Source organism: Streptomyces sp. ISL-43, assembly GCF_018614195.1.
Taxonomy (GTDB): Bacteria; Actinomycetota; Actinomycetes; order Streptomycetales; family Streptomycetaceae; genus Streptomyces.
In genome coordinates this window covers 115,107-159,060 of sequence record NZ_JAGGOT010000062.1, presented here as the reverse complement: position 1 = coordinate 159,060, position 43,954 = coordinate 115,107, and the positions used below count along the sequence as shown (strand labels likewise).

The window sequence follows — 43,954 nt, the reverse complement described above, 5'->3', positions numbered from 1 at the left end:
CATCGCCCTCAACGGCTTCGACGGCCACCAGCCGTACACCCCGGAGGAAGTCCGCGAGGCCCTGCAGATCGGCCCGGACGCCCCCATCATCACCACCGACGCCCGCCACCGCGGCGACGCCAAGAGCGCGCTCATCACCCTGGTCGAGCACGCCCTCATGGCCCGCCTGCGGTAGTCGCGTCCCGCTCCACGCGAAAGCCCCCCGCACTCGAAGGAGTGCGAGGGGCTTTTTCGCTCGGTGCCCACGGGGCCGTGAGCTCGCGAGCTTCTGGTACTAGCCCTGCCAGCTGTGCGGCGCGCGGAAGCCGGGGGTGCGCTCGAGGCGGCGCCAGCCGGCCTGGGAGCGGGCGGCGGCCGTGGTGTCGTCCTCGGGGGCGGAGGCGGCGCGGGCGAGCAGGATCGCGGTGATCGCGGCCAGCTCCTCCGGCTCGGCGTTGCCCTTTTCGACACGCAGCAGGGTGTTGGTGTGACTCATCGGTGGCAGGTCTCCTTCGCGATTACTGCGGCGGGTTGCCGTGCTTGCGGGACGGCAGATCGGCGTGCTTGTTGCGGAGCATCGAGAGGGCGCTGACCAGCACCTCGCGGGTCTCCGCGGGGTCGATGACGTCGTCGACGAGGCCGCGCTCGGCCGCGTAGTACGGGTGCATCAGCTCGGCCTTGTACTCCTTGACCATGCGCGCGCGCATGGCCTCGGGGTCCTCGGCATCCGCGATCTGCTTGCGGAAGATGACGTTGGCGGCGCCTTCGGCGCCCATCACGGCGATCTCGTTGGTCGGCCAGGCGTAGGTGAGGTCGGCGCCGATGGACTGGGAGTCCATGACGATGTAGGCGCCGCCGTAGGCCTTGCGCAGGATCAGCGAGATCCGGGGCACCGTCGCGTTGCAGTACGCGTACAGCAGCTTGGCGCCGTGGCGGATGATGCCGCCGTGCTCCTGGTCGACGCCCGGCAGGAAGCCGGGGACGTCCAGGAGGGTGATGATCGGGATGTTGAAGGCGTCGCAGAGCTGGACGAAGCGCGCCGCCTTCTCGGAGGCGTGGATGTCCAGAACGCCGGCGAGGTGGCCGGGCTGGTTGGCGACGATGCCGACGACCTGGCCGTCCATCCGCGCGAGGGCGCAGATGATGTTGCGGGCCCAGCGCTCGTGGATCTCCAGGACGTCGCCTTCGTCGACGAGCTCCTCGATGACCTTGAGCATGTCGTACGGGCGGTTGCCGTCGGCGGGCACCAGGTCCAGCAGGACGTCCGAGCGCCGGTCGGCGGGGTCGTCGGTCGGGTGGACCGGGGGGTTCTCGCGGTTGTTGGAGGGGAGCATCGTGATGAGGTAGCGGACCTCGGAGATGCAGGTCTCCTCGTCGTCGTACGCGAAGTGCGCGACGCCGGAGGTCTCGGCGTGCACGTCCGCGCCGCCGAGGCCGTTCTGGGTGATCTCCTCGCCGGTCACCGCGCGGACCACGTCCGGGCCGGTGATGAACATCTGCGAGGTCTCGCGGACCATGAAGACGAAGTCCGTGAGCGCCGGGGAGTACGCGGCGCCGCCGGCGCAGGGGCCCAGCATGACCGAGATCTGCGGGATGACGCCCGAGGCCTTGGTGTTGCGCTGGAAGATGCCGCCGTAGCCGGCGAGGGCGGAGACGCCCTCCTGGATACGGGCACCGGCGCCGTCGTTGAGCGAGACCAGCGGGGCACCGGCCGCGATGGCCATGTCCATGATCTTGTGGATCTTCGTGGCGTGGGCCTCGCCCAGGGCGCCGCCGAAGATGCGGAAGTCGTGCGCGTAGACGAAGACCGTGCGGCCCTCGACCGTGCCCCAGCCGGTGATGACACCGTCGGTGTACGGCTTCTTGGCCTCCAGGCCGAACCCGGTCGCGCGGTGGCGGCGGAGCTGCTCGACCTCCTTGAAGGAACCTTCGTCGAGCAGCAGCGCGATGCGCTCACGCGCGGTGAGCTTGCCCTTGGCGTGCTGGGCTTCGGTCGCCCGGTCGCTCGGTCCGCGCTTCGCCTGCTCGCGCAGGTCGTGCAGCTCGGCCACGCGCCCGCGGGCGTCCGTCGGCTCGCTCGGAATCTGGTCCACAACGGTCATGTACCGACCTTACGAAGTGGGACCGGCAAAACCCTCCGTCGAATCCACACAGTGTCGGGTGTCTTCCGCTGTCCGGCCCGGACAGAACCACGGAGGGACGAGTGGACACTGCCAGAGGGGACCTTCTTCCTTTGTCGGTATCCCACAAACATCGCGAGAAACCGCCGACACGAACCCTAGAAGTTGAAATTTGAACGAAATGGGTCTAGCGTCATTCTTGTTGAAAGTTAAACGAACATAAGGCCGGGTGGACACCCGGGTACCGAACCGAGCAGCACGCTACCGAGGAGCAAGTCATGGGTCTCTTCACCCGCCGCAACCAGACCGCCCAGGCCCAGGAAGGCGGCCTCGGCGCCGTCGCCACGCTCGACGTGGACCCGGCCCTCGCCGCCCTCACCGGCGACTACACCATCGACGCCGCCCACAGCAGCATCGGCTTCACGGTCCGCCACGCGATGGTCACCAACGTCCGCGGCGCCTTCGCCGACCACGAGGGCGTCCTGCGCCTCGACGGCGCCGACCCGTCCCGCTCCACCGCCTCCATCGACGTGAAGATCGCCTCCGTCGACACCGGCATCGGCGACCGCGACGGCCACCTGCGCTCCGGCGACTTCTTCGACGCCGAGACGTTCCCGCTGATGACCTTCCGCTCCACGCGGGCGGCACAGCTCGGCGGCGACAAGTACCGCGTCACCGGCGAGCTGACCATCAAGGACGTCACGCGCCCGCTCTCCATCGACCTGGAGTTCAACGGCTCGGCCACCGACGTCTACGGCAACGAGCGCGTCGGCTTCGAGGGCTCCGCCGAGATCCTGCGCTCCGACTGGGGCCTGACCTGGAACGCGGCCCTGGAGACGGGCGGCGTGATGGTCAGCGACAAGGTGAAGCTGACCTTCGACATCTCGGCGATCAAGCAGGCCTGACCCCGGCCGCTTCAGGACCTGGTCCACGACCTCGTCCAGGACCGGGGGCGGCTCAGAAGTCGCCCCCGCCGAAGCCGCCTCCGCCGTCGAACCCGCCCCCGCCGCCGAAGTCCCCGCCGCCGAAGTCGGACGGGTTGAAATCGGCGCCGGAGACGTCACCGCCGTCGAAGCCGTTGCCCCCGCCGAAGTCGGAGGCGTAGGCCGGACTGGACATCATCGAACCGAGCATCGTGCCCATGAGCAGGCCGGGCAGCATGCCGCCGCCGAAGTAGCCGCCGGCCCAGGGACCGTACGCCGGGCCGGCGTCGTAGTAGGGGCGCGGCCCGTGCTCGGTGTCGACGGTGCGGACCGCCGGGTCCTGGCCGTCGCGCAGCCGTACCGCGTCGGCCGCGCAGACGGGCACGGTACGGGCGGCCCCGCCCGCCGGGGCCCAGTCCGCGTCCTCGGTGCTCGGCCCGTGGCGCGGGTCGAAGAAGCAGGGCGCACGGCGCTCGGGCAGCGGCCGGCCCTGCCGGCGCGCGTCGAGGCGGGCCAGGGCGTACCGGCCGTCCTCCAGCGCCTGGGTGACCCCCTTGACCTCCTCGGGGTGCTGCACGGAGGCCATGATCTGCTTGGCCTTCTCGTACGAGTCGAGGCCCTGCTCGTAGTCCGCCCGCATGGCGTCGTCCGCGCCGGGTTCGCCGGGGTGGAAGTCGAGGCGGTCGAGCTCCTCGCCGAAGGCCGTGATGTCCTCGTCGACGACCACGCCCAGCCGGGCGACGGCCTCGCGGCGGATCTCTTCCTTCTTCTTGCGGTTGCGCTTGACCAGCGCGTACGCACCGCCGCCGCCGACCACGGCCACGGCTCCGAGGCCGATCAGGGCGCCGACCGGGGCGCCTTCGCCTTCCGTGCTCGCACCGCTCCAGGAGGCCGGGGCCTTGCCCTTGGCCTGGGCGAGGGCCTGATCCACGAAGTTGTTGAGCTCGGTGCTCGCGTCGACCGGGCCGCCGGCCTTGACGGCGTCGACCAGGTTGCGGACCGCGTTGGTCGGCATGACCGCCTTGTCGGCGCCGGCGTTGAAGCCGTCGCCGAGCCGGATCGCGTAGAGGCCGGTGATGCCGGTCTCGGTACGGACCGTCTTGAGCACGGTGGCCGCGGGGAACTCGGCGGTGGCCGGCAGCACGGCCACGAACACCGGCTTCCCGGCATCCTTGATCTTCTTCGCGAGTGCCTCCGCCTGCGCGGGCGGCAGCTGCGCCTCGGCGCGGGGGTCGACGTAGACCGGGCCCTTCTTGAGGGCCTCCGCCACGGTGCTGGTTCCGGTGGCCGCCGAAGCCTGTGGGGCGACCACCAGGGCGGTCGCGGACAGGGCCAGCAGCAGACCGGTCAGAAGCCGGCCGGAGAGTACGGATATATGCCTGGTCCTCATGGTCACGACGCTACCCGAACAGGTGCAATCTTGTGTGAGATGGACATAAGGACCATCGCCCACCGATTTCACGGCGGCAGACCTCGCCGGGCCGAAGCCGGGCGAGGTCTGGGCCGACGCGCGGGCCATGACCCGCGAGGATTTCCGCAAGGAGCAGGCCGACGCCCGCCGACCGCCGCCGGGACTACTCCGCCGGTTCCACGCCCGCGTGCAGGAGGCCGAAGGTGAAGGCGTCCTCCAAGGCCTGCCAGGACGCCGCGATCACGTTCTCGGCGACGCCCACCGTGTTCCACTCGCGGGTGCCGTCCGTCGTGGTGACCAGCACGCGCGTCGTGGACTCCGTGCCGTGCTTGCCCTCCAGGATGCGGACCTTGTAGTCGATCAGCTCGAACTTCGCCAGCTGCGGGTAGAACCGCTCCAGCGCCACCCGCAGCGCGCGGTCCAGCGCGTTGACCGGGCCGTTGCCCTCCGCCGTCGCGACGATCCGCTCGCCCTTGGCCCACAGCTTCACCGTGGCCTCGTTGGCGTGCGTGCCGTCGGGGCGGTCCTCGACGATCGCCCGCCAGGACTCGATGCGGAAGTACTTGCGCGCACGCCCCTCGGCCTCGGCGCGCAGCAGCAGCTCGAAGGAGGCGTCGGCGGCCTCGTACGTGTAGCCCTGGAGCTCCCGCTCCTTGACCCGCTCCACGACCCGGGAGATCAGCGCGCGGTCCCCGCCCAGCTCGACGCCGAGCTCCTTGCCCTTGAGCTCGATGGAGGCGCGGCCGGCCATGTCGGAGACCAGCATCCGCATGGTGTTGCCGACCCGCTCGGGGTCGATGTGCTGGTACAGGTCCGGGTCGACCTTGATGGCCGAGGCGTGCAGGCCCGCCTTGTGCGCGAAGGCGGAGACGCCGACGTAGGGCTGGTGGGTGGAGGGGGTGAGGTTGACGACCTCGGCGATGGCGTGCGAGATCCGGGTCATCTCGGCGAGTGCGCCCTCGGGGAGGACCTTGCGGCCGTACTTGATCTCCAGCGCGGCGACGACCGGGAAGAGGTTGGCGTTGCCGACCCGCTCGCCGTAGCCGTTCGCGGTGCACTGGACGTGGGTGGCGCCCGCGTCGACGGCGGCCAGTGTGTTGGCCACGGCGCAACCGGTGTCGTCCTGGGCGTGGATGCCCAGGCGGGCTCCGGTGTCGGCGAGGACGGTGGCGACGGTCGCGGTCACCTGTGCGGGCAGCATGCCGCCGTTGGTGTCGCACAGGATGACGACGTCGGCGCCGGCCTCGTGCGCGACGCGGACGACGGACTTGGCGTACTCGGCGTTGGCGCGGTAGCCGTCGAAGAAGTGCTCGCAGTCGACGAAGACCCGGCGGCCCTGGGCGACCAGGTGGGAGACGGTGTCGCGGACCATCTCCAGGTTCTCGTCGAGGGTGGTGCGCAGGGCCAGCTCGACGTGCCGGTCGTGGGACTTGGCGACCAGAGTGATCACCGGGGCGCCGGATTCCAGCAGGGCGCGCACCTGCGGGTCGGTGGCGGCGGAGCCGCCCGCCCGGCGGGTCGCGCCGAAGGCGACGAGCTGGGCGTGCTTGAAGTCGATCTCCACGCGGGCGCGGGAGAAGAACTCCGTGTCACGGGGGTTGGCGCCGGGCCAGCCGCCCTCGATGAACCCCACCCCGAAGTCGTCCAGGTGCCGGGCGATCGTCAGCTTGTCAGCGACCGTGAGGTTGATGCCCTCACGCTGGGCGCCGTCGCGCAGGGTCGTGTCGAAGACGTGGAAGCCGTCGTCGGGGCCCGTAGCCGGCGCAGTCGGCTCAGTCGCCTCTGTCGTCGTCATGCTGATCTGACTCCTGTCGGATGAGTGGTTCCGGATGCCCGGGATCCACTGCCCCCATCATCGCGCGCTGCCCGCTCCCGGCATGTTTGGAGCCGGAAAACGAAAAAACCTCTCGCGGGTGCGAGAGGTCTGCGCGCGGGTCTGGGGCACGATGGCCGCCTCCGCGAAGTTCTTTCACGGTTCAGCGGTCACTGCGGACCGGCGCGCTGCTGTCCATAATCATGAGCTGAGCAGGCACGTCGGCAGTCTGCCACAGGCGTCCGCATGTGTGGACGCGCGTCTCACGATACGAGCGCCTCATCGAGGAATTCCGAGACGTGGGCCAGGATGTCGCCCCGCCCTATCCCGGGCAGGCCGACGGCGACCTGGATGCTGAACCCGTCGAGCAGGGCCCGCAGCCGGGCCGCGAAGCGGTCCGGGTCGACCGGGCGGAACTCCCCGCGCGAGATGCCCTCGGCGAGCAGGGCCACCAGGTCGCGATGCCAGGCGCCCTCGATGGCAGCCTGCCGCTCCCGCTCCCCGTGTCCGGCGTTCTGCGAGCGGTTCCAGACCTCCAGCCACAGTGTCCAGTGCGGGTCCCGGGCGGCCTGGGGCACGTACAGGTCGACGTACGCCTGCAGCCGCTCGCGCGCGGGGCCGCGGCGGGACAGCAGGGCCCGCCGCTCGGTGCCCAGCGCCGCCTCGCTCCACTCCAGCGTCTGCAGCAGGAGCTCGTCCTTGGTGCGGAAGTAGTAGAGGAGGTGGCCGCTGCTCATGCCCACCTGGCGGCCCAGGCCGGCCATGGTCAGCCCTTCGAGGCCTCGTTCGGCGATGGTGGCCATGGCGGCGACCAGTACGTCCTCGCGCGGCGGCGCGTTCTTGCGCGCGGCACGTACCTCACCCGCCACCATGGCCCACTCCTCGTTCTGGTCGGCCCGTCCCGTCCTGCGGACGGGGTCAGACCTTCGGCTGCTGCTGGGTGATGCAGTGGATTCCGCCACCCCCGGCGAAAATCGTACGTGCGTCGACGAGCGTCACGGTCCGCTCGGGGAACAGAGAGCGGAAGATCTCCGCCGCCTCCTCGTCGCGCGGGTCGTCGAAGGCGCACAGGACCACGCCGCCGTTGCACAGGTAGTGGTTGATGTAGGAGTAGTCGACCCACTCGCCGTCCTCTTCCAGCACGGTCGGCGCCGGGACCTCCACGACCTCCAGCCGGCGGCCCCGCGCGTCGGTGGACGCGCGCAGGATGGCGGCGATGGTCTTGCCGCGCTCGTGGTCCGGGTGGGCCGGGTCGGGCTGGGTGTGGACCATGACCACGCCGGGGCGGGCGAAGGCGGCGACGATGTCGACGTGGCCCTGGGTGCCGTAGGTGCCGTAGTCGCCGGCCAGGCCGTACGGGAGCCAGATCGCCTTGGTGGTGCCCAGGTGGGCGTGGATCTCGGCCTCGACCTCCTCGCGGCTCCAGTCGGGGTTGCGGCCCTTGCCCAGCTGCACGGTGTCGGTGAGGAGCACGGTGCCCTCGCCGTCGACGTGGATGGCGCCGCCCTCGTTGACGAGCGGGGTGCTGTACGTACGGGTCCCGGCGAGGTCCGAGACGGCCTGGGCGATCTTCGAGTCGTGGTCCCAGCGGGCCCACTCCTGGGCGCCCCAGCCGTTGAAGGTCCAGTCGACGGCGGCCAGCTCGCCGGCGTCGTTGGTGACGAAGGTCGGGCCGATGTCGCGCATCCAGGCGTCGTCGAGCTCCCGCTCCACCAGCTCGACGTCGTCGCCGACGATGGCTCGGGCGCTCTCGGCGTCACCGGGCGAGACCACCAGGGTCACGGGCTCGTACGTACGCACCGCGCGGGCCACGGCGCCCCAGGCCTCGCGGGCCTCGGCGAGCTCCTGCGCGTTGGTGAAGGTGGGGTTGGGGCTGGGCCAGGCCATCCAGGTGCGCTCGTGGGGCATCCACTCGGCGGGCATCCGGAATCCGTGGTGGGCGGGCTTGTTCGTCATGGCAGGGGTCCTTACAGGAAGTACAGGCGGTTGAGGGACACCGATTCGGCGGCTTCGGAGCGCAGCGGTTCCCCGTCCAGGGAGACGAGCCCGCTGCGCGCGTCCACATCGACCGCGCCCACCCGGGAGTTGAGGAGGAGGTCCCCCGGGCCGATGCCGCGGGTGCCCCGGACGGCGACCCGGCGCCTGCGGGTCGGCATCTCGTCGCTTCCCAGGGCCGCCGCGGCGGCCGAGACGAAGGCGACGGAGATGTCGGCGGCCGTGGCCCCGTACGAGCCGAACTGCGGGCCGAGGACCAGCGGTTCGCAGGTGTCGGTGGCGGCGTTGGGGTCTCCGGTGACCCCGTAGGCCGGGAAGCCGGACTTGAGGACCAGCTGCGGCTTGGCGCCGAAGAACTGCGGGCGCCACAGCACGATGTCGGCGAGCTTGCCGACCTCGATGGAGCCGATCTCGTGGGCCAGTCCGTGGGCGATGGCCGGGTTGATGGTCAGCTTGGCCATGTAGCGCAGGACGCGGGCGTTGTCGTCGCCGTCGCCGTCGCCGGCCAGCGGGCCCAGCTCGCCCTTCATCTTGGCGGCCATGGCGAAGGTGCGGCGGATGGTCTCGCCGGCGCGGCCCATGCCCTGGGCGTCGGAGGAGGTGATGCCGATCGCGCCCAGGTCGTGCAGCACGTCCTCGGCGCCCATGGTGCCGGCGCGGATCCGGTCGCGGGCCATGGCGGCGTCGCCGGGGAGGTCGGGCTTGAGGTCGTGGACGGAGACGATCATGCCGTAGTGCTCGGCGACCGCGTCCCGGCCGAAGGGCAGGGTCGGGTTGGTGGAGGAGCCGATCACATTCGGCACGCCCGCCATCTTCAGGACGTTGGGGACGTGTCCGCCGCCGCAGCCCTCGATGTGGAAGGCGTGGATGGTGCGGCCGTCCAGGACCCGCAGGGTGTCCTCGACGGACAGGCACTCGTTGAGGCCGTCGCTGTGCAGGGCGACCTGTACGTCGTACTCCTCGGCCACGCGCAGGGCGGTGTCCAGGGCGCGGGTGTGGGCGCCCATGTCCTCGTGGACCTTGAAGCCGGACGCGCCGCCCTCGGCCAGGGCCTCGATCAGCGGGGCGGCGTCCGAGGAGGAGCCGCGGGCGAGGAAGCCGATGTTGACGGGCCAGGCGTCGAAGGCGTTGAAGGCGTGCTTCAGGGCCCACGGGGAGTTGACGCCGACGCCCCAGACCGGGCCGAACTCCTGGCCGATGATCGTGGTGACGCCCGCGGCGAGCGAGGCCTCCATGATGCGCGGGGAGAGCAGGTGCACGTGGGTGTCGACGGCTCCGGCGGTGGCGATCAGGCCCTCGCCGGAGACGATCGAGGTACCGGTGCCGACGACGACGTCGACGCCGTCGAGGGTGTCGGGGTTTCCGGCTCGGCCGATCGCGTGGATGCGGCCCTCGCGGATGCCGATGGAGACCTTGCGGATGCCGAGGACGGCGTCGATGACCAGCACGTTGCTGATCACCACGTCGCAGGTGTCGCGGACGGCGGCGGCCTTCAGGTGCAGTCCGTCGCGGGCGGTCTTGCCGAAGCCGGCCAGGAACTCGTCGCCGGGCTTCTGGGAGTCGGACTCCACGCGGACGGTCAGTCCGGAGTCCCCGAGCCGGACCCGGTCCCCGGCGCGGGGGCCGAAGACGGAGGCGTACTCGTGCGGGTCGATGTGCCGGCTGCCGGGGGCGCAGTGGTCGCTGTGCCGGGTCTGCTTGCTCACGCCTGGTCTCCGTCCGTCGCATCGGTTCCGAGGTAGCCGCAGGCGGCGGCGCGGCGCAGGGCCTCGGCCTTGGCGCCCGGGGCGTCGAGGGGTCCGTCGACCAGGCCGGCGAAGCCGATGGCGACGCGCTCGCCGCCGATCGGGACCAGGCCGACCTCGGCCTCGCCGCCAGGGTCGAAGCGGACCGAGGAGCCCGCCGGCACGCACAGGCGCATGCCGTAGGCCGCGGCGCGGTCGAAGTCCAGGCGCGGGTTCGCCTCGAAGAAGTGGAAGTGCGAGGTGACGCTGACCGGCACGGAGGCCGTGTTGCGCACGTGCAGGTGCAGGGCGGGCTCCGGCTGGGGGGCGCCGGGGCCGGGCACGACCGCGCCGGGGGCGTTCTCGCCCAGGCCGACGGCGTCCCGGATCGGGGACGAGACCACGGCGAGGCGGGATCCGTCGTCGAAGACGGCCTCCACGTGCACCTCGGTGACCACGTCGCTGACGCCGGGCAGGACGTCGCCCTGGCCCAGCACGGAGCGGGCCTCCTCGATGGCCTCGGCGAGTCGCTTGCCGTCGCGCGCGGCCTCGCAGACCGTGTCCGCGATGAGCGCGGTGGCCTCCGGGACGTTGAGCTTGAGTCCGCGGGCCCGCCGGGCCCTGGCCAGTTCCGCAGCGCTGCGGAGCAGCAGCCGGTCGCGCTCCGTTGGGGTCAGCCGCACGCCGATCCACCACCTTTTGAGTCGATGGGTTAGAGCATCACTCTAACTCTTCATTTCCCCGCGATGAAGCATTGACCTGAGACCAGGGCTTAGGTCACATTGAGTGTCGCTCAAACATTGAGCTGCCACCCCCCGCCCTTCCAAGGGAGTCCCCCCATGCCCATCGAACAGCGCGGAGTCGACACCATCCCGGAAGAGGAGCGGACGAGCGGTCCCCGTGACCTGATTTCGATCCTCCTCGGCTCCAATCTCTGCCTCGGTGTGATCATCTTCGGCTGGCTGCCCCCGTCCTTCGGGCTGGGTCTGTGGCCGTCGGTCACCGCCATCGTGATCGGCACCCTCGTCGGCATCGCCTTCACCGCGCCGCTGGCTCTGGTCTCCCTGCGCACGGGAACCAACCTCTCCACCTCCAGCGGCGCCCAGTTCGGCGTCCGCGGCCGGCTCGTCGGCTCGGTGGTCGGCCTGCTGCTCTCGCTCGGCTACACCGCGCTGACCCTGTGGATCGGCGGCGACGTGATGGTCGGCGCCCTGTCCCGGCTCACCGGACTCCCGGACACCGGCGTCTCGCGGGCCGTGATGTACGGCGTACTGGCCGCGTGCACGGTCGTCGCAGCCGTCTTCGGCTACCGGCTGCTGCTGCGCATGAGCAAGGTCCTCTCCATCGGCATGGTGGTCCTGCTGGCCGTCGGCGTCTTCGCCTACGCCCCGGACTTCACCACCGCCGCCCCGCCGGACACCGCGTACCTGCTCGGCTCCTTCTGGCCGACCTGGCTGCTCGCCGCCGTCGCCGCCGGGCTCAGCGGGCCCGTCGCCTTCATCACCCTGCTCGGCGACTACACCCGCTACATCTCCCCCCACAAGCACAGCTCCCGCAAGGTGCTCTGGTCCACCGGACTCGGCCTGCTCGTCGGCCTGCTGGTCCCGCAGCTCTTCGGCACCTACACGGCGCTGGCAGCCCGCGCCGCCACCGAGTACGCCGGGCCGCTGGTCGACGCCGCGCCGTTCTGGTACCTGGTCCCGCTGCTCGCCGCCGCGGCCGCCGGCTCGGTCGGCAACGCCGGGCTGATGCTCTACTCCATGGGCCTCGACCTCGACGCGATCGTGCCCAGGGCCACCCGCAGCACCGCCACCCTCGTCGCCGCCGCCGTGGCCACCGCCTTCGTCTTCGTCGGCTCCTTCTCGTGGGACGTGCAGTCCGCGATGACCTCCTTCGTGCTGCTGCTCACCGCGATCGGCACCCCGTGGGCCGTGATCACCCTGATCGGCTACGTCCGCTGCCGCGGCCGGTACGACGCCGACGCCCTCCAGGTCTTCAACCGCCGGTCGGTGGGCGGGATCTACTGGTTCCGCTCCGGCTGGAACGTCGCCGCCGCCGCCTCCTGGGTGATCGGCGCGGGGGTCGGCCTGCTCGCCGTGACCACCCCCTTCTACGAGGGCCCGCTGCTGGCCCTGACCGGTGGCGTGGACTGCTCCTTCGTCCTGTCCGGCCTGGCCGGCGGCCTGGTCTACACGGCCCTGACCGCCCGCACCTCCCCCGCCGCGGCCCCCGAGGCCGTCGAGGAGCCGGTGGCCGCCTGAGTCACCCCGTACGCATGAAGGCCCGTGCCCGGCTGCTCGTCGAATCGAGAGCAGCCGGGCGCGGGCCTTCGTGCGTACGGGCGCGGGATCTGCGGGATCACGCGATCCGCGGGATCTAGCCGAGCGGGTGCATCCAGCCGTGGGTGTCGGCGGTGTGGCCGGTCTGGAGGTCCAGCAGCGCCTTGCGGAGCTTCATGGTGACCTCGCCGGGCTCGCCGTCGCCCTGGGTCCAGTTGGCGCGCTCGGACTTGACCGAGCCGACCGGGGTGATCACGGCGGCGGTGCCGCAGGCGAAGACCTCGGTCAGGGTGCCGTTCTCGTTGTCGCGCTTCCAGTCCTCGGTGGTGATCCTGCCCTCCTCGGCGGTGTAGCCGAGGTCGCGGGCGATGGTGAGGAGGGAGTCGCGGGTGATGCCGGGAAGGAGCGAGCCGGTGAGCTCCGGGGTGACGATGCGGTCCTGGTACACGAAGTACAGGTTCATCCCGCCCATCTCCTCGATCCAGCGGTGCTCGACGGCGTCGAGCCAGACCACCTGGTCGCAGCCGTGCTCGGCGGCCTGGGCCTGCGCGACGAGCGAGGCCGCGTAGTTGCCGCCGGTCTTGGCCGCGCCGGTGCCGCCCTTGACGGCGCGGACGTACTCCTCGGAGAGCCAGACGGAGACGGGCTTGACGCCGCCGGGGAAGTACGCGCCGGCGGGCGAGGCGATGACGATGAAGAGGAACTCGTTGGCCGGGCGGACGCCGAGGCCGACCTCGGAGGCGAACATGAACGGCCGCAGGTACAAGGAGGCCTCGCCGGAGTCCGGAACCCAGGCGCGGTCCTGCTTGATCAGCGCGTCGCAGGCGGCGATGAACAGCTCGGTCGGCAGCTCGGGCATGGCCATCCGGCGCGCGGAGGCCTGGAAGCGCTCGGCGTTCGCCCGCGGACGGAACGTGGCGACGGTCCCGTCGGGCTGCTTGTAGGCCTTGAGGCCCTCGAAGATGGTCTGCGCGTAGTGCAGGGTCATGTTCGCCGGGTCCATCGACAGCGGTGCGTACGGGACCAGCTCGGCATCGTGCCAGCCGCGGCCCTCGGTCCACTTGACCGTCACCATGTGATCGGTGAAGTGGCGGCCGAAACCGGGGCTCGCCAGGATCGCGTCGCGCTCCGCGGCGGACAGGGGGTTCGAGGAGGGCTTCAGCTCGATCGTGGGCGTCGTCGTCATGAGTGCTTGTCCTTCACCGGTTGTGTATGGCGGACCGCGCTCACGGCGTACTAGGACGTCCGAGCTTCCCCGTATTCCGCGGCCTCGCGTTCGATTATCGCGCGGGAGGAGGCTTCGGTGAAACGGCGTGATTGCGGCCCAGGGGAGATGGTGGCACCCGGGGCCACACAGGAAAAGCCGCCGGGTGCGTTGGTCGCGACCCGGCGGCTTCCTCGAGGTGGGGCTGCCGGGTCAGCCGGCTACTCGCGCGGCGAGGGCGTCGCCGATCGCGTCGGTGGAGCGGAAGGTGCCGTCGCGCTCGGCCAGGTCCGCGGAGACCGCGTCCTCGATGCGGACGGCCTGGGCCTCGTAGCCCAGGTGGCGCAGCAGGAGGGCGACCGAGAGGATCGTCGCGGTCGGGTCGGCCTTGCCGGTGCCGGCGATGTCCGGGGCCGAGCCGTGGACGGGCTCGAACATGGACGGGAAGGCGCCGGTCGGGTTGATGTTCCCGGAGGCGGCCAGGCCGATTCCGCCGGTCACGGCGGCGGCCAGGTCGGTGAGGATGTCACCGAAGAGGTTGTCCGTGACGATGACGTCGAAGCGCTCGGGCTGGGTGACGAAGAAGATCGTCGCGGCGTCGACGTGCAGGTAGTCGGTGGTGACCTCGGGGTACTCCTGGCCGACCCTGTCGAAGGTGTTCTTCCACAGGTGGCCCGCGTACACGAGGACGTTGTTCTTGTGGACCAGCGTCAGCTTCTTGCGGGGGCGGGCGTTCGCCCGCTCGAAGGCGTCACGGACGACGCGCTCGACGCCGTACGCCGTGTTGACGCTGACCTCGGTGGCCACCTCGGCGGGGGTGCCGGTGCGCAGGCTGCCGCCGTTGCCGGTGTACGGGCCTTCGGTGCCCTCGCGGACCACGACGAAGTCGATCTCCGGACGGCCGGCCAGCGGGGTGGCGGTGTTCGGGAAGAGCTTCGACGGGCGCAGGTTGATGAAGTGGTCGAAGGCGAAGCGGAGCTTCAGCAGCAGACCGCGCTCCAGGACGCCCGATGGGACCGAGGGGTCGCCGATGGCGCCCAGCAGGATCGCGTCGTGGTGCTTGAGGGCCTCGAGCTCCGCTTCCGGGAGGGTCTCACCGGTGCGGTGCCAGCGCTGGGCGCCGAGGTCGTATTCCTTGGTCTCCAGCTTCACATCCTGGGGCAGGACCGCGGTAAGGACCTTGAGGCCCTGAGCCACGACTTCCTGGCCGATGCCATCACCGGGGATCACTGCGAGATTGATGCTGGTCGACATGGTGGAACCGTACTCCTTGTCCCATCCCTCAGACATATTGCGTCCACCATGTGGACGCAATATGTCGGGCACGGGAGCGGGCCGCGGGCGTGCTCAGTGGCCGGTCGAGCCGCCGTTGTCACGGCGGTCCAGGGCGCGCTGGAGGGCGGCGGCGGCGTTCTTGCGGTCGGCTTCGGCGGCGACGGAGCGACGGGCGCGGCGGACGGCGACGGAGTTCTGCGTCATGGTGATCGACTCCTTGAGATCACGGCGTGGCGGGGCCACGGATGAGGGGTTCCTTCAAGGCGCCGGAAGAGGCGGGGAGCGGTGCGCGGCAGGGGTTGCCTGCCATGGGGCGCGCGCTCTCGACCGCCATTCGCCGGATCGGCGAGACGTTCGGCTTCTACAAAGTAGGCCAGCTCCCGCTGTATGTCTCGGCAATTACTCGGACTTCCTACTATCTGAGACGCGAAACCGCTTGGAAGGCTCCGTTCCGGGGGTCCATTTCACTCGTCCGGAGCGGTGAATCTGCTGGTCAGAGCCATGATCGGTGCCGGTACGCCCATTCCGGTGGAGTGATGTACCCCACCCGCCCCAATGGCCCCTCGGGCCGCGGGGCGGACCCGCTCGGCACGGAGGGCCCTTGCCCGGTCACCGGCAAGCAGCTGCACCGTGCGGACGCATTGGTTCGCTTTCACACCAATCTGCGGCCCGGGCCACCGCGTGATTCCAGCCATCCGAATGTTCACCGAGTTCTTACTGCACGGATGTAGACCTTTGGGCCGGCTGCCGCCACGCTTGCCGTCAATGTGCCAGTGGGGCACTTGAGTTGGAGGCGAGTAGCCAGTGACACCGATCAGCCGCAGAGGATTCGTGGGAATCGGCGCCGGGCTGATGGCAGGGGCGGCCCTGCCCGCGATCGCGCCGACGTCGGCGGCCGCCGCCGCCGCTTCCGGCACGCTCACCGACGTGAAGCACGTGGTGATCCTGATGCAGGAGAACCGCAGCTTCGACCACTACTTCGGCAAGCTGAAGGGTGTCCGCGGCTTCGGCGACCGCGCCGCCGGCAACATCCCGGGCGGCTGGAGCATGTTCAACCAGCCCAACTGGGGCGGCCGCCACTACCCGTGGAAGCTGAGCTCCACCCCGCCGGTGGGCGGCGTGGACGGCGAGACCCTCGCCCAGTGCAACGGCGACCTCCCGCACAGCTGGAGCTCGCAGCACGCGGCCTGGAACAAGGGCCGCATGGACAACTTCGTCACCGGCGTCGGCAACACCCGCACCCTCGGCTACCTCGACCGCGGCGACATCCCCTTCCACTACGGCCTCGCCGACAACTACACCGTCTGCGACGCCTACTTCTCCTCGACCCTGAGCGCGACCGGCCCCAACCGCACCTTCCTGTGGAGCGGCAAGGTCGACGCGGGCAGCAAGGACGGCGGCGACGAGTCCGGGCTGACCTGGGAGACGTACGCGGAGGCCCTGCAGCGCGCCGGGATGAGCTGGAAGGTCTACCAGAACGCCCAGGACAACTACGGGGACAACGGGCTCGCCTACTTCAAGAAGTTCACGGACGCCGCCCCCGGCAACCCGCTGTGGGACCGGGGCATGGGCTCCGTCCCCAAGGTCACCGGCTCCACCCCGGACGACATCGCCGCCGCCATCCGCGCGGACGTCGTCGCCGGCACCCTCCCCCAGGTCTCCTGGGTCGTGGCGAACGAGGCCTTCTCCGAGCACCCCTACGCCCCGCCCGGCGACGGCGCGCACTTCGTGGACCTGGTCTACCGCGCGCTCTCGGCGAACCCGGAGGTCTTCGACTCCACCGTCCTCTTCCTCAACTACGACGAGAACGACGGCTTCTTCGACCACGTCCCGCCGCCCGTCGCCCCGCCCGGCACGCCCGGCGAGTACATCGACGGGACCCCCATCGGGCTCGGCTTCCGCGTCCCGATGATCGTGATGTCCCCCTGGACGCGCGGCGGCTGGGTGAGCTCCGAGGTCTTCGACCACACCTCCGTGCTGCGCTTCATGGAGACCTGGACGGCGGCGCTGGGCACCCCGGCCACCTGTCCGAACATCAGCGCGTGGCGCCGCAAGGTGACGGGCGACCTGACGGGCGTCTTCGACTTCACGCACCCGGTCTACGGGGTCCCCGCCGGCCTCCCGTCGACCGCCAAGGTCATCGGCCAGGCGACCTGCGGCCCGCTCTCCAACCCGGTGCCGCAGGACAACGCACTGCCGGCGCAGGAGGCCGGCACGCGGCCCGCGCGGGCCCTTCCGTACCAGGTCAACGGGAACCTGGACCGCTTCGAGTTCGGGTCGGCGGGCAAGATCCTGGCCTGGTTCTCGATGACGAACGCGGGCACCGAGGCGAAGCGGGCGGCGCACTTCTCGATCCACCCGCACCAGTACCGGGACACCGCGGCCTGGCAGTACACGGTCGACCCGGGCGTGACGTCGACGGACTACTTCAACATCGGGCTCGGCAGCGGCTCCGGCAAGTACGACATCTCGATGTACGGGCCGAACCGCTTCCTGCGGCGCTTCATCGGCGACGCGTCGAAGGCGGGCAAGTCGATCGAGGTCGCGGCGCGCTTCGCGATCGAGCCCGGCACGGGCAAGACGGCCGTCTACTTCAAGATGACCAACTCCTCGGCCTCGCCGGTCACCTTCACGATCCGCTCGAACGCCTACCGCACCGACGGCCCGTGGACCTACACCGTCCCGGCGAACTCCTCGCGCGAGGACTACTTCAACGCGGTGGCCTACAGCAACGGCTGGTACGACTTCACGATCCTTGCCGACTCGGACGGCACCTGGTCGCGCCGATACACGGGCCACATCGAGTCGGGCGCGGCGAGCATCAGCGGCTGACGCCCGGTCTCCCGCCCCGCCGGCCAGTGCTGTGGCCGGAAGGGTCTGCGGGGGGGCGCGCGACCCGGTGAACCCTGCCGGTCACAGCGCTAGAGGACGTCCCCGTCCCGCCAGTCGAAGTGGAGCGGCCCGGCGGCGGGGTCCGGCAGGACCCCGCCGCTCGGCGCCCACACGTACGTCGACCCCTCCTCGTCGGCCAGCCGCTCGGGCCCCCCGGGCCCGAGCACTCCGATCTCCCCGCCCCACACCCGCCACCCGCGCCCGGCGTACAGCGCGGCCCCGGCGGCGGAGGCGCTGAGCGCGCCCAGCACGTAGGCCCGCGCGACGACCCCCTCGAGCGACTGCATCACCACCCCGCCGAGCCCGGACCGCCGCCGGTCGGCGCGCACGGCCACGGCCTCGACGTACCCGGTACGCAGCGCCCGCCCCGCGTGCACGACCCGCCGCTGCACGACGCTCCCGTGCGCGACGAGCTCCTCGCCGTCGTACACCAGCGTGTGCATCCCGCCGAGCGCGTGCTCGAAGTCCTCCTCCCCGAAGTCCCCTTCGAAGGCGGCGTCGAGCAGCTCCCGCACCCGGCGCATCTCCCACTCGGCGACCTGCGAGGTGTGCCGCAGGAACACCGACCGCAGGGCCCTCATGCGCGTCCCGTCGCCGTCTGCCGCAGCATCGCCCGTACCGCTCCCGCGTCCCAGTCAGCCATGGCGGGACCGTACCAAGCGGAATCCCCGGAGCCGGTCCCCGCTATACGGACGCGAAGTGGCGCTCACCGGCCGGATTCGGCCGACGCGGGTCTGGCGGTCCGGACCATTGCCTCGGCAGACTCGGCGCATGTCGCCCGATACCCAGCAGTGGACCCCGATCCACGGCCGGCCCTACCGTCCCGCCGCCTACCGGCCCGAGCGGATGCCGAGCGAGGAATCCCTCGCGCGCGCCGCCGAGTTGCGTACGCGGATGGACGAGCGCAGGACCGTACGCCACTTCTCCCCCGACCCGGTCCCCGAGCAGGTGGTCCGGGACGCCGTCGCGTGCGCCGCGACCGCGCCTTCCGGGGCGCACCAGCAGCCGTGGACCTTCGTCCTGGTCAAGGACCCGGCCGTACGGGAGCAGATCCGCGCGGCCGCCGAGCAGGAGGAGCAGCTGTCCTACGACGGCCGGCTCGGCGACGAATGGCTCGCGGCCCTGCGCCCCATCGGCACCGACGCCGTGAAGACCCACCTCACCGACGCCCCGGCCCTGATCGTGGTCTTCCAGCAGCGCTACTGGCTCGGCGACGACGGTACGAAGCACAAGCACTACTACGTCGACGAGTCGGTCGGCATCGCGGTCGGCATGCTGCTGTCCGCCCTCCACCTGTCGGGCCTGGCCGCGCTGATCCACACGCCGAGCCCGATGCGCTTCCTCTCCCACGTCCTGAACCGCCCCGAGAACGAGAAGGCCTTCGCGGTCATCCCGGTCGGCTACCCCGCGCCCGACTGCGAGGTCCCGGACCTGGTCCGCAAGTCCCTGGACCAGGTCTTGGTCGAGGTCTGGCCTCCTCGAACACAAGCCTAGGCCGGGCTGTCCGCCTCGCGGCAGATGATCGGCTGAACAGGGCGCGCACATGGGACCGCCCCCGCTCCGGAATTGGGGGTACCGGAGCGGGGGCGGGGTTCAGCGGGGCCGGGTCAGCCCATGTGCGGGTACGGGTAGTCCGTCGGCGCGACCAGGGTCTCCTTGATGGAGCGGGTCGAGGTCCAGCGCTGCAGGTTCGTCGCCGCGCCCGCCTTGTCGTTCGTACCCGAGGCGCGGCCGCCGCCGAAGGGCTGCTGGCCGACGACGGCGCCGGTCGACTTGTCGTTGATGTAGAAGTTGCCCGCCGCGAAACGGAGCTTCTCCATCGCGTCGGCGGCCGCGTAGCGGTCCCCCGCGATGATCGAGCCGGTCAGGGCGTACGCCGAGACGGACTCCATCTGCGCCAGCATCGCGTCGAAGTCCGCGTCCTCGTAGACGTGGACGGCGAGGATCGGGCCGAAGTACTCGGTCGTGAAGACCTCGTTCTCCGGGTCCGTGCAGGCGATGACGGTCGGGCGGACGAAGTAGCCCTCCGAGTCGTCGTACGTGCCGCCCGCGACGATCTCGCAGGTCGGGTCGGCGATGGCCCGGTCGATGGCGGCCTTGTTCTTCGCGAAGGACCGCTCGTCGATGACGGCGCCGATGAAGTGGGTCAGGTCGCGGACGTCACCCATGGTGATGCCGTCGACCTCGGCCGCGAAGGCCTCCTTGAAGCCGTCGTTCCAGATCGAGGCCGGGACGTAGGCGCGCGAGGACGCCGAGCACTTCTGGCCCTGGTACTCGAAGGAGCCGCGGGTCAGGGCGGTCTTCAGGGTGGCGCGGTCCGCGGACGGGTGCGCGACGACGAAGTCCTTGCCGCCGGTCTCGCCGACCAGGCGCGGGTAGGACTTGTACTTCTCGATGTTGTTGCCGACCGTCTTCCACAGGTACTGGAAGGTCTTGGTCGAGCCGGTGAAGTGGATGCCCGCCAGCTCGGGGTGGTTCAGGGCCACCTCGGAGACGGCGATGCCGTCGCCGGTCACCAGGTTGATGACGCCCTTCGGCATGCCCGCCTCCTCCAGCAGCTCCATGAGGAGGACCGCGGAGTGGGTCTGCGTCGGGGACGGCTTCCACACGACCACGTTGCCCATCAGGGCGGGGGCGGTCGGCAGGTTGCCGGCGATGGCCGTGAAGTTGAACGGCGTGATCGCGTAGACGAAGCCCTCGAGCGGGCGGTGGTCGCTGCGGTTCCACACGCCGGCCGAGTTCGCGCCCGGCTGCTCGGCCAGGATCTGGCGGGCGAAGTGGACGTTGAAGCGCCAGAAGTCGACGAGCTCGCACGGGCAGTCGATCTCGGCCTGCTGCGCGGTCTTGGACTGGCCCAGCATCGTGGACGCGGCCAGCTTCTCGCGCCAGGGGCCGGCCAGCAGCTCGGCGGCGCGCAGGATGATCGCGGCGCGGTCGTCGAAGGACATCGAGCGCCAAGCCGGGGCGGCGGCCAGGGCGGCGTCGACGGCCTCCTGGGCGTCGGCCTCGGTGGCGTTCGCGTACGTACCGATGACGGCCTTGTGGTCGTGCGGCTGCACGACGTCGAAGCGCTCGCCGCCGCCCATCCGCTTGACGCCGTTGATGGTCATCGGGAGGTCGATCGGGTTCTCGGACAGCTGCTTCAGCTGCGTCTCGAGGCGCGCGCGCTCCGGGGTTCCGGGGGCGTACGAGTGGACCGGCTCGTTGACCGGCGCGGGAACCTGGGTCACAGCGTCCATGTGGCTGGTAACTCCTTGAGCTAGTGGGAGGGCCTAGTTCTTGGTGATCATCGAGCGGAGGAAGAAGAGGAGGTTGGCCGGCTTCTCCGCGAGGCGCCGCATGAAGTAGCCGTACCAGTCGGTCCCGTACGCCGTGTACACGCGCATCCGGTGGCCCTCGGCGGCCAGCCGCAGGTGCTCTTCACCGCGGATGCCGTAGAGCATCTGGAACTCGTACTCGTCGAGCTTGCGGCCCGCCTTGCGGGCGAGCTCCTGGGCGATGGCGATCAGACGCGGGTCGTGGGACCCGATCATCGGGTAGCCGTCGCCCTCCATCAGGATCTTCATGATGCGGACGTAGCTCAGGTCGATCTCGGCCCTGTCCTGGTACGCGACCTCGGTGGGCTCCTTGTAGGCGCCCTTCACGATGCGTACGCGGCTGCCGGCGTCGGCCAGCCGCCGGGCGTCGGCCTCGGTGCGGAAGAGGTACGCCTGGATCACGCAGCCGGTCTGCGGGAAGTCGCGGCGCAGCTCGTCGTGGATGGCGAACATCGAGTCGAGGGTGGTGTGGTCCTCGGCGTCCAGGGTGACGGTGGTGCCGATGGCCGCGGCGGCCTCGACGACCGGGCGGACGTTGGCGAGGGCGAGCTCGTGGCCGCCTTCCAGCGCCTGGCCGAACATCGACAGCTTCACGGACATCTCGACGGTCACGCCGAGGCCCAGGTGCGCCAGCTGCTCGATGAGCTGCAGGTAGGCGTCGCGGGCGGCGTGGGACTGCTCGACCGTGGTGATGTCCTCGCCGACGACGTCGAGGGTCACCTCCAGCCCCTTGGCGGTGAGGTCCTCGACGATCGGGATGACCTGGTCGACCGTCTCACCGGGGATGAACCGGTTCACCACGGGCTTGGTCACCGGGGCGGCAGAGACGATTCGGCGCATCTTGTCGCTGCGCGAGGCGGCGAGGATCGCGGGACCCAGCACGGGGGACCTCCAACGGGTGGCTGGCAGAAGCAGACATACGGCCTGCGCCGGGACGACGTGGGCCATAAGGAAAATGCAAGTGAAACCACCGTGAAACCTAGGGATCTCCACGATCCTCTGCCATCGACAGCTGTCACGCATCCGTGGCCCGGATCTCATACATCTGTCTGAAGAGCGGGTTCGGGGGTGGGAGAATGTGCGGGTGAAGGGCGATTACCAGGACCTGGTGGACGAGATCTCGGCGCTGCTCGGCGCTCCGGCGACGCTGGAGAACCGCGACTTCCGCCTCATCGCCTTCGGCGCGCACGACAGCGACAGCGACGGCAGCGAACTGGTTCTGGACCCGGTACGGACCCGCTCGATCCTCACCCGCCAGTCGACGGCGGCCGTCCGCTCCTGGTTCGAGGGCTTCGGCATCGCCCGCGCCACGGGACCCGTACGGATCCCCGCCGCCCCGGACGCCGGGGTCTTCCGGGGCCGGATCTGCCTGCCGGTGCGCTACCGCGGGATCGTCCAGGGCTACGTGTGGCTCCTCGACCAGGACCCCGGCCCCGACGCCGAGGCGCTGGCCGAGGCCATGGAGGTGGCCCAGCGGATCGGGCTGCTCCTCGCGGAGGAGGCCAGGGCGGGCGCCGACCTGTCTCGGGAGTTCCGCGCCGTGCTCACCGCCGGACGGGGCTGGCAGCAGGACATGGCGGTGGCCGCGCTACGGGTGGCGCTCGGTCCGGGAGCCGACGGACCGCACACGGCCGTCTGCGTGAGCCCGTGGCCCGGCGAGGCCCCGGCCTCGGTCCCGGGAGCGGCGGCGGTGTGCGTGGTCCCCTGGCGGGGAGCCGGCGAGGAGGAGCCCGGCGCGCGGGGCGAGGACGGCCCGGCCGGCCCGGGACGCCAGTCGCTGGCGGTCCTGATCCGGCTGCGCGGTACGGACCCGCTGGCCCCGGCCCTGACGGCGCTCTCCCGGCTGATGCCCCGCGGCTCCGGCATGCCCGAGGCGGGCGGGACGCCCGGCACCACCCCGGGCGCCCAGGCGGCCCGCCCGGCACCGACCGTCCCCGGCGGGATGACCGCCGGGGTGTCCGACCCCGTGCGGGCCCTCTCGGGGCTCCCCGCGGCCTGGCGGCAGGCGGCCTCCGCCGCCCGGGCCGCCGCTGCCGGGCCGCGGCTCGGGACGGTCGCGCAGTGGTCCGCGATCGGGCCGTACCGGATGCTGGCGGCCGTCGCCGAGGAGGCTCTCGACGACCCGGCGACCCGCGCCCTGCTCGGCCCCGCCCACCCCGAACTGGCCCGTACCGCCGAGGTGTTCCTCGACTGCGCCGGCCAGGCGGGCCGAGCGGCGGCCGCGCTGGGCATCCACCGCCAGACCCTGTACTACCGCCTGGCCCGGGTGGAGGAGCTGACCGGCCTCGACCTGGACGAGGGCGAGGACCGCCTGCTCCTCCACATGGCACTCAAGGCGGCCCGCCTGCACGGCTGACCGGGGGCGGGGGACGGGGCCTTCGGGCCCGCCCCTGGCGCCGTGGCCCGTCAGCGCGGTGACACCCTCCCCGGAGGGTTCCAGCGGTTCGACCGGCGGCTCGGCCCGCCCGGTGTTCGCCAGGGCGACCCGGGCGAGCGGCTCCCCGTACCCCTCCAGCTCGAAGAACCACACCGGGACCAGGGCCGGTCCGCGACCGGTGTTCAGGGTCAGTTCGCCGAAACGGGCGCCCGTCACGGTCAGCGGGCGCTCGCGAGTGGGCGCCCCGCCCGTGAGCATCGCGTACGTCGCACTCGCGCTCAGCGCCGTGTCCTCGACGGTGGCGCCCTCCCGCCGGCGGATCCGGCTGGACCCGCCGCCCTGCTCGGGCAGTTCGCCGCGCAGGGCGAAGTTCCGCTCCGCGTAGGCGGTCTTGTCGTAGCCGTCGTGGAAAACGTCCGACGGCAGCCGCACGGGGTCCTGCACGAGGTGGAACCCCTCGCGCCACTCCTTCAGTTGCGCCGAGTCCTCCCAGGCCCGCGCCACCTGCGCCATGCGGGGCCGGAGTTCGGGCGCGGCGACCGTCCGGGGCGCTCCCGCTCCCCCGCATCCGGCCGCCGCGAGCATCCCGAGGAAACACCGTCACCACCGTCACCACCGTCACCGCACGTCTCGCGACTCCCCCTCCGGTCAGGCCGATCCGGGGGGCGGAAGCGTCGCGGCGGCGGTTCCGGGTCCGCTTAGCCCGTGACCCCGGCCCCGGTCTCGGTCTCGGTCTCGGCCCCGGTCTCGGCCCCGGTCTCGGTCTCGGCCCCGGTCTCGGCCCCGGTCTCGGTCTCGGCCCCGGTCTCGGCCCCGGTTTCGGCCGCCCCCTGCGACGGCTCCGCCGCGAGCGCGTCGACCGGCACCTTCGCCACCGCCTCCACCGCCCGCCGCATCCCCTCGGTCAGCTCCGCCGGCGTCGCGGCCGACGCGGGATCGAAGAGCCACTGGAGCATGAAGCCGTTCAGCAGGGCCTGGTAGAACGCGCCGGTGGTCCGCAGGTCCTCCTCGGCCAGATCCTCCTCGGGCACGCCGGTGAACATCGAGACCAGCCCCTTGCGCCCCTCCCCCTGCGAGGCGGCGAGCATCGCCCGCAGTTCCGGCAGCCCGTCCCGGGTCAGCGCGATCTCCATGCTGGCCGCCCAGATCGGGCCGGAATCCTCGCGCCCGGAGTGCACCCCGTCCCACACCGAGCGGAAGCGCTCCAGCGAGCCGCCCTCCCCCGCCACCCCGGCCGTGAACCGGTCACCCCACTCCTGGATGACGGCGATGAACGCCTCGGTCAGGAGTGCGTCCTTGGAACCGTAGTGGTAGCCGATCGAGGCCAGGTTCGCACCCGAGGCCTTGACGATGTCGCGCGCGGTCGTACGCACGAAACCCTTCTCGACCAGGCACTTCTTGGCGCCTTCCAGCAAGTCTTCGCGATGTCCCATGCCCCCACGGTAGCCACGGCGCCCGCCCAAGACAAACGTTCCACACAATCGTCCTATACGGCCGTACTAGACAGACGTTTATGACGCTTGTACATTGCTGCTCATGACGAACCCCGCAGCACGTCTCGCCGGTCGCCGGGAATGGATCGCCTTCACCGTTCTCCTGCTCCCCCTGCTCCTGGTCTCGATGGACGTCTCCGTCCTCTACTTCGCCATCCCCGCCATCACCGAGCAGCTGGACCCGAGCGCCACCCAGCAGCTCTGGATCTTCGACAGCTACGCCTTCGCCCTCGCCGGCCTACTGGTCACGATGGGCTCGCTCGGCGACCGGATCGGCCGCCGCAAGCTGCTGCTGATCGGCGCGACCGCCTTCGGCCTCGCCTCGATCGGCGCCGGCTACGCCACCAGCGCCGAGATGCTCATCGCGGCCCGCGTGCTGCTCGGCATCGGCGGCGCCACCCTCATGCCCTCCACGCTGGCCCTCATCCGCAACCTCTTCCAGGACGACAAGCAGCGCGGCAAGGCCATCGCCATCTGGTCCGGCGCCATGACCGGCGGCATCGCGCTGGGCTCGGTGCTGAGCGGCGTGATGCTGAACCACTTCTACTGGGGCTCCGTCTTCCTGATCAACGTGCCCGCGATGCTGCTCCTGCTCGTCCTGGTCCCCGTGCTGGTCCCCGAGTTCAAGGACCCGGCCCCCGGCCGCTTCGACCTGCTGAGCGTGCCGCTGTCCATGGCCGCCGTTCTGCCGGTGGTCTACGGCCTCAAGGAGATCGCCGCCGAGGGCTTCACCCCGTTCCGCGCCGGCTGCCTCGCCGTCGGCCTGGCCTTCGGGTACGCCTTCGTCCGCCGTCAGCGCACCCGGGACGACGCCATGGTCTCCCGGGACCTCTTCCGGGGCCGCGGCTTCGGCGCCGGCATCGGCCTGAACACCATCGCCGCCTTCGCCATGATGGGCTCGGCCTACTTCACCACCGAGTACCTGCAGTCGGTGCTCGGCATGGGCACCCTGGAAGCCGCCCTCTGGAGCCTCGCCCCCTCGGTCGTCATCGGCGCCGCCGCCCCCGTCAGCGCGGCCCTGGCCCAGAAGACCGACCGGGCCTACGTCATCGCCGGCGGCTTCGTCCTCGCCGCCGCCGGCTTCGCCCTGATCGGCCTGGTCGGCACGGACTCGCTGTGGCTGCTGCTGACCGGCGCCGGCGTCCTGGCCTCCGGCATCGTCACCGTGATGTCCCTGGTCTCCGACATGGCGCTGGGCGCCGCCCCCGCCGAGAAGGCCGGCTCGGCCGCCTCCCTGCTGGAGACGGGCCAGGAGTTCGGCGGCGCCCTCGGGATGGCCGTCCTGGGCAGCCTCGGCACCGCCGTCTACCGCTCCGACCTGGCCGGCTCCGACCCGGCCGTACGGGAGACCCTGGGCGGGGCCGCGGCCACCGCCCGGCAGGTCGGCGGCGAAGCCGGCGGGCAGGTCCTGGCCCTGGCCCGGGAGGCCTTCGTCCACGGAATGCAGTACGCGGCCTGGGGCGGTACGGTCCTGCTGCTCGCGGCGGCGGTGCTCGCCGCGGCCCTGCTCCGGGGTCGCGCGGCCCAGGCTCCGGCCGCGGCGGAGCGGGCCGGGGCCGGCGAAGCCCTCGCGCGCTGAGCGACGTAAGAAGGCCCGGGAAGGCGCGAACGGGCGGGGAAAGGCGGGGAACACGAAAGGGCCCGGGGTTTCCCCCGGGCCCTTCGCGTACGTCCGCTGCCGGATGGTCAGCCGAGGCTGACCGTGCGGGCCGAGACGGCGCCGATCTCGGTGGAGATGTCCGCGAGGACGTTCACCGGGACCTCGGCGTCGACCGTGAGGACGACGAGCGCCTCGCCGCCCTCCTCGGCGCGGGCGACCTGCATGCCCGCGATGTTCAGGCCGGCCTCGCCGAGGATGCGGCCGACGGTGCCGACCACGCCCGGGCGGTCGGCGTAGCGCAGGACGACCATGTGGTCGGCGAGCGCCAGGTCCACGTCGTACTCGCCGACGCCGACGATCTTCTGCAGGTGCTTGGGACCCACGAGCGTGCCGGAGACCGAGACCTCCTGACCGTCCGACAGGGTGCCGCGGACGGTCACCACGTTGCGGTGGTCCGGGGACTCCGACGAGGTGGTCAGGCGGACCTCGACGCCGCGCTCCTGCGCGAACAGCGGGGCGTTGACGTAGGAGACCGTCTCGTCGACGACGTCCTCGAAGACGCCCTTGAGCGCGGAGAGCTCCAGCACCTTGACGTCGTGCTGGGTGATCTCGCCGCAGACCTCGACGTCGAGGCGGACCGCGACCTCGCCCGCGAGGGCGGTGAAGATGCGGCCGAGCTTCTCGGCGAGCGGCAGGCCCGGACGGACGTCCTCGGCGATGACGCCGCCCTGGACGTTGACCGCGTCCGGCACGAGCTCGCCGGCGAGCGCGAGGCGCACCGACGTGGCGACCGAGACACCGGCCTTCTCCTGGGCCTCGTCCGTGGACGCGCCGAGGTGCGGGGTGCAGACGACCTGGTCGAGCTCGAACAGCGGGGAGTCCGTGCAGGGCTCCTTCGCGTACACGTCGAGGCCGGCGCCGGCGACGCGGCCCTCCTTGATGGCCGAGTACAGCGCGGCCTCGTCCACGATCCCGCCGCGGGCGGCGTTGACGATGCGGACCGACGGCTTCACCTTGTGCAGGGCCTCGTCCCCGATGAGACCGAGGGTCTCGGGGGTCTTGGGCAGGTGCACGGTGATGAAGTCGGCGACCTCGAGGAGCTCGTCCAGCGTCAGCATCTTGACGCCCATCTGGGCGGCGCGCGCGGGCTGTACGTAGGGGTCGTACGCGACGATCTTCATGCCGAAGGCCGACATGCGCTGGGCGACCAGGACGCCGATGCGGCCGAGGCCGACGACACCCAGGGTCTTCTCGCTGAGCTCGACACCCGTGTACTTGTTCCGCTTCCACTCGCCGTTCTTCAGGGCGGTGTTGGCCTGCGGGATGTTGCGGGCGGTGGCGACGAGCAGGCCGCAGGCCAGTTCGGCCGCGGTCACGATGTTCGAGGTCGGGGCGTTGACGACCATCACGCCGGCCTTGGTGGCGGCGGAGACGTCGACGTTGTCCAGACCGACGCCGGCGCGCGCGACGACCCTCAGCTTCTTGGCCGCGGCGATGGCCTCGGCGTCGACCTTGGTCGCGGAGCGGACCAGGATCGCGTCGACGTCGACGATCGCGGGGAGCAGCTCCGCGCGGTCGGCTCCGTTGACGTGCCGGATCTCGAAGTCCGGGCCGAGTGCGTCCACGGTGGCGGGCGACAGCTCTTCGGCGATGAGTACGACAGGTTTCGAGCTCACGTGGGTCCTCACAAGTCCAGTGCGGACGGCCGTCCCGACGGCCGCAGGCGGTGGAGGGGGTAGCCGCGTGGAAGACGCACGACACTGTGGGCCTGACGCGTTGTGTTGAGCAGTGTAGTGGCGGATCCGGTGTGGAATTCCGCCTGTACGGAAGGATCACCCGTCCGTGATTGGCCGGGGTGGACAAGCGGGCCGTTTCCAGGCCCGCGGAGCGCGTGCCCGCCCGCGTCGCCGCCCCGATGTGCGGCGGGGCCGGGACACACCGTCCCGGCCCCGTCGCGCACGAGATCAGCTCTCGTCGTTGTCGACCCAGCTCATCAGCTTGCGCAGCTTCTTGCCGGTGGTCTCGAGCAGGTGGGCCTCGTCGGCCTTCTTGTACAAGTTGTACTTCGGCAGGCCGGCCTTGTACTCGGCCATCCAGGTGTTGGCGAACTCGCCGTTCTGGATTTCCGCGAGGACCTTCTTCATCTCGGCCTTGGTGGCGTCCGTGATGATGCGGGGGCCGGTGATGTAGTCGCCCCACTCGGCGGTCTCGGAGACCGACCAGCGCATCTTCTCCAGGCCGCCCTCGTACATGAGGTCCACGATGAGCTTCAGCTCGTGCAGGCACTCGAAGTACGCGATCTCCGGCTGGTAGCCGGCCTCGGTCAGGGTCTCGAAACCGGCCTTGACCAGGGCGGAGGCGCCACCGCAGAGGACGGCCTGCTCACCGAACAGGTCGGTCTCGGTCTCCTCGGTGAAGGTGGTCTTGATGACGCCGGCGCGCGTGCCGCCGATGCCGGCCGCGTACGAGAGCGCGAGCGCGAAGGCGGAGCCGGTGAAGTCCTGCTCGACGGCGGCGATGCAGGGCACGCCGCGGCCTTCCTCGTACTGGCGGCGGACCAGGTGGCCCGGGCCCTTCGGGGCGACCAGGGCGACGTCCACGTTGGCCGGGGGCGTGATGAAGCCGTAGCGGACGTTGAAGCCGTGGCCGAAGAAGAGGGCGTCGCCCTCTTCGAGGTGCTGCTCGATGGACTCGGCGTAGATCTCGGCCTGGAGCGGGTCCGGGGTCAGGATCATGATGACGTTCGCCCAGGCCGCCGCCTCGGCGACGGGGAGGACCTTGAGACCCTGCTCCTCGGCCTTGGCCTTGGACTTGGAGCCCTCCTTCAGGCCGACGACGACGTCGACGCCGGAGTCACGGAGCGACAGCGCGTGGGCGTGGCCCTGGCTGCCGTAACCGATGACCGCGACCTTGCGGCCCTGGATGATGGACAGGTCGGCGTCGTTCTCGTAGAACAGCTCGGCCACTGGGATATCTCCTTGGTGCGCTGGTGTTGCTCCCACCGTACGGCGGGGAACGGAATACGTGGTTCTCGGTCTCGCCATACGAGCGAGCGAGCGGGGAGCGGTCGGGCCGGTGTCCGGCCCGACCGGCTCAGGCGCTGCGGTCGAGCGCGCGCAGGCTGCGGTCCGTGATGGACCGTCCGCCGCGCCCTATGGCGATCGTGCCGGACTGGACGAGCTCCTTGATGCCGAAGGGCTCCAGCATCTTGAGCATCGCGCCCAGCTTGTCGGTGCCGCCGGTGGCCTCGATGGTGACGGCCTCCGGAGAGACGTCGACCGTCTTGGCGCGGAACAGCTGGACGATCTCGACGATCTGCGAGCGGGTCTCGTTGTCGGCGCGGACCTTCACCAGAACGAGCTCGCGCTCGATGGCGTTGTGCTGCTCCAGCTCGACGATCTTGAGCACGTTGACCAGCTTGTTGAGCTGCTTGGTCACCTGCTCCAGCGGGAGGTCCTCGACGTTCACGACGATGGTGATGCGCGAGATGTCGGGGTGCTCGGTGACACCGACCGCGAGGGAGTCGATGTTGAACCCTCGGCGGGAGAACAGCGCGGCGATCCGGGCGAGGATGCCGGGCGTGTTCTCGACCAGGACGGAGAGCGTGTGCTTGGACATGTGAGTCGTTCTCTCTCTCAGGCTCTCGGCTCAGTCGTCTTCGTTGTCGCCGAAGTCGGGACGGACGCCCCGCGCGGCCATGACCTCGTCGTTCGAGGTGCCGGCGGCGACCATCGGCCACACCATGGCGTCCTCGTGGACGATGAAGTCGACGACCACCGGACGGTCGTTGATGGCGTTGGCCTCGGCGATGACCCGGTCCAGGTCGGCCGGGTCCTCGCAGCGCAGGGCCACGCAGCCCATGGCCTCGGACAGCTTGACGAAGTCCGGGATGCGGGTGCCCTTGCGGGGGGCGATGGACTCGCCCACCTGGGAGCCGACGGTGTCGATGCCCGTCTCGTCCGCGTGCAGCACCGTGTTCGAGTAGCGCTGGTTGTAGAAGAGGGTCTGCCACTGGCGGACCATGCCCAGCGCGCCGTTGTTGATGATCGCGACCTTGATCGGGATGTTGTTCAGCGCGCAGGTGACCAGTTCCTGATTGGTCATCTGGAAGCAGCCGTCGCCGTCGATCGCCCAGACCGTGCGGTCCGGCATGCCGACCTTGGCGCCCATCGCGGCCGGGACCGCGTAGCCCATGGTTCCGGCGCCGCCGGAGTTCAGCCAGGTGCGGGGCTCTTCGTAGTTGACGAAGTGCGAGGCCCACATCTGGTGCTGGCCGACGCCGGCCGCGTAGATGGTGTGCTCGGGCGCCATCTGGCCGATGCGCTGGATGACCTGCTGGGGCGACAGCATGTCCTCCGAGGGCTTCTCGTAGCCCAGCGGGTACGTGTCGCGCCAGCGGCTGAGGTCCTTCCACCAGGCGCTGTAGTCGCCGGCGTTGCCCTCGGTGTGCTCGGCCTGGACCGCCTGGATCAGGTCGGCGATGACCTCGCGGGCGTCACCGACGATCGGGACGTCGACGGCGCGGTTCTTGCCGATCTCGGCCGGGTCGATGTCCGCGTGGATGATCTTGGCGAACGGGGCGAAGCTGTCCAGCTTGCCGGTGACGCGGTCGTCGAAGCGGGTGCCGAGCGCGATCAGCAGGTCCGACTTCTGCAGGGCGGTCACGGCCGTGACCGCGCCGTGCATGCCGGGCATGCCCACGTGCAGCGGGTGGCTGTCGGGGAAGGAGCCGAGCGCCATCAGGGTGGTGGTCACCGGGACGCCTGTCAGCTCGGCGAGGACCTTCAGCTCGGCGGTCGCGCCGGACTTCATGACGCCGCCGCCGACGTACAGGACCGGGCGCTTGGCCTGGCAGATGAGCTTGGCGGCCTCGCGGATCTGCTTGGCGTGCGGCTTGGTGACCGGACGGTAGCCCGGGAGGTCCTGGGTGGGCGGCCACGAGAAGGTGGTCTTCGCCTGCAGGGCGTCCTTGGCGATGTCGACCAGGACCGGGCCGGGGCGGCCGGTCGAGGCGATGTGGAAGGCCTCGGCGATCGTCCGCGGGATGTCCTCGGCCTTGGTGACCAGGAAGTTGTGCTTGGTGATCGGCATCGTGATGCCGACGATGTCCGCCTCCTGGAAGGCGTCGGTGCCGATCGCCTTGGAGGAGACCTGGCCGGTGATCGCGACGAGCGGGACGGAGTCCATGTGCGCGTCGGCGATGGGGGTGACCAGGTTGGTGGCGCCCGGGCCGGACGTCGCCATACAGACGCCGACCTTGCCCGTGGCCTGCGCGTAGCCGGTGGCGGCGTGGCCGGCCCCCTGCTCGTGGCGGACCAGGATGTGACGGACCTTCTTGGAGTCCATCATCGGGTCGTACGCGGGGAGGATGGCGCCGCCCGGGATGCCGAAGACGGTGTCGCACCCCACCTCTTCGAGAGAGCGGATGAGGGACTGCGCACCCGTGACGTGCTCAACTGCGGCGGACTGGTGTCCGCCGGTACGGGCCCGCGGCTGCGGATGGTGGGCCCCGGTGGCCTGCTCGGTCATCGGCATTCTCTTCTCGAAGCTGAGGGTTTTACGAGGAGGGTTTTACGAGATTCGACGTTGCCAGTGCAACAAAAAACCCCTCGTGCCGGGAGGCAAGCGAGGGGAGCGCGTCGGGTGTGTTGAGCGGGGACAAGCAGGTCCCAGCTTCAGCCGACGCGCTTTCCAAGTACGAGAATTCGGGTGCGCATGACATTGACCCTCCCTCCGGCGGGAGGGTGATGTCAAGCGGGTGGGACGGGCGTCTCATTATGTGAGCCTCTGTGGATGGCCATCGAGCCCCCTGGGGAACCACCGGCCAATGCGGGTTGGGCCGCGCCGCCCGGTACAGGGAACGTACCTCGCACGAGCGCCCGCCGCAGCCTGTACTCGTCGAGAGGGCCGGAGAAGGCCATCCCCTGTCCATGCGTACAGCCCATCGCGCGCAGTGCCAGGACCTGCTCGGGCAGGTCCACCCCCTCCGCCACCGACTGCATGCCGAGGTCGTTTGCGATCCGCAACAAACCTGCGGTGATCTTGTGGAGTCGCGGGGACTCGACGACGCCCTCGACCAGGCCCCGGTCGAGCTTGAGCATGTCCACGGGGAGCCGGCGCAGCGCGCTGATGGCCGCGTAACCGCTGCCGAAGCCGTCCAGGGCGATCAGGACCCCGAGCCGGCGCAGCGCCGCCAGACGCCGCTCCAGGTCGTCGAAGGGCACTCTGGGGTCGGAGACGGCGAGCTCCAGGACGAGCGCCCCCGACGGCAGCCCGTTGCGCGTCAGCAGGGCCTCCACCGAGCCCAGCGGCATCGACCGGTCCAGCAGCCGCTGCGCGGTCATCCGTACGGCCACGGGTACGTCGTGCCCGGCGCGGTGCCGCTCGGCGGCCTGCCCCACGGCCTCCTCCAGCAGCCAGCGCCCCAGCTCGGCGGTGCGCGAGGCGTCCGGCACGGCCGAGTGGTGCCCGCCGTCGCTGTACTCGGCGACCCGCAGGAACTCGGCGGGCGTGAACAGGATCCCCTGGGCGGAGCGCCACCGGGCCTGTGCCGCCACGGCCGAGATCTCGCCGGTGGCCAGGGAGACAACGGGCTGGTGCAGCAGCGCGAACTCGCCCTCGTGCAGCGCGGTGCGCAGCCGCCCCGCCAGCTCCGCCTTGCGGACGACTTCGGCCTGCATCTGCGGCGCGTACATCTCGACCCGGTCCTTGCCTCCCGCCTTGGCCCGGTACATCGCGAGATCCGCGTTGCGCATCAGGTCCGAAGGGGTGATGCCCGGGTCGGCGAAGGCCACGCCGATGCTGGCGGCCACCCGGACCTCGCTGCCCGCGATCCGGTACGGCTGGGCGAGGGTGGTGCGCAGCCGGTCGGCGATCTCGTGGACCTGGTACTCGCGGGCGCCGCGGTCGCGGCTGCCGTCGCCCAGGATCAGCGCGGCGAACTCGTCGCCGCCGAGGCGGGCCGCGGTGTCCCCGGCCCGGACCGAGTCCTGGAGCCGGCGGGCGGCTTCGATGAGCAGCTCGTCGCCCGCCTGGTGGCCGATGGTGTCGTTGACCGCTTTGAACCCGTCGAGGTCGATGAAGAGCACGGCGGTGCTGTGGTCGCCGGCCCGCCGGCCGGTCAGGGCCTGGCGGACCCGGCGGGTGAACAGGGCCCGGTTGGGGAGGTCGGTGAGCGGATCGTGCTCGGCGCTGTGCTGGAGCTGCGCCTGGAGCCTGACCCGCTCGGTGACGTCGCGGCTGTTGAGGATGAGCCCGCCCTGGTGGCGGTTGACGGTGGACTCCACATTGAGCCATTCCCCGCCGCCGGACTTGAACCGGCACTCGATGCGGGTGGTCGGCTCCTCGGTGGGCGGCGCGGCGAGGAAGCGGCGTACCTCGTGGATGACGCGGCCCAGGTCGTCGGGGTGGATCAGGGTGGCCAGCTCGGTGCCGACCAGCTCCTCCGCCTCGCGGCCGTAGACCCCGGCGGCGGCGGGGCTGACGTAGCGCAGGGTTCCGGTGGGCGCGGCGATCATGATGACGTCGCTGGAGCCCTGGACCAGGGAGCGGAAATGGTTCTCCTTCTGGGCCAGTTCCTGGGTCAGCGCGATGTTGTCGAGGAGCATGATGCCCTGGCGGATCACGAGGGCGAGCACGACCGTGCAGCCGGTGAAGACGACGACCCGGTCGACCTTCCGGCCGTCCACCACGTTGTAGAGGATCCCGAGGGTGCAGACGGCGGCCGCGAGGTACGGGGTCAGGGCGGGCAGGGAGCCGGTGATGGGGCGGCTGTGCGGCCGCTCCGCGTGCGCGCGGGCGGCGGGGTCGGGGCCCGGGTGCATGCGGCGGGCGCCCCAGGGCGCGTACGCGAGGAGGAGCGAGCCCGCGAACCAGCCGGCGTCGAGGAGCTGGCCGGACTGGTACTCGGCGCTGAGCAGCGGCGAGGTGAACAGCGCGTCGCTGAGTACGGTCAGGGCGAGGGCCGCGATGGCGGTGTTGACGGCCGAGCGGTTGCTCTCGGAGCGACGGAAGTGCAGCACCAGGACCATCGAGACGAGCGCGATGTCCAGGAGCGGGTAGGCCAGCGAGAGCGCCGCGCGCGGGACGCTCCCGGGGGCGCCCGACTGGGCGGTGCGCGCCGCGTGCGCGAGGGCCAGGCTCCAGGAGAGGGTGATCAGGGAGCCGCCGATGAGCCAGGAGTCGAGCCCGAGGCAGACCCAACCGGCTCTGGTGACCGGGCGTTTGGCGAGGACGAGCAGGCCCACGATGGCGGGCGGTGCGAAGCAGAGGAAGGCGAAGTCGGCGATGGAGGGCTTCGGCACGCTCTCGCCGAGGACCACCTCGTACCAGCCCCAGACGGCGTTGCCGCAGCCGCCCATGAGCGAGGAGAACGCGAACAGCAGCCAGGCCGGGCGCTCACGGCTGTCGATGGCCCGCGCGTAGGTGAAGCAGGAGACGGCGGCCAGCAGTCCGGCGGCGCTGAGTCCGAAGTCGCCCATGATCTCGGCGAGGTCCTCGGAGCCCCAGCCGAGGGCGGCGCCCACGGCGTACCCGCTGCTGACCACCGCGAGGAGGAACTGCATCGCCAGGCTCTTGCCGCCCCCGCCGGCGAGGGGCTGGCGGGTCAGGAGCGCCGCCCCCGGGGCGCTCACCGGTCCCCCTCGCTGGCTGGTTTCGGCGTAACCCATCGTCGTTTGCGGCGGCTTCGCCGCACCGGATCCTTCACCCATTGGCCGTACATCGCCCGTCGCCCCCCAAAGTGTCCGATCACTCCCCAGCGCCAGACCAACGCGCCGCAGCCCCTTCTTCCGGACGATACACCACTTTCGTCACTCAGGGACATAGCTTCTCTACGCTCCGTCACCATGCGGGGAGTTGTGTCCACCGAGCGCATCCGTCCGACTGCGGAGCGTGCGCACCAAGCGTCACTCCGTGATCAACACCGTGTTCTCCACGGGCGATCCGGCGGCGAACCGCCGGAGCTGACGGGCCACCAAACGCCTCGCCCGCGGCTCGAACGCCGAGCTGCTGCCGCCCACATGGGGCGTGATCAGGACACCCGGAGCATGCCAGAGCGGATGTCCGGAAGGCAGTGGTTCCGGATCGGTGACGTCCAGCGCGGCGCGCAGCCGGCCCGACTCCACCTCCGCCAGCAGCGACTTGGTGTCGACGACGGGGCCGCGGGCCACGTTCACGAGCAGCGCCCCGTCCCTCATGCGGCCGAGGAACTCCGCGCCCGCCAGCCCCCGCGTCTCTTCGGTGAGCGGCGTGGACAGGATCACCACGTCGGCCCGGGGCAGCAGTCGGGGCAGTTCGGCGAGGGCGTGCACCGGCCCGCGCGCCGTGGTGCGCGCCGTCCGCGCGACCCGGGTGATCCGCTCGCACTCGAAGGGCGCGAGCCGGTCCTCGATGGCCGCACCGATCGCCCCGTAGCCGATGATCAGTACGGACTTGTCCGCGAGGGCCTCGTAGAACCCGGAACGCCACTCCTCGCGGTCCTGGCCGCGCACCATGCCGGGGATCCCGCGCAGGGAGGCCAAGGTCAAGGTGAGCGCCAGTTCGGCGGTGCTCGCCTCGTGGACGCCGCGGGCGTTGCACAGCCGTACACCGGGGCGGAGGTCGCCGAGGCCGGCCAGGACGTGGTCGATGCCGGCGGTCAGCGTCTGCACGACCTGGAGGCGGGGCATCGCGGGCAGCGGGCGCAGGGTGACGGCCTGGGACTTCATGTAGGGCGTGACGTAGAAGACGCAGGCGGCCGGATCGGCCGGGAAGGCCTCCTCGCCGTCCCATCGGCGGTACCGGAAGGAATCGGGCAGGCCCTCGATCTCCTCGGCGGGGAAGGGGAGCCAGACGTCGGGAATCTCTGCGGTCATGATCAGGAGGCTATGCCAGGGGATCCGGATCGAGCCGTTAGTTTGTGTGCCGGACCGGGAGGACCAGGGGGGAAGCACGGGTGGAGCGCAGGTCGATCGGGGCGGGGGCGCTGGCGGTGGGCGCCGTCGGACTCGGGTGCATGCCCATGAGCGGGGCGTATGCGCCCGGGCGCAGGCGGCGCGAGGACTCGCTGCACACGGTGCACACGGCCCTGGACCTGGGCGCGAACCTGCTGGACACCGCCGATCTGTACGGCCCGTACACCAATGAGCTGCTGCTGGGCCGGGTGCTGCGGGAGCGCCGGCCGGACGCCTTCGTCTCCGCGAAGGTGGGGCTGCGGGCGGACGGGCGGCACGTGGTGGCGGACGGCCGGCCCGGATACCTGCGGCGGGCCTGCGACGCCTCGCTGCGGCGGCTGCGGACCGACGTCATAGACCTGTACCAGCTGCACCGGGTGGACCCGGAGGTGCCGGTCGAGGAGACGTGGGGCGCGATGGCGGAGCTGGTGGGCGCGGGGAAGGTGCGGGCGCTCGGCTTCTGCGCGCTGGGCGCGGCGGCCGGGCCGGGTGCGGGGCGGCGCGGGGACCGGACGTACGGGGCGACCGTACGGCACCTGGAGCGGGCGCAGCAGGTGTTCCCGGTGAGCGCGGTGCAGGCGGAGCTGTCGGTGTGGTCTCCGCAGGCGGCGCGGCACCTGCTGCCGTGGTGCGCGGCGCGCGGGGTGGGGTTCCTGGCGGCGATGCCGCTGGGGAGCGGGTTCCTGACCGGGACGCTGACCCCGGGCGAGGGGTTCGAGCCGCAGGACGTGCGGGCCCGGCATCCGCTGTTCACGGCGTACGCGATGGCGGCGAACCAGGTGCTGGTGGCGGGGCTGCGGCGGGTGGCGCGGCGGCACGGGCCAGGGGTCACGGCGGCCCAGGCGGCGCTGGCGTGGGTGCTGGCGCAGGGTCCGCAGGTGGTGCCGGTGCCGGGGGCCGGGCAGGCGCGCTGGGCGGCGGAGAACGCGCGGGCGGCGGAGGTCCTGCTGACCGCCGAGGACCTGGTGGAGCTGTCGGAGCTGCCGGCCCCGGTGGGAGCCTGGGACTAAGCCGTCTCCACAACCACTCGATCGAGTGTACGAGTGGTGGAACTTCGGGAACGGTCGCGGCTGTTGGGTCATGTGAAAGGCACGAGCGGAGGACCTGAGGGGAGCAAGGCGATGCGATACGGACGGATTCAGGGGTACGCCGGCCCGCGCGCCGGGAAGCGCGGAGTGCTGGCGGCCTGCGCCCTGGCCGGATGCGGGGCGCTGCTGGCGGCCGGGTGCTCGCCACCGGGCGGCGCCGGGGCCCGGCCGGGCGGGGCCTCACCGGGCGCGGCCTCCACCGCGTCGGCGCCGGCGGCCTCCGACGGGCCGTCCGCCTCCCCCTCCGTGTCCGGCCCGCCGGCCAAGGGCGGGGTGACGGTGACGGGCGAGGCCGCCAAGGGCCTGGAATCCCCGTGGGGCGTGGCTCCGCTGCCCGACGGGAATCTGCTGGTCGCCTCGCGCGACAAGGGGACGATCAGCCGGGTCGATGTGGGCACGGGCGCGGTGACCCGGATCGGCGAAGTGCCCGGGGTGGCCCCGGGCGGCGAGGGCGGACTGCTGGGCCTGGCCCTGTCCCCCTCCTTCGCCTCGGACCACATGGTGTACGTGTATTTCACGACCGAGTCCGACAACCGCATCGCCCGGCTCCGCTATGACGACAAGAGACCGGTCGGAAACCGACTGGGCGCTCCCGACACGGTGTTGAGGGGGATCCCCAAGGGGTTGATCCACAACGGCGGGCGGATCGCCTTCGGCCCGGACAAGATGCTCTATGCCGGGACGGGCGAGAGCGGGGATCCCGGGCTGGCCCAGGACAAGAAGTCGCTGGGCGGCAAGATCCTGCGGATGACCCCGGACGGGCAGCCGGTGCACGGCAATCCGGAGGCCGATTCCGTCGTCTACTCCTACGGGCACCGCAATGTGCAGGGGCTCGCCTGGGACAAGGACAAACGGCTGTGGGCCGCCGAGTTCGGCCAGAACACGTGGGACGAGCTGAATCTGATCGAGCCCGGCGGGAACTACGGCTGGCCGGAGGCGGAGGGGAAGGCGGGGAAACCGGGGCTGCGCGATCCGGTGGCGGTGTGGAAGACCGACGAGGCCTCGCCGAGCGGGATCGCCTGGGCGCAGGGCTCGGTCTGGATGGCCGGACTGAAGGGGCAGCGGCTCTGGCGGATTCCGCTGGCCGGGGCAAACCCGGTGGCGGAGCCGGAGGCCTTCCTGAAGGGTGATTACGGTCGCCTGCGGACCGTGGTGGCCCTCGGCGCGGACAAGCTGCTGCTGGTCACGAGCGAGACGGACGGGCGCGGGTCGCCGGAATCGGGCGACGACAGGATCCTGACACTTACGGTGCGATGACCGGCGGGCCCCGACGGGGGGACGAAAGGCACGGTGGGCACGATGTTCAACATGATCGAGGAGCTCTTCAGCCCGGGACGCAAGCACGCGGACGACGAGAAGAAGCGGCTGGAGCTTTCCCGGATCGACGTGAATGACGGCGACCCGGGAAAGGGCCCGATAGACCTGGACTCCGGCAAGGTGCTCATACGCCCCAAGGAGCAGCCCGAGGCCTAACGCGCGGGGGCAGCCTTCGCGGGGACCGGCCCGAAGAGCCGTAGCCGGTGGGCCAGGGCGGCCGCCTCGCCGCGGCCCGAGACGCCCAGCTTCGCCAGGATGTTCGAGACGTGCACGCTGGCCGTCTTCGGGGAGATGAAGAGCTCCTCGGCGATCTGGCGGTTGGTGTGCCCGGCCGCGACCAGGCGCAGCACGTCCCGTTCGCGGCTGGTCAGGCCCAGTGCCTCGATCGGGTCGACGTCGGGCGCGGGAGCTTCGGGGGTGTCCACGGGGGTGAGCGGAAGTCTGGCGCGCTGCGCGAGCAGGGCCAGGTCCTCGCGGAGCCGGCGGGCTCCGAGCTCTTCCGCCGTCGTGTAGGCCTCGTGCAGGCGGCCGGTCGCGGACTCCCGGTCGCCGCCGGAGACGAGCAGGGCCTCCACGAGCCGGTGGCGGGCCCTGGCCAGCAGGTACGGGCGCTCCAGCGGGCTGACGGCCTCCTCCACGGCCGTCCAGTCGGCGACGGTGTCCTGGCCCTCGGCGCGCAGCAGCTCGGCCCGGAGGTACTCGGAGTGGGCGCCCCACACCGGGACCGGTGTCGCCAGGGCCCGGGCGGCGGTGCGCAGGACCGTCAGCGCCTCGTCGCGGCCGGCTTCGGCGGCCGGCAGGCCCCGGGCGTCGGCCTCGGCCGTGGCGGCGGCGAGCAGCAGAGGCCAGGCGTAGCGGTGGTGGCCGAGCGGGAAGCCGTAGGCGATGGCCTCGGTGACCTGGGTGCGGACGTCGGCTATCCGGCCCTCCCCCGCGGCCACGCCGATCCCGAGGCGGAACATCGGGATCCGGTGCTGGGGCTGACCGTCGTGGGCCCCGAAGTGGGCTCGGGCGGCGGCGAGCTGGCCTGCGGCCTCGGCGAGCTCACCGCGGGCCAGGGCCAGGTAGGAGAGGCGCGCGGCGGCCGCGGCGCGCGGGGCGGCGCTGCTGACGAGGCTCATGGTGAGCCGGGCCTCCTTCGCGGCCTCCTCCCAGCGGCCGAGGCTGTACAGGCTCTCGGCCAGGTTCCCGCGGACCCAGGCCTCGGAGTCCATCAGATGGGACTTCTTGACCAGTGCGACACCTTGTTCGGCCAGTTCCACGGCTTCGCGGGACCGGCCCATGCTTTCCAACTGAGAGGTGAGGTTGATATGAGCACGTCCTGTCAGCGTGCCGAGGCCCAGTTCGGCTGCCCGGTCCTTGACCGCGTACATCTCGGCGAGGCCGCGCTCGGGTTCCCCGGCGTCGGTGATCAGGGTGCCGATGGTGATCCGGGCGTTGAGCTCCGTTTCCTCGGCGCCGACCATCCGCGCGTACTCCACGGCGCGTTCGGCGGCGGCGAGGTTGTCGGGGCCCGGATCGTGGAGCATGCCCCAGCTCGCGGCCCGGACCAGGACCTCGGCGTGCACCTGGGACGGGGGCAGCCCTCGGACGAGCTCCTGTGCCATGGCGAGCTCCTCCCAGCCGTCGCCGCGGGCGAGACTGGCGACGAGCCGGGAGCGCTCGGTCCAGAACCAGGCGGCCCGCAACGGGTCGTGGCCGTCGTCCAGGGAGCGCAGGGCGAGCTTGGTGATCTTCAGGGCGCGTTCGCGTTCGCCGCCGAAGCGGGCCGCGACGGTGGCCTCGGCCAGCAGGTCGAGGCGCTGCAGCGGGGTGGTCGCGGGGTCGCAGCCGCAGGGCGGGTACACCTCGGTGTAGTCCGCCGGGCGCAGCTCGCCGCGCACCTCCTGCGGTACGCCCTCCCACAGTTCCATGGCCCGCTCCAGCAGCCGCAGCTGCTCGGAGTAGGCGTGCCGGCGCCGGGCGGCCACCGAGGCGGCGAGGACGGCGGGCAGCGCCTTGACGGTGTCGTTGGCGTAGTACCAGTAGTTGGCGAGCCGGATGATCCGCTCCTCGGCGCGGGCCAGCGATTCGTCGGCCTCCAGCGCCTCGGCGTAGCGGCGGTTGACCCGGGCGCGCTCGCCGGGCAGCAGGTCGTCGGAGACGGCCTCACGGACCAGGGAGTGGCGGAAGCGGTAGCCGTCCCCGTCGGAGGTGGCGAGGAGGATGTTGGCGCCGACCGCCGCACGCAGGGCCTCGATCAGCTCGTCCTCGGTGAGCCCGGTGACGGCGCGCAGCAGGCCGTACTCCACCGTGGAGCCGCCCTCGGCGACGATGCGCACCACGCGCTGCGAGGCGTCCGGGAGGACTTCGACGCGCACGAGGAGGAGGTCGCGCAGGGATTCGGTGAGGCCGGTAGGGCAGCCGCTGGCACGGGAGGCGACGAGTTCCTCGACGAAGAAGGCGTTGCCGTCGGAGCGGTCGAAGACGGATTCGACGAAGTCCTCGTCGGGTTGCGAGGCGAGGATGCCGGCGAGCTGGCGGCGTACCTCGGCCCGGTTGAAGCGGGCCAGCTCGATGCGCTGGACGGTGCGCAGCCGGTCCAGTTCGGCGAGGAGCGGGCGCAGCGGGTGGCGGCGGTGGACGTCGTCGGCGCGGTAGGTGGCGACCACGACGAGCCGGCCGCTGCCGAGGGCCCGGAAGAGGTAGGAGAGCAGGTGCCGGGTGGAGGTGTCCGCCCAGTGCAGGTCTTCCAGGACGAGGACGACGGTGCGGTCGGCGGCGAGCCGCTCCAGCATCCGGGCCGTCAGCTCGAAGAGCCGGGCGGTGCTCTCCTCGTCGTGCGGGCCGCGCGGGGTCTCGCCGAGTTCGGGGAGGATGCGGGCGAGTTCGTCTTCCTGGCCGGCGGCCGCCGCGGCCAGTTCGGCGGGGAGCAGCCGGTGCAGAGTGCGCAAGGCAGTCGAGAACGGGGCGAAGGGAAGGCCCTCCGCCCCGATCTCCACACAGCCTCCGACGGCGACGACCGCGCCGCGGCGGTCTGCTTCGCAGAGGAACTCCTCGGTGAGGCGGGTCTTCCCGACCCCCGCCTCGCCGCCGATGAGCAGTGCCTGCGGCTCCTGGCCGCCGGCGGCACGGGTCAGGGCGTCGGTGAGTACGGCCAGTTCGTCGGCTCGGCCGACGAACACCGGGCTGACAGATCTGGTCTCCACGCCGGTGAGCATCGCACAGGGGTCCTGCTCACCGGCACTTGTTATCGGTGCGCTTCTCATCACGTGGCGATTCACGCGGTTCGCGGCGCGGGCTACGCGGCGCGGGTGAAGCTGCCCCGCAGGCTTCTCACCGGCCCTTCGGATTCCTGGGACCGGGAAAAGACGCGGCGGGCCTTCTTCGCCTCCTGGACCAGGCGGTACGCGTCGGCCTCGCGGATGAGGTCGTTGCGGCGGGCGTTGGCGATCTCGTACTCGAACATCTCGTACTCCCTGGTTGCGTTTCTCGGGCACCTCGTTCGGTGTGATCCAAGATTCGCGTCCCAGGGGGTACCGGCACATCGGGAGCATGCCGCATCTGGGCGGACCGGGGGTCCTTAGTCCGGGGGCAAGGGTCCCCGAGGTGGACTAAGGCAGTGCCTAGGCGAGAGCAGGGCGAGCGTGAAAGACCTGGTGGAGGCGGCCTACAGGGTGCCTAGGCGGCCTTGGGGAGGGGGAGGAAGTACATGACACCGAAGACGATCACGCCGAGGGCGCCGATGGCCATGGCCGCCCAGGAAACGGCACGGACCCAGGTGGGGAGCGTACGGCCGGGGGCGCCGAAGGCCGGAAGGGCCAGCACGAAGACGGCGATGAGCAGCGCGATCGTCGACAGGACACCGTTGACCAGGGCGGTCATCTGCCAGGCGTTGCCGTACAGGGCCTCGATCTTCGCCTCGGTGGAGGTGGCGTTGGAATTGGCCGAGTCGATCTGCCCGATGAGGGTCGATCGCTCGGCCACGACGCGGGAGACCCAGCTGCCGCTGAGGGCGACCAGGCCGAGACCGGCGGCGACGATCGCGGAGGCTGCGGCGCCGACGCCGTTGCCGCGCTCGGCGTCGGCCGTGGCATCGAGCTCGTCGTCGAGGTCCGAGTCGAGCTCCTCGTCGAGGATCTCCTCGTCGGTGAGGCCGGTGACGGCGGTGCCGTCGGCGACCGGGGCGGTCGTCTCGCCGGTGGTGTCGGCCTTCTTCAGGTCGGCCGGGGAGTCCGCCTCGGGAGCGGTCGGGGCGGGGGTCTTGGTGGTGTCCATGCGGGGCACCGTAGGCGGCTTGTATGAGAGGTTTCTGAGAATCCGGCGGGACCGCCCGCGCCGTCCGGCCCCGGGTCCGCGGGGGTACCGGGGGCGGGCTGGGCAACGGGAGGGGCTGCAGGCTCGGTTACGCGGGCTGGGCCGGGGTCCACTCGTGTGCGAGGACCGACCAGATCTCGGTGTCCTGGCGGGCGCCGCGGTAGAGGTCGTTCTCCCGCATGACGCCGTCGCGGGTCATGCCGAGGCGCTCGGCGGCGGCGATGCTCTTCTTGTTGGCGGAGGCGACGTGCCACTCGACGCGGTGCATGCCGCGCTCCCGGAAGGCCCAGTCGATCAGGATCCGGCAGGCCTTGGTCACCAGGCCGCGGCCGACCGCGGCGGGCTCCAGCCAGCAGCCGGCCTCACAGGTGCCGCTGCCGGTGTCGAAGGTGCGGAAGAGGACCCCGCCGACGAGGACGCCGTCGACCCTGATGCCGTAGAGCCGCCCGGTGTCGGTGGCCGCCTTCTGCGCGTAGGCCGCCAGGTAGGACCGGGCCCCCTCGATGTCCGCGACGACGTCCGGCAGTCCGACGAACCGGCCGATGTGCTCACGGCCGCGGTCCATGTGTGCCAGGAGCTCCTCGGCGTGCCGGATCTCCAGCGGGAACAGCTGGGCGCCTTCGGCGAGGTCTATCGAGAACATGCGGGCTCGTCCTTGGAGTTCGGGCGGCGGTTCGCCGCGTCACCGGGATGCTGTGGCGGGCTCGGTGCCCTCCTCGCTCGTGGCGTCGAGGGCGCCGGCCCGCTGTGCCGGAAGTGTCGCACGGGGCCGGCATTCAGGGGGTTCGATGCTGATGCGGGGCAGCCTGCGGTCCAGCCAGGCCGGCAGCCACCAGTTGGCGCCGCCGAGCATGTGCATCAGGGCCGGGACGAGGAGGGTGCGCAGGACGAAGGCGTCGAGGGCGACTGCCGCGGCCAG

At 71.3% G+C, this 43,954-nt stretch carries 36 protein-coding genes and 1 pseudogene (1 of these 37 running past the window's edge); 11 read left to right on the top strand and 26 right to left on the bottom strand.

What is annotated here, in order from left to right; translation table 11 throughout:
- Window positions 1–175: pseudogene (locus tag J7F03_RS32520) on the top strand (ATP-binding protein); the annotation flags it as partial.
- 99 nt (window positions 176–274) lie between these two features.
- Here the strand turns inward: J7F03_RS32520 and J7F03_RS32515 are convergent.
- Both J7F03_RS32515 and J7F03_RS32510 read right to left on the bottom strand, forming a co-directional pair.
- Window positions 275–475, bottom strand: coding sequence for an acyl-CoA carboxylase subunit epsilon (locus J7F03_RS32515; protein WP_214955881.1), 201 nt, complete (start codon window positions 473–475; stop codon window positions 275–277).
- Between the two features lie 22 nt (window positions 476–497).
- A complete protein-coding gene (locus tag J7F03_RS32510; RefSeq protein WP_214955880.1) occupies window positions 498–2,081 on the bottom strand; it encodes an acyl-CoA carboxylase subunit beta in 1,584 nt (527 codons plus the stop codon).
- 296 nt (window positions 2,082–2,377) lie between these two features.
- On the opposite strand from J7F03_RS32510, the gene J7F03_RS32505 reads away from it, so the two are divergent.
- A complete protein-coding gene (locus J7F03_RS32505) occupies window positions 2,378–3,004 on the top strand; it encodes a YceI family protein (protein WP_214955879.1) in 627 nt (208 codons plus the stop codon).
- Between the two features lie 52 nt (window positions 3,005–3,056).
- Here the strand turns inward: J7F03_RS32505 and J7F03_RS32500 are convergent, their stop codons facing one another.
- The 6 genes from J7F03_RS32500 to ureA all read right to left on the bottom strand — a co-directional run bounded on the left by J7F03_RS32500 (window position 3,057) and on the right by ureA (window position 10,648).
- Window positions 3,057–4,412: a hypothetical protein gene (locus J7F03_RS32500; protein WP_214955878.1), complete on the bottom strand. Its 1,356-nt coding sequence runs from the start codon at window positions 4,410–4,412 to the stop codon at window positions 3,057–3,059.
- A 184-nt stretch (window positions 4,413–4,596) separates the two neighbouring features.
- Window positions 4,597–6,228 (bottom strand): citramalate synthase, encoded by a 1,632-nt coding sequence (gene cimA / locus J7F03_RS32495; RefSeq protein ID WP_214955877.1) that lies wholly within the window; start codon window positions 6,226–6,228, stop codon window positions 4,597–4,599.
- Between the two features lie 281 nt (window positions 6,229–6,509).
- A complete protein-coding gene (locus J7F03_RS32490; RefSeq protein ID WP_214955875.1) occupies window positions 6,510–7,118 on the bottom strand; it encodes a TetR/AcrR family transcriptional regulator in 609 nt (202 codons plus the stop codon).
- Window positions 7,119–7,164: 46 nt separating this feature from the next.
- Window positions 7,165–8,202 carry an agmatine/peptidylarginine deiminase gene (locus J7F03_RS32485; RefSeq protein WP_214955873.1) on the bottom strand — a complete coding sequence of 346 codons (1,038 nt, stop codon included), beginning with the start codon at window positions 8,200–8,202 and terminating at the stop codon, window positions 7,165–7,167.
- A gap of 11 nt (window positions 8,203–8,213) precedes the next feature.
- A complete protein-coding gene (locus tag J7F03_RS32480) occupies window positions 8,214–9,947 on the bottom strand; it encodes an urease subunit alpha (RefSeq protein ID WP_374104421.1) in 1,734 nt (577 codons plus the stop codon).
- Complete coding sequence (gene ureA, locus J7F03_RS32475; protein WP_214955871.1) at window positions 9,944–10,648, bottom strand: urease subunit gamma; 705 nt, start codon at window positions 10,646–10,648, stop codon at window positions 9,944–9,946. Before ureA ends, J7F03_RS32480 begins: the two co-directional genes overlap by 4 nt.
- A gap of 156 nt (window positions 10,649–10,804) precedes the next feature.
- Here ureA and J7F03_RS32470 point away from each other — a divergent pair, with 156 nt between their 5' ends.
- Complete coding sequence (locus tag J7F03_RS32470; RefSeq protein ID WP_214955869.1) at window positions 10,805–12,226, top strand: cytosine permease; 1,422 nt, start codon at window positions 10,805–10,807, stop codon at window positions 12,224–12,226.
- A 115-nt stretch (window positions 12,227–12,341) separates the two neighbouring features.
- Here J7F03_RS32470 and J7F03_RS32465 read toward each other — a convergent pair whose 3' ends face one another.
- The 3 genes from J7F03_RS32465 to J7F03_RS42140 all read right to left on the bottom strand — a co-directional run bounded on the left by J7F03_RS32465 (window position 12,342) and on the right by J7F03_RS42140 (window position 14,927).
- Entirely contained in the window at window positions 12,342–13,430 is a 1,089-nt protein-coding gene (locus J7F03_RS32465; protein ID WP_214955867.1) for a branched-chain amino acid aminotransferase, read from the bottom strand.
- A 231-nt stretch (window positions 13,431–13,661) separates the two neighbouring features.
- The gene (locus tag J7F03_RS32460; RefSeq protein WP_214955866.1) at window positions 13,662–14,702 is read right to left on the bottom strand and encodes a 3-isopropylmalate dehydrogenase; all 1,041 of its coding nucleotides are present in this window, start codon (window positions 14,700–14,702) and stop codon (window positions 13,662–13,664) included.
- Window positions 14,703–14,795: 93 nt separating this feature from the next.
- A complete protein-coding gene (locus J7F03_RS42140) occupies window positions 14,796–14,927 on the bottom strand; it encodes a hypothetical protein (RefSeq protein ID WP_285440527.1) in 132 nt (43 codons plus the stop codon).
- A 600-nt stretch (window positions 14,928–15,527) separates the two neighbouring features.
- Here J7F03_RS42140 and J7F03_RS32455 point away from each other — a divergent pair.
- Window positions 15,528–17,555: a phosphocholine-specific phospholipase C gene (locus J7F03_RS32455; RefSeq protein ID WP_214955865.1), complete on the top strand. Its 2,028-nt coding sequence runs from the start codon at window positions 15,528–15,530 to the stop codon at window positions 17,553–17,555.
- Window positions 17,556–17,644: 89 nt separating this feature from the next.
- Here J7F03_RS32455 and J7F03_RS32450 read toward each other — a convergent pair whose 3' ends face one another.
- On the bottom strand, window positions 17,645–18,196 hold the full coding sequence (locus J7F03_RS32450) for a GNAT family N-acetyltransferase (protein ID WP_214955864.1): 552 nt from the start codon (window positions 18,194–18,196) through the stop codon (window positions 17,645–17,647).
- A gap of 190 nt (window positions 18,197–18,386) precedes the next feature.
- Here J7F03_RS32450 and J7F03_RS32445 point away from each other — a divergent pair, with 190 nt between their 5' ends.
- Window positions 18,387–19,109, top strand: a complete 723-nt coding sequence (locus J7F03_RS32445; protein ID WP_214955863.1) for a nitroreductase family protein — start codon at window positions 18,387–18,389, stop codon at window positions 19,107–19,109.
- A 113-nt stretch (window positions 19,110–19,222) separates the two neighbouring features.
- On the opposite strand, the gene pruA is transcribed toward J7F03_RS32445, so the two are convergent.
- Window positions 19,223–20,854, bottom strand: coding sequence for an L-glutamate gamma-semialdehyde dehydrogenase (pruA, locus tag J7F03_RS32440; RefSeq protein ID WP_214955862.1), 1,632 nt, complete (start codon window positions 20,852–20,854; stop codon window positions 19,223–19,225).
- A 33-nt stretch (window positions 20,855–20,887) separates the two neighbouring features.
- Complete coding sequence (locus J7F03_RS32435; protein WP_214955861.1) at window positions 20,888–21,814, bottom strand: proline dehydrogenase family protein; 927 nt, start codon at window positions 21,812–21,814, stop codon at window positions 20,888–20,890.
- Between the two features lie 202 nt (window positions 21,815–22,016).
- On the opposite strand from J7F03_RS32435, the gene J7F03_RS32430 reads away from it, so the two are divergent.
- Window positions 22,017–23,288: a CdaR family transcriptional regulator gene (locus tag J7F03_RS32430; protein WP_214955859.1), complete on the top strand. Its 1,272-nt coding sequence runs from the start codon at window positions 22,017–22,019 to the stop codon at window positions 23,286–23,288.
- 271 nt (window positions 23,289–23,559) lie between these two features.
- Window positions 23,560–23,694 carry a hypothetical protein gene (locus tag J7F03_RS42135; RefSeq protein WP_285440526.1) on the top strand — a complete coding sequence of 45 codons (135 nt, stop codon included), beginning with the start codon at window positions 23,560–23,562 and terminating at the stop codon, window positions 23,692–23,694.
- A gap of 313 nt (window positions 23,695–24,007) precedes the next feature.
- Here the strand turns inward: J7F03_RS42135 and J7F03_RS32425 are convergent, their stop codons facing one another.
- A complete protein-coding gene (locus J7F03_RS32425) occupies window positions 24,008–24,742 on the bottom strand; it encodes a TetR/AcrR family transcriptional regulator (protein WP_214955857.1) in 735 nt (244 codons plus the stop codon).
- A 103-nt stretch (window positions 24,743–24,845) separates the two neighbouring features.
- Between J7F03_RS32425 and J7F03_RS32420 the strand changes: the two genes are divergently transcribed.
- Window positions 24,846–26,381, top strand: coding sequence for an MFS transporter (locus J7F03_RS32420; RefSeq protein WP_214955856.1), 1,536 nt, complete (start codon window positions 24,846–24,848; stop codon window positions 26,379–26,381).
- Window positions 26,382–26,488: 107 nt separating this feature from the next.
- On the opposite strand, the gene serA is transcribed toward J7F03_RS32420, so the two are convergent.
- From serA to J7F03_RS32390, 6 genes are all read right to left on the bottom strand, one after another.
- On the bottom strand, window positions 26,489–28,078 hold the full coding sequence (gene serA, locus J7F03_RS32415; RefSeq protein WP_214955854.1) for a phosphoglycerate dehydrogenase: 1,590 nt from the start codon (window positions 28,076–28,078) through the stop codon (window positions 26,489–26,491).
- A 288-nt stretch (window positions 28,079–28,366) separates the two neighbouring features.
- Entirely contained in the window at window positions 28,367–29,368 is a 1,002-nt protein-coding gene (gene ilvC, locus J7F03_RS32410; protein ID WP_214955852.1) for a ketol-acid reductoisomerase, read from the bottom strand.
- A gap of 127 nt (window positions 29,369–29,495) precedes the next feature.
- The gene (ilvN, locus tag J7F03_RS32405; RefSeq protein WP_053677671.1) at window positions 29,496–30,020 is read right to left on the bottom strand and encodes an acetolactate synthase small subunit; all 525 of its coding nucleotides are present in this window, start codon (window positions 30,018–30,020) and stop codon (window positions 29,496–29,498) included.
- 30 nt (window positions 30,021–30,050) lie between these two features.
- Complete coding sequence (locus J7F03_RS32400; protein WP_214955850.1) at window positions 30,051–31,937, bottom strand: acetolactate synthase large subunit; 1,887 nt, start codon at window positions 31,935–31,937, stop codon at window positions 30,051–30,053.
- Window positions 31,938–32,152: 215 nt separating this feature from the next.
- The gene (locus J7F03_RS32395) at window positions 32,153–35,035 is read right to left on the bottom strand and encodes a putative bifunctional diguanylate cyclase/phosphodiesterase (protein ID WP_374104420.1); all 2,883 of its coding nucleotides are present in this window, start codon (window positions 35,033–35,035) and stop codon (window positions 32,153–32,155) included.
- Between the two features lie 273 nt (window positions 35,036–35,308).
- Window positions 35,309–36,256, bottom strand: a complete 948-nt coding sequence (locus J7F03_RS32390; RefSeq protein WP_214955848.1) for a 2-hydroxyacid dehydrogenase — start codon at window positions 36,254–36,256, stop codon at window positions 35,309–35,311.
- A gap of 80 nt (window positions 36,257–36,336) precedes the next feature.
- Here J7F03_RS32390 and J7F03_RS32385 point away from each other — a divergent pair, with 80 nt between their 5' ends.
- From J7F03_RS32385 to J7F03_RS32375, 3 genes are all read left to right on the top strand, one after another.
- Window positions 36,337–37,344, top strand: a complete 1,008-nt coding sequence (locus J7F03_RS32385) for an aldo/keto reductase (RefSeq protein WP_214955847.1) — start codon at window positions 36,337–36,339, stop codon at window positions 37,342–37,344.
- A gap of 111 nt (window positions 37,345–37,455) precedes the next feature.
- A complete protein-coding gene (locus tag J7F03_RS32380) occupies window positions 37,456–38,679 on the top strand; it encodes a sorbosone dehydrogenase family protein (protein WP_214955846.1) in 1,224 nt (407 codons plus the stop codon).
- Window positions 38,680–38,721: 42 nt separating this feature from the next.
- Entirely contained in the window at window positions 38,722–38,895 is a 174-nt protein-coding gene (locus tag J7F03_RS32375) for a DUF6191 domain-containing protein (RefSeq protein ID WP_214955845.1), read from the top strand.
- Here the strand turns inward: J7F03_RS32375 and J7F03_RS42130 are convergent.
- The 5 genes from J7F03_RS42130 to J7F03_RS32350 all read right to left on the bottom strand — a co-directional run.
- A complete protein-coding gene (locus J7F03_RS42130) occupies window positions 38,892–41,939 on the bottom strand; it encodes a helix-turn-helix transcriptional regulator (RefSeq protein ID WP_214955844.1) in 3,048 nt (1,015 codons plus the stop codon). The two genes, J7F03_RS32375 and J7F03_RS42130, sit on opposite strands and share 4 nt — an antisense overlap.
- Window positions 41,940–42,019: 80 nt before the next feature.
- Window positions 42,020–42,187: a hypothetical protein gene (locus J7F03_RS32365; RefSeq protein WP_214955843.1), complete on the bottom strand. Its 168-nt coding sequence runs from the start codon at window positions 42,185–42,187 to the stop codon at window positions 42,020–42,022.
- A 212-nt stretch (window positions 42,188–42,399) separates the two neighbouring features.
- Window positions 42,400–42,996, bottom strand: a complete 597-nt coding sequence (locus tag J7F03_RS32360) for a hypothetical protein (RefSeq protein ID WP_214955841.1) — start codon at window positions 42,994–42,996, stop codon at window positions 42,400–42,402.
- A 127-nt stretch (window positions 42,997–43,123) separates the two neighbouring features.
- Window positions 43,124–43,678, bottom strand: coding sequence for a GNAT family N-acetyltransferase (locus J7F03_RS32355; protein WP_214955839.1), 555 nt, complete (start codon window positions 43,676–43,678; stop codon window positions 43,124–43,126).
- Window positions 43,679–43,717: 39 nt separating this feature from the next.
- Window positions 43,718–43,954 carry the final stretch of an MMPL family transporter gene (locus tag J7F03_RS32350; protein WP_214955837.1) on the bottom strand. 2,013 nt of this gene lie beyond the right edge of the window, so 237 of the gene's 2,250 nt are visible here — the last part of the coding sequence; its start codon lies off the right edge, out of view; its stop codon occupies window positions 43,718–43,720.

Excerpts from the sequence above, each read along its gene's own strand:
- J7F03_RS32515 (WP_214955881.1), bottom strand. The coding sequence starts at position 475 with ATGAGTCACACCAACACCCTGCTGCGTGTCGAAAAGGGCAACGCCGAG.
- J7F03_RS32510 (WP_214955880.1), bottom strand. The coding sequence starts at position 2,081 with ATGACCGTTGTGGACCAGATTCCGAGCGAGCCGACGGACGCCCGCGGG.
- J7F03_RS32505 (WP_214955879.1), top strand. The coding sequence starts at position 2,378 with ATGGGTCTCTTCACCCGCCGCAACCAGACCGCCCAGGCCCAGGAAGGC.
- J7F03_RS32500 (WP_214955878.1), bottom strand. The coding sequence starts at position 4,412 with ATGAGGACCAGGCATATATCCGTACTCTCCGGCCGGCTTCTGACCGGT.
- cimA (WP_214955877.1), bottom strand. The coding sequence starts at position 6,228 with ATGACGACGACAGAGGCGACTGAGCCGACTGCGCCGGCTACGGGCCCC.
- J7F03_RS32490 (WP_214955875.1), bottom strand. The coding sequence starts at position 7,118 with ATGGTGGCGGGTGAGGTACGTGCCGCGCGCAAGAACGCGCCGCCGCGC.
- J7F03_RS32485 (WP_214955873.1), bottom strand. The coding sequence starts at position 8,202 with ATGACGAACAAGCCCGCCCACCACGGATTCCGGATGCCCGCCGAGTGG.
- J7F03_RS32470 (WP_214955869.1), top strand. The coding sequence starts at position 10,805 with ATGCCCATCGAACAGCGCGGAGTCGACACCATCCCGGAAGAGGAGCGG.
- J7F03_RS32465 (WP_214955867.1), bottom strand. The coding sequence starts at position 13,430 with ATGACGACGACGCCCACGATCGAGCTGAAGCCCTCCTCGAACCCCCTG.
- J7F03_RS32460 (WP_214955866.1), bottom strand. The coding sequence starts at position 14,702 with ATGTCGACCAGCATCAATCTCGCAGTGATCCCCGGTGATGGCATCGGC.
- J7F03_RS42140 (WP_285440527.1), bottom strand. The coding sequence starts at position 14,927 with ATGACGCAGAACTCCGTCGCCGTCCGCCGCGCCCGTCGCTCCGTCGCC.
- J7F03_RS32450 (WP_214955864.1), bottom strand. The coding sequence starts at position 18,196 with ATGAGGGCCCTGCGGTCGGTGTTCCTGCGGCACACCTCGCAGGTCGCC.
- J7F03_RS32445 (WP_214955863.1), top strand. The coding sequence starts at position 18,387 with ATGTCGCCCGATACCCAGCAGTGGACCCCGATCCACGGCCGGCCCTAC.
- pruA (WP_214955862.1), bottom strand. The coding sequence starts at position 20,854 with ATGGACGCTGTGACCCAGGTTCCCGCGCCGGTCAACGAGCCGGTCCAC.
- J7F03_RS32425 (WP_214955857.1), bottom strand. The coding sequence starts at position 24,742 with ATGGGACATCGCGAAGACTTGCTGGAAGGCGCCAAGAAGTGCCTGGTC.
- J7F03_RS32420 (WP_214955856.1), top strand. The coding sequence starts at position 24,846 with ATGACGAACCCCGCAGCACGTCTCGCCGGTCGCCGGGAATGGATCGCC.
- ilvN (WP_053677671.1), bottom strand. The coding sequence starts at position 30,020 with ATGTCCAAGCACACGCTCTCCGTCCTGGTCGAGAACACGCCCGGCATC.
- J7F03_RS32400 (WP_214955850.1), bottom strand. The coding sequence starts at position 31,937 with ATGCCGATGACCGAGCAGGCCACCGGGGCCCACCATCCGCAGCCGCGG.
- J7F03_RS32390 (WP_214955848.1), bottom strand. The coding sequence starts at position 36,256 with ATGACCGCAGAGATTCCCGACGTCTGGCTCCCCTTCCCCGCCGAGGAG.
- J7F03_RS32380 (WP_214955846.1), top strand. The coding sequence starts at position 37,456 with ATGCGATACGGACGGATTCAGGGGTACGCCGGCCCGCGCGCCGGGAAG.
- J7F03_RS32375 (WP_214955845.1), top strand. The coding sequence starts at position 38,722 with ATGTTCAACATGATCGAGGAGCTCTTCAGCCCGGGACGCAAGCACGCG.
- J7F03_RS42130 (WP_214955844.1), bottom strand. The coding sequence starts at position 41,939 with ATGCTCACCGGCGTGGAGACCAGATCTGTCAGCCCGGTGTTCGTCGGC.
- J7F03_RS32365 (WP_214955843.1), bottom strand. The coding sequence starts at position 42,187 with ATGTTCGAGTACGAGATCGCCAACGCCCGCCGCAACGACCTCATCCGC.
- J7F03_RS32360 (WP_214955841.1), bottom strand. The coding sequence starts at position 42,996 with ATGGACACCACCAAGACCCCCGCCCCGACCGCTCCCGAGGCGGACTCC.
- J7F03_RS32355 (WP_214955839.1), bottom strand. The coding sequence starts at position 43,678 with ATGTTCTCGATAGACCTCGCCGAAGGCGCCCAGCTGTTCCCGCTGGAG.